The following is a 57671-nucleotide window of genomic DNA, read 5'->3' as shown; positions in this document are numbered from 1 at the left end:
AGCCTGCTCCAAGAATAAAATCGAATTCTGTATGACTCAAAAAATGGAAAACCCCTGGATTCTCTATGAAAAGAGAATTCAGGGGTTTTTTATAGTTCATAGCGTTTCTTTTATCAAATCTGATCATTTCAAAAGTGGATGGCCGCTTAAATTGGATTTTGTCTGTTCAATTGCCAATTTTGCTAAATTCTTTATCGTTACATCGTCCATCGGAGGATTGTGTAAACCAGCTCTTACATCCCTATAGTGCCTTTGTAGAGGATTATTGCGTTGAAGGCTTTTTGCACCGACTATTCGCATGGCTTTATCGACAATTGTAATGGCTGCGTTTGTAACAATATGTTTTGCAGCCCCCAGCTCATTTGTGAAATGAATTCTTCGTGATTCATCATCATAAGCCTCGGCAACGCTATATAAGAAATGCCTGGCTTTCATTAATTCCAAATCAATTTCTCCTAACAGTTGTTGGACATTAGCCAGCTGGCTGATAGGTGCATTTATACTGTTTGGAGTATAGGTATTGGCAAAGTGTATGGCGTAATCCCTTGCAGCTTGCGCAATGCCAAGGTAACAGGCCGGAATATGAAGGATCCATGCATTGAATCTGTTTCCACTTGGCATTTCAGGTAACTCAACAAGTTTTGAATCATCCACTTCAACATCTTTAAGGACCAAATCATGACTTCCTGTCCCCCTCATTGAAATTACGTCCCATGTTTCATCTATGTAGAGCCCATCCAAATCTTTATGCAGGAGAAAAAATCCAACCTTTTGCCTTTCCTCGATCCATGCTGAAACTAGGAAATAAGTTAAAACAGGGGACATGGTTGTATAGGTTTTACGTCCGGAAATAACCCAAAAATCTCCCTTTTTGACTGCCTTCGTTCCGGGGCGTCCCCCGCGAGTCGGACTGCCAGTTTGCGCTTCACTAACGGAACGGTTCACTAAAGCGCCATTTAGAACTTCCCCAGCAATAAAATCTAAGTTCGTTTTTGTCCAACTTTCTTGTTCAAAAAGATCTCCTATCACTCCAAGGTTCCAACCAATGGATAGCGCAGTCGCTGAATCAAAACTAGCCAATGTTTCTTGAAGGAGAATCATGTCATAAACTTTTAACCCTCCGCCACCATAGGATTTGGGAAGAGTTGAACTTGTATATCCCATACGAATTAAATCTTGTATATGTTCTTTCGGAAAAAAGGCCAATTCATCAATTTGAGCAGAATTATTTTTGAATTTTGATTCTACTTCATATAATTTTTTCAGCCACGCTTTTTGACTCTCCGTCTTAATGAATAGGTTAATCACACGGTTCCCTCCTTCTATTACCTTCTGTTTTTATTTCAATTCCTATTAATCTTATTGGTTTAAATGATAATTAAGGTGTGTTTAGTTGTCAAGGAAATTAAGGGCTTGCAGATAAATGATGCCTCCGGAAAGACTCTTGTATTTTCATATAACTACAACTCTTTTAATAAAACAGGTGTGTGCAGTTGCTTGAAAATTTTAAATATACACATTGACTTTACAAAAGTATCCATCTATTATGTTTATAACCAAATAACTTACTTAACCTACCTAAATAGTTGGTATTGAGTGGTGAAGGTGATGTATGTATTTCCTTTGAATTTCAGGAAATACAAATGCAAGTAAAAAAACATCGTAAAACGAAAGGGGATTCACTATGAAAAATAAAAAATTTCGCCATGTTTTAACTATCGGTTTAGCGTTTGTAACCATATTAGCGGGGTGCGGATCAGGTACATCAACGAGTAATGAAGCCGATGCAAATTCAGGTAGCACTTCAGGTGTCCGAAAGGTAAAAGTAGCATATGACCAAGCGTCAAAACCTATGTCTTGGCTGGATGAGAAGGGAAATCCAACTGGATATGATGTGGAAGTTATGAAATTGGTTGATGAATTACTACCGGCATACGAATTCGAATATATTGGCACATCAAGCGATGACTTGTTAGTAGGCATTGAACAAGGTAAATATCAAGTGGGGGTTAAAAATGCTTTCTGGACAGAGGAAAGGACTGAGAAGTTCATCTTTCCTAAAGAATTCCTTGGATTAAGCAGTGCGGGCCTTGTTTTAAAGAAAGAAAATTCAAAGATCAAAAATCTCAAGGACTTTGCTTCAGAGGGCTTCTCCTTAGCACCAATCGCAGCAAATAACGCTCAATACACGATCGTTGATGAGTATAATCAGGCCAATCCGGACAATAAGGTGAAATTGAAAGCCGGAGATGCCTTCACTGTAGATGTAATTCAATGGGTAAATGAAGGCCGTGTCGACGGTGGAATAGCGATCGAGGGAGCTTTTAAGAAGCAAGTGGCCGACGATGGCCCCTATCATAATTTAGTAGATGATCTAGTTTACAATGAATTTGCAGTCATTAAAACCTGGCCATTATTCAACAAAAAAGAACAAAAATTCGCAGATGCTTATGATGAAGCGATTAAAAAAATTAAAGACGAAAAGAAGACGAATGAGTTAAGCAAAAAGTTTTATGGCCGGGATTTATTCGAAGTTTTGGGAACTGTAGAGAGATAACGAAGTCCTTAGCAAAACAAGAATTAAAATGTCAATCAATAGGCTATGACTTGTCATTTTCTTAATATGGGTTTTATTGGATAACTCTGGTATTTTAAGAGATGGCAAGTTTCTAGGTACTGGCCTTCAATAGAATGATTGGATTTGAAAATTCGAATCTTCAATGAAAGCAGATGGAGGTGAAACATGGAAAAATACTTTGATTTAGCTTACATAGTAGAGTCGGTACCAATGTTAGTTCCCTTTCTAAAAGTAACATTAATCGTTACGGGTCTATCGGTCTTGTTCGGGACAATCATAGGTTTCATCTTAGCAGTCATGAAACTTGGAAATAGTAAAATCGCCAGGAAAATTGCCTATGGATATACAACGGTATTGAGATGTACGCCCTCTATAGTTCTGCTTTTTTTGACTTATTATGGTATACCTGCAATTGCAGGGAAATTTGGCATAAATCTTAATGATATTGATAAAGCAGTATTTGTAGTCATAACCTTTTCGCTTCAATTTGCGGCTGCGATGTCAGAAGTGATCAGAACATCGCTTGAATCTATTGATAGAGGGCAATTTGAAGCGGCAGTAAGCGTTGGATTAAGCAATACGCAAGCTTACCGGAGAATTATTTTACCCCAGGCTTTCGTAGTCGCATTACCAAACTTCGGTAACAGCTTACTTGAATTAATGAAAGAAGGGTCTTTAGCATATACAATCGGCTTGATAGATATCATGGGGAAGGCAGAGCTTATAATCGCCGGGAACTATAACACACATGCATTAGAAATTTATCTTGCATTGGCGGTTATTTACTGGACATTGTCGATTGCCATTGAACAACTGTTCTTAAGATTGGAAAAGGCATTCAGTAAAGGAAAACAAGTGATAACAACTGCATAGAGGGGTGACAGAATGTCAGAAGGTCTGGATTATAGGTTTTTAGTGGAAACCTTTTTTGTAGCGTTATCGGGGGTGCCGACCGCATTATTCATTACAATTGTTGCTTTGATTATTGCCTTGCCATTAGGGTTTTTACTTGCTTTATCAAGAATTAATCAAATCCCGGTATTGAATCGCTTAGCACAGATATACGTTTCATTTGTCAGAGGAACGCCCGTCATTATCCAAATTTTCATTATATATAGCAGTGTGCCATTAATGCTGACTTCTATATTTGAAAAGTATGCTGTCGAAATGAATGTATACGATGTAAATCCGATATGGTACGCATTCATTGTTTTCTCGTTGAATACGACAGCTATTCTCACAGAGGTGTTTCGTTCGGCAATTAGCACAGTGAGCAAGGGGCAACTTGAAGCTTCATATGCTGTCGGATTAACAACTATGCAAGCATTTAGAAGAATTATCATTCCACAGACATTGGTAGTGGCATTACCGAATATATGTACAGCAACAGTCAATCTGATTAAAGCGACATCATTAGGTTATGCTTTGTCATTGCAGGAAATCACTTTAAAAGCCAAGGTAGCTGCCAATGTTGGCTACAATTATGTTGAAGCATATATTGATATCTTTCTTGTTTACCTAATTTTATGTAGTTTGGTGGAATACTTGTTTAAAAGGTATGAAAAACGAGTAAGCAGGTTTAAAGCCGTGAGTATCTGAAATGAGGAGGTGTGGCCTAAATGCTAGAGATTAAAAATATTCATAAATCATTCGGTGAGAATGAGATTTTAAAAGGTGTGGATTTAAATATAGACAAGGGGGATGTGGTGGTAATTCTGGGTCCAAGTGGTTCAGGTAAGACAACTTTACTCCGCTGCATTAACTTTCTTGAAAAAGCAGATCAAGGACATGCCGTTTTTGGTGATATTGATGTAAGTCTTAAAACGGCATCTAAAAAAGTGATTCATGGAATAAGGCAGAAGATAGCCTTTGTTTTTCAAAATTATAATCTTTTCACTAATAAAACGGCATTGGAAAATGTGACGGAAGGACTGGTTATTGGAAGGAAGATTGCGAAAGCAGAAGCATATGAGATTGGTAAAAAAGCATTGGATAAAGTAGGCTTGTCGGAAAAATATGGTGCTTACCCTAGTGAACTCTCAGGCGGGCAGCAGCAAAGGGTGGGCATTGCGAGAGCGGTTGCTTTAAACCCTGACATAATTTTATTTGACGAACCAACTTCGGCATTGGACCCGGAATTGGTCGGTGAAGTACTGACGGTGATGAAGCAAATTGCCAAAGAAGGAACTACGATGTTAGTTGTCACGCATGAAATGTCTTTTGCAAAGGATGTTGCAAACAGAGTGATTTTTATGGATGCAGGTGTCATAGTGGAAGAGGGATCGCCTAAAGAAATTTTTGTGAATCCAAAAGAAGAAAGAACGAAGAGGTTCTTAAAAAGAGTCTTGCCGGAGGATTATATTTTTTATATTTAGGTTATGTTCACTTTCTCTTTTGATATGTGATTGAAACAAACGAATGAAAATAACGTTTGTTAGAGGGATTCAGAATGACGTTAAGTGAATTGATAGTAAAAATTCAAAAATTGAATAAAGCAAAAATACATCGGTTAAAAGAATACTTTATCCATTTACTTGCATCATCATTTTCTGCAAGTGAACAAGCATTTCAAGAAGTGACCGAACGCAAAAATAAAGATGTCTAAACTTGTGTAGATTTTGACTCTTTATACATATACCTCTACATCTCATTAACAAGCAGAATAGAATAAGGAAAGAAATATACTTTTGTGGAAATTGAAAACTGTAAAGGAGAATAAAAACTTGCGTAATCAACAATGGAGTAAAGTAAAGAAAAAGTTAGAGAGTTTTATCTGTGACTCTCTAAAAAATAGAGTTCAGTTTACTGTTACGAATTATCGAAAGGCTCACGACCGATTAGGACGAGCTTTTATTACTGTTGATAAAAAGGAAATCCTAAATATGTGTACGATAACATCTGATAGAGAAATGTTCAGAAAAGAAAATGAAATAAGAAATGCCAAAAGTATTGAATACGATGTCTATAATGGAAATAAGAACTATGAGATAGGGATACAAGCACATGAAATGATTAAAGCAGAGGGGATTTTTGCACAGTATGACTTTTTAAATGCGGTGGAAGAATATTTTAATTTACCAATAGAAATTTCCTTAAAGTCAGATGATATGATTATAAAGATTCTTTCTCTGATAGATAGAAGAGTTGGGATGCGTACGTTACAGGGGCTTGAAAAATCTATCCTAAATGAAAAGGAAATTATCCAGTATTTTTATAACTTGCGATGTGAAGCAGAGGGAATAAGGACTTCCTAAAAAGCGCTATAATGAATTTTTATTGAACAAGTATTTTACTTGGCGTGGAAGTGTGAGCGTTAGGACGTTATTAATTAGTGAGGAAAAACAATACGGATGGATAGTGAAAACACATGAACCTCCTGCAAATATGAGTGGGAAACCTAGCTCATTGGCAGGAAGTCTAAAGTGTTTTCTTTATATAAAGTGAATCACAATGAGCCAGGGTGTCTTTTCCATTAAATTAGAGAATCAGCATTTAGGCATCGTTCCTAACATCCCACTTAAAAAAGCTATGTATTTCCTCTACTAACTTACATACTGCAGGAGACAGATATCGATCTTTCAAATAGGCCAGGTAAACAGTCCTTTCCAAAAAATTCGAATCAATCGCACGAATTGCAGTATTGGGGGATACAGCGGATTTTATATAGCTTTCCGGTAAAATTGTAACCCCAAGCCCTTCTTCCACCAAACTGCAAGCCGTTTCAAGCCTTTCTATTTCGTATAGGATATTTGGAATTGCATTTTCACCCTTAAATGCTCTTAAGATATCATCTCTTGTTTGAAATCCAGTTGTACTGATGATCAATTCTTTCTTTGCAATGTCTTGGAAAGTGATGGACTCTTTTTCATTTAACTCGTCATCTTTATGGATCAAAAGCATGAATTTTTCATTATAAAGGGGAGTGGACAGAATTTCATCGTTATTGATGGGCTGGTTCGTGATGGTGAAATGAACATTATACCGATTTAACGAATCGAAAACTTTCTCTTCCCCTAATATTTCCCTTACTTTTATATGAATATTAGGATAATTGATTTTAAAATTCCTGATTATCTTCGGAAACCAAAATTTGAATGATTCTATGGAACCTATACATACTGTTCCGCTTCCAACATCCTTCATTTCCCTAAGTTCCACTTGCAAATTATCGAATCTTCTTAACAGGTCAACAGATCTCGTATAAAAAAGACCCCCTGCTTCCGTAAGCTCAAGACCCCTTGTATTACGTTCCAAAAGCTGTAAACTAACTTCATTTTCTAATTTCATTATGGCATTACTTAGGGAAGGTTGTGATATATGCAGCATTTTTGCCGCTTTTGAGAAATTCTTTTCCTGGACGGTGGTAGTGAAATACCGAAGTTGACGAAGATCCATTTATGCTCCTTTCTATAGCTTTAAACTATAGATATATTGAATTTTTGTATTGGTAATTATATATTATCTCATCTATAATTTTTAAAAAAGATATTTCGGAATTTTTTAAATAAAGGAGAAATTATGTATACTAATCCGACTTCAAAATATTGGAATGGAAGAATTGATTCCCAATCTGACATGGACAGCTTCAGATACCACCAAAGAGTACGGTTGGCTCCGATATCGGAATTAGCCATCTCTTCCAATGCATCAAAGACCTTTGGGTTGATTGGCTTCAAATGTGATGAAGGCGTCAGAAGGAATAAAGGCAGGATTGGTGCTGCAGAGGGGCCTGATCATATTAGGCAATACTTGGCGAAATTACCCTGTCATTTACCGTCCCAAACTGAGCTGGTGGATGCTGGCGATGTAATATGTGAAAGTACGGAAATGGAGGCCGCCCAATTCGAACTGGGATCGGCTGTTGACCGGATATTGGAGACTAAAGCGATTCCTATCATACTTGGGGGAGGGCACGAAACCCTGTATGGCCATTATCTTGGGATTAGGAAATCCATTGGACCAAAAGCTAGATTGGGGATCATTAATATTGACGCGCACTTTGATATGAGGCCCTATGAAAAAGAAAGTTCATCAGGAACGATGTTTAAGCAGATTTTGGACGAAGACCAAAGTTGTGGATATTTATGTGTCGGAATTCAGAAGCAGGGGAATACAAAGGCACTTTTTGAAACCGCTGAGAGGAGTAAGGTAGACTACATATTGGAAGAAGATTTGTCATTGAACGAAATGGATGAAACAAAGCGGCGGATAAATGAATTCGTTAATAAAAATGACTACATTATGCTTACATTATGTACGGACGTCATTGATTCAGCATATGCACCTGGGGTGAGTGCTCCATCGCCGTTTGGACTGAATCCGAAATTGGTACGTGCGATTATTAGGCATATCGTATCGAATGAAAAAATCCTCTCCTTTGACATTTCGGAAGTGAATCCTTCGTTGGACGAAAATAATAAAACCGTAACATTGGCAGCACATTTAATAAATGAAGTTTTGCTGCATTTTAAATAATGAATGGATATGGAAGAGGGCAATTCCAATTTGGTCCTTCCAGCTTTCCTCAATGTTATCTCCATACTCAATTATAAGTATTGAAACTAAGTCCTTTGGCAGCACCCAGGCTGTCCGTGAATCATTCATGGACAGTCTTTTTTACGCCTCCTTTACACGCGTTAATGGTCGGGGCCATTGCTTGACTCCCCGTTATAGGATTAACCATGGCTCTGCCAAAGTTCACTACTGATACTTGTGGGTTTTTGGTTTATAATAACAACCATCTAGGGGGGATTTTTTATGAATGAATATAAAGTGACGGTCAGGAATGGCAGTACCTTGATCTTGTCGGAAATCATTAAAGCTGAAGATGAAAGAGAAGTCCTTGGAACTCTTTTGATTTCCAGCGAATTATTTAATCAACCATTTACCGACATCAGGATTTTAGAACGCTGATTTGTGCCTGTCCGTTCGATTTGTTACACTGTAATAAATTCTAATACGGTAGGCGATAGTATGTGTGGACGTTTTACCCTTTTCACTGACATTGAAGAAATAAAAGATCGGTTTGATATTCAGGGATCGTTTGATGGGGAATACCAATTCAGCTACAATATTGCTCCCTCCCAATCCGTTCTCTCCGTCATTAATGACGGGGCAAGGAATCGACTTGGATATCTTCGGTGGGGACTCATTCCTTTCTGGGCAAAAGACGAAAAAGTGGGCTACAAAATGATCAATGCCAGATCGGAAACCATTGCTGAGAAAGCAAGCTTCAGGAATGCGTATAAGAAGAAGAGATGCTTGATAATCGCTGACTCTTTTTATGAATGGAAGAAGACACCGGAAAGAAAAATACCGATGCGAATAAAACTGAAGAATCATGCTCCATTTGGAATGGCGGGTATCTGGGAATCCTGGAAATCACCTGAAGGCATCAGCGTCTATTCATGCTCCGTTATAACAACCGTTCCTAATGAGCTAATGACCAGCATTCATGATCGTATGCCTGTCATCCTTAAACCAGAAGATGAAAAAGAATGGTTGAGTCCAACAAATAATGATCCTGCATATCTGCAGCAGTATTTAAAGTCATTCGATTCGGAACAGATGGAAGCCTTTGAGGTATCGACTGATGTGAATTCGACCAAAAATAATTCATCTAACCTAATACAACAAATTTGCTGAGAGGTCATAAGACCTCTTTTTTATATGAATTCCGTCCCGATAAATGAAAAAAACTGATTAACCGCACATGTCAAGATTTCTTTATAAATAGTAAGGAGTGCATGTAAAATACTTAAAATTAACCCTTGCGAAAATAGACAAAATGCTGTACTGTTATATTTGCTTTTCAAAACGACTTTCGATGTCACTTTCACAAACTCAGATGGTTTCAGCAAGTTTCCAGTGTGGTACTTTTCTGGAAGGCATCGTAATATTTGATAAATTATATAATGTAATCTTCTTATCAAGAGAGACGGAGGGACTGGCCCGAAGATGTCTCGGCAGCGGACTTAAATGGAGTGCTGTGCCAAATCCAGCAGGCTGATTTTTGCCTGAAAGATAAGGAGGGTGTTTTTTATAAATTAAAAGACCTCTTCTTGTTGTTAAATAGAAGGGGTCTTTTTTATGCCAGTTTTTTTGCTATATCTCCAAGACTAGATAATCAGGTAGGTTCAAATTGGAGTTATTTGCGAAAGCTGTTAATAGAATAAGAGCTGTGACACCTGTCACGGGAAAAATAAAAAGAGGTGTACATCATGAGTGCAAACAATAAAGGGAATCCATGGGCATTGATCCCATTTGTCGTATTTTTAATTTTATTTATAGGGTCCGGAATCATCACTAAAGATTTTTATTCATTTCCGGTGATTGTTGCAATTTCAATTGCTTCGGCAGCTGCATTGGCAATGAATCGGAAAGAGACATTCAATCATAAGGTTGATATCTTCTGTAAAGGTGCCGGGGACGCCAATATTATGTTAATGGTTATCATTTTCCTTTTAGCTGGCGCTTTTGCCGAAGTTGCCAATGGCATGGGAGCAGTTGAATCAACAGTGAATCTTGCCTTAGCTGTTTTTCCGCAAAATCTATTAATGGTAGGGATATTCATTATTGCTTGTTTTATTTCTTTATCCATGGGGACAAGCATGGGAACGATTGTTGCATTGGCACCTATCGGGGTCGGGATTAGTGAGCAAACAGATATTTCGCTTGCCCTATCAATGGCGGCCGTTATTGGTGGTGCGATGTTTGGGGATAACCTTTCCTTCATTTCAGATACGACAATCGCTGCAGTTCGAACTCAGGGAACGAAAATGAAGGATAAGTTTAAAGTGAATTTTTTCATCGTTTTACCTGCGGCCATCATCACATGTGCAATCCTTGGAATTTTAACAATGGGTGAACAAGCTGACATCTCCCAACATTCTTATAATTGGGTGAAGATTCTTCCATATCTTTGCGTATTGATCACTGCATTGGCAGGAGTCAATGTGTTCCTGGTCCTTTCCATCGGAATCGTATTTGCCGGAATTATCGGCTTGGCTGATGGAAGTTATAAACCGTTGGGTGTCATTCAAAAAGTTGGAGAAGGAATGGCGGGAATGTATGAAATCTCCTTCCTTGCCATTTTAATTGCAGGTATGGTAGCTGTTATCAAACATAATGGTGGCATCGATTATCTACTCCACCTAGTGACCCGAAATAGCAAATCAAAAAAAGGGGCGGAATTCAGCATTGCAGGGCTTGTTGGTTTGACAAACCTTTCAACGGCAAATAACACGATTTCGATTATCATTGCCGGGCCACTTGCCAAAAATATCGCTGAAAAGTATGGGATTGATCCGCGTAAATCAGCGAGCTTGCTTGACATATTTGCATGTTGTATCCAAGGGTTGATACCATATGGAGCACAACTGCTTGTTGCAGCAGGGGTAGCAAAGATTTCTCCGATAAGCATCTTGCAGTATTCATATTACCCAATACTAATTGGATTTTGTGGCGTCATTGCCATCTTGATTGGTTTTCCACGGTTTCAGCCGGGAAATAATGGATCGAAGAACTAAAAGTTAAAACAAAGTTGATTGGAGCGGGTGTGCGATACTCCTGCGGGAAAAGCGAGTCCAGGGGAGACCCCGCAGGCGCAAAGGCGCCGAGGAGGCTCCCGGACCGCCCGCGGAAAGCGAGTGCCTGGAGGGGAAATCAACGTTCAAATTGTACAAACCCCTAAAATTTCATCGAGTTTGTCTACAGTCTGAACACCCTGAATCATTGGATACAGGGTGTTTTTTGTATGGTAAATACATAAACATTATCAAGTTTTCTCCCATTTATATAGTATCAATCATTCTTCAATTTTTCTGCTTAATTCCGGTCCAAATTAATGATGGTTGTGTGTGCGACACCTGTCATGAATAGAGGACAACACCAACTAAACCGGAAAGGATAATGACATAGGCTGGGTGCCAGCGTAATTTCATTAGGGCAAATAACGATAATCCAAAAACGAGTAATAAGCTTATCGCATGCCAAGAAAAGTTCAGCGCTATCATATTATTGGAAAGTGCAAAGCTGATTGCTGCAAAGAGGATTAAACTAGTGACAATGGGTCTTAGTCCATAGAACATGGATTGAATAACTGGGTAATGATTCAATTTGCTGAAGAAGGTGGCTATAACGGTTACGAATATAATAGCAGGAAGCAAGATTCCGAAAGCAGATGATATGGCCCCTGCAAATCCAGCAGTAGAATAGCCAACAAGAATGGAACTATTGGCAGTGACAGGTCCTGGGGACATACCGGAAATCGCGATGATATCAGTAAATTGCTGCGTCGTCATCCATCCATGCTGTGAGACTTCCGATTCTATTACGGGAATCATGGCGTATCCGCCTCCAAACGATACAAAGCCGATAATAAAGAAGGTGCTAAACAACTCCCACAATTCCATCATTCCATCACACACTTTCTTGAAAATTAGTTAGACCCTTTTTTGATATACCTATATGCCAGCACCCATGAAAGGTTCGAAATCATTTTCTTCATTTCCTATATCTTTTCTGTCCAACTTGACATCGTAACCTAATTTTCTCTTAATGGAGATGGTCACAATACCAGCAAAAGCTCCTGCTAATATAACCATCACAGGGTGCAGAAAGAAAAGGACTGGAATTCCTACTATTAAAATGCAGAAAGTTGTTTTGTCTACAACAGCCGTTTTTCCTATCTTGATAGCCGCATAGGCGATGATGGCTACTATGGAAGCTCTGATCGATATGAATGCGGATTCTATCTTCGGATTATCCTGAATGAAAAAATACAAAATGCCGAGGAGCAGAACAATTAAAAAGGTAGGTAATGAAACACCGATCATGGCAGCCATTGCCCCCTTCATTCCGGCAATCCGATGGCCGATAAAGGTGGCGGAGTTAATGGCGACAGCTCCCGGTACGGACTGAGATAACGCAAAAACATCCGTAACTTCTTCGCTTTTCATCCATTTTCTCTTTTCGACCACTTCCTTTTCTATTAAAGGGATCATCGCAAACCCGCCTCCGAATGTGACAGGTGCTATTTTAAAAAAGGTCCAAAATAATTGGAATAGAGTTTTCCATTGTCCTTTCATTGACATCAGTCACTTCCTTTGAATGCATTGTTAAATCTTATTATTAACATATCAAAGAAAAAGGGATGGGTAAATTGCAACAAAATCATCGGGTATAACAAAACGTTATACCCAGAAGATTTATCCGTTTTATAAAGAATGCCGCCAATAATTGAATAGCCTCAGAATGTATCACACTATTTTCATTTCACCATTTACCTAATGATGCTATCATTTTAATAAACTATCTAAAAACATGGAGGTCGTTTTCATGAAATTGGAAAATCTGAAAATGTTTTGTTTAGTGGTGGATGAAGGAAGTTTAAGCCAGGCGGCGAGGTTAAGTTTCCTATCTCAGCCCGCTGTAACACGGCAGATCCATCAACTGGAAAATTATTATAACACTTTGTTATTCGACCGTGAGGAAGGAAGGCTGAGAGTTACAGAAGCAGGAAAGCTGTTATACCCTTTTGCAAAAGCCATAGTAAATGACTTCAACCATTCAAAAGAAGTGATTCAGCAATCGACGGGGAAGTACAATGCAAATCTAATAGTAGGGGCTTCCTTGACTATCGGCGAGTATTTGTTGCCGAGCTTGCTTGGGAGATTTAAAAAACAGCAGCCAGAAATAAAAGTGACATTGACGATAAAAAATACCCCCCGGGTTCTGGAGGATCTTTCAAACGATGTCATTGATTTGGCCTTGGTGGAAGGACTTGTGGAAAACACCGATTTTATTGTAGACAAGTTCGCCGAAGACGAATTGATATTGGTATGTCCATCCGACCACCCATGGAAAGACAGAAAAGAAATTCAGCTAGATGAATTGGGAAATGAAAGGATGATTTGGCGTGAATCCATTTCCGGAACACGGCTTATCGTAGAAAACATGCTAAGGGAGCATGGGGTTTTAGAAAAAATAGAAAGCTACATGGAGATTGGCAGTACACAAGCGATAAAAAGTGCGGTTGAAGCAGGACTTGGAATCAGCATTTTGCCAAGGTTGACAGTGGCCAGGGAATTGGAGCAAGGCTTTTTGCGGGAAGTGGATATTTCCAGAATAGATATGGCAAGAAATTTATGGCTAGTCAGGAAAAACAAGCGATTCAACAAAATAGGGGTGTCTAAATTTGTTGATTTTCTTCGATAAGGAATGAAAAGCTACCTTTATGTACCATTACAATTTGGCAGCGTTTTCAGTTTTGTGGGAAACGGTGTGGCCCCGGACACCCTGCCTTGCAAAAGTAATAGCAAATTGAATATACGGCATTGCGTATTCATAAAAGCTCTTCCCTATCGGGAGGGGCATTTTGTATTTGGTTCTTCAGCCTTCGGTTAGACAAACAAAGGGATTGTTATTTTTTATATAGGCCATGTTAAATAAGTAAAGAAGCTCGCCGAAGCATTAACTGAAAGCGGTAAACAGGAACTTGTATATTTCTTGCAGTCTCGAACGAAACCGATGTCGGCTCCTATTCGTGCAATTGATGAAATCCAGGAACAAAAGCATAAAGCTGGTCTTGTCTGCCCACATTGCGACAGCCATTTTGTTGTGCGATTTGGTAAATTCGTTATCAAAACACGTGCTGGACAGGTGAAACAGAAGCGTTACCGCTGTAAAGCCTGCCATCAAACCTTTAACGACCTCACAAACACGCAATCTTCAACGCACCAGAAGACCACATAAATCTAAACGGGCAGTTTTGTTGAACAAGTTGTAAATTTAACATTTTAAAGTAAGAGCATTTCTTTGTAGTGAGAAGTGCTTTTTATTTTTGTCAAAATTAAAAGGATATTTCAATAACAATAATAATATAAATAAAAACAATATAAATTTACTGTAATACGATAAATAATATGCTAAAATCATGTTGTCATTAAATAAGTGAGGTGTTTTAAATGAATGTTAAACGAGGTTCAACCACTTTCTTAAAGGTAATTATTTTTCTGGCTGGAATTGCAGTGCTTGCTTTGTGTATCTGGTTGCCTGAGATAGCCGTTAGAGATGCAAGGGTACATCCAGATACGGCTTACTTCCTAATCCCCTTTTTAGTATGTGCATACGGATTCTGTATTGCGTTTTCTGTTGCGTTGTATCAAGCATATAAACTATTAACCTACATCGAAAAGAACAATGCTTTCTCTGAATTATCCCTTAAATCTTTGAAGATTATAAAGAGATGTGCTTTTACTGTCATTTTCCTCATTTTGTTAGGAATAGTAAGCTTAAGGGTGCTTGCTAAAGTTACAGGTAGTGATGATGCAGCGGGTCCTACATCATTATGTCTAATGGGTATTTTAGCAACAAGTATCATCGCAGCCATTGTGGACGCCCTTCAAAAGCCATTAAAAAATGCCCCAGATATAAAGTCAAAAAATGAATGATTAACGGATATGTAAGACTTTGGATTGTCAGCCAGGTGATTTTTGGAGTACAAAAGCGACGAAGACACTCAATAAAAACAGACACAACTAATTTATTTAACTACGGGGACGATAGCTCAATGAACCGCCTTTTCACCAAGGCGGTTTTCTTATGGTCAAATATCAACATTTGAATTTAACATAGCCTTTATATAAATAAAATTGAAGTTACCATTAGAAATAGGAAATATACTTAAAGTCAAATTAATTATAAAATAAATTCATATTATTCTAAAAATTTCTAAAAAAAGAGAAAGTTTACTGCTGCAACATTCGGAATAGATACATGATATCTACTTAGAAAGGGGTATGAAATGTCCAAAGTATCTTTTATTAAAGGAATTGTAACCGTTCCCATTGTTTTTGTTTTACTGGCAGGGTCTTCTGTTACAAAGGCTGCTTCAGATGAGCCGATGCCGGCCACAGATGCAACAATTTCAGCAAATAAGGCTTTTTATGAACAGTTGAATTTTAAAGATAAGGAAGATTTCAAGAATGCACATAAAGGATTCATTGCGCCTTTGAATATGAATCCAATTAAAAATTCAAAAGGTGACGTAGTTTGGGATAGTAATCGATATTCATTCATAAAAGAAGATCAGCCGGCAAGTCTTACTGTAAATCCAAGCTTGTGGCGGCAGGCTCAATTACAAAATATAACAGGCTTATTTAAAGTGGTAGATGGCGTTTATCAAGTTCGGGGCCAGGATTTATCAGTGCTTACCATTGTGGAAGGAAAAACAGGATTAATAGTTTTGGATACACTTTCTACAATTGAAACGGCAAAAGCAGCCATGGAGCTTTATTTTGAACATCGGCCCAAAAATCCAGTAAGTGCAATTGTTATTAGTCACAGTCATGCGGATCACTTTGGTGGTATGAAAGGCATTGCTCAATACGCTGAAAATCCAGCTAAGGTGCCGATTATTGTCCCAGCAGGTTTTAACGATGAAGCGCTAAGTGAAAACATTCTTTTAGGCAATATAATGTCTCGCCGTGCAGGTTATATGTTTGGAAATCTCTTACCCGCAAGTGAAAGGGGATTTGTTACTTCTGGTATTGGCCCAGGATTAAGTAACGGAACTTTTAGCTATTTTCCTCCAACAATGGAAGTGAAGGATGATATTCAAACGGTGGAAATAGACGGAATTACATTTAAATTTTTATTGACGCCGGATTCGGAAGCTCCATCTGAAATGCATTATTATATCAATGATTACAAAACTTTAGTGGTAGCGGAAAACACCGGACACACGTTACATAATATTTATACATTAAGGGGAGCTAAAACCAGAGATACCCTAAAATGGGTGAAAGCACTTGATGAAACTGTTGATCTGTTTGGAAACGAAGATATAGATGCTATGGTAACGGCCCATACATGGCCCATATGGGGAAGGGACGATGTTCTGGAGCAGTTGGAAAGTCAGCGTGATTTGTACAAATATATTCATGACCAAACCATACGATTAGCGAATTTAGGACTTACACCTGATGAAATCGCGGAAGAGTTAAAGCTTCCTGAAAAGTTGGATAAAGTCTGGGCCAATCGGGGGTATTACGGAACATTGAAACACAACGTAAAAGCAGTGTACAACTTTTATTTAGGATATTTCAACGGTAATCCATCCGACTTGGATCCATTACCACAAGAGGAATCGGGCGCTAAATATGTACAGTATATGGGTGGGGAAAAGAAGGTCATTAAACAGGCAAAACTTGATTATAAAAGAGGGGAATATCGCTGGGTGGCTCAAGTCTTAAAGCATGTCGTCATGGCCAACCCGAAAAATACAGAAGCAAAAAATTTATTGGCTAAAGCTTATGAGCAATTAGGATACACAGCTGAATCTTCTGTGTGGCGTAATTTCTATCTTACCGGCGCAGACGAGTTAAGGAATGGTGTGGCAGACTCAAAAGGAAGTGGCGGAATGATGAATCTCGATACGCTGCTCAATATGCCAATGGATGATTTCCTGAAATTCTTGTCCATTAAATTAAACGGAATGAAAGCGGAAAATAAAAATATGACTTTCAATTTGACATTTACAGATTCGAAAACCAATTACACGATCGATCTGAATAATTCTGTATTGAACTTCAAAAAAGGGAAAATGGCGTCCAACCCTGATGCAGCATTAACATTAGATAGAATAACTTTCTATCAGATTGCTCTGGGACGTGAAGATTTATCCAAAATGGAAGCAGCCGGTAAAGTTGCCATTTCCGGTGATAAAAAACAGTTTGAAGATTTCCTGACTTTGCTGGATCAATTCCAACCTAAGGTTAATATCGTAACTCCGTGATAATCAAACACTTCATATTCTGAAACAAGGATGGATCGGTTACCCACGAGTCTACTTAGTAGTCTCATGGGTTTGAATGTATTAATTAATCCTGAAGGCATCCTGTTTCGTTTTTAATTTTTTATAAAACGCTCCTAATAGTTACAGAACAAGTTTTGTAATTCGAAAGGAATTGTAAGCGCTTCCTGTGTGGCTGAGGTTTTGTGAAAATATAAAAAAATGGAGTGATGGGGAATGCAGTTATATGCAAGTAAGAAACGAAAAATATTGATTAGCGGCCTTTTATTTGTTGGAATGATTTTAAGTTTTTTTGATCGCGTTGCCATAAATGTCGGGATTATCCCTATTGCAGATGAGTTTCATCTCAATACGTCCCAGACAGGTATTTTAATTAGTATATTTTTTGTTAGCTACTCACTCATGCAACCGCTTGGTGGATGGATGACCGATAAGTATGGCGCCAGGGTCATGGTTACTGTTTCTTTGTTTAGTTGGTCCTTGTTCACTGTAATGACTGGGTTTGCTTGGTCATTCATGTCTTTATTATTCATCCGTTTTCTGTTTGGGTTAGGTGAAGGGCCTTTCTATCCTGCCAGTATGTCCACTATAAGAGATAACTTCCCGGAAGAAGAACGGGGCAGGGCAAATTCGTTTTTCCTGTCTGCCCAAAATATTGGCGGGATATTAGGTACTGCACTTGCAGCTTCCATGGTGGTGGCATTCGGTTGGCGGGGCATGTTTACCATTTCCGGAATTCTAGGGATATTAGCTTCTTTCGGAATTTGGTTCATTCTAAAGCCTCAAGGAAATCAAGAGGTTAAAAAAGACAAACCGAAACAAAAAAAGGTTGCTCTGAAACTGTTATTTAAAATCGAAAATATTTGGAAACTCATAACATTCAAGTTTATATCAAATATTATCAACTATGGTCTGATCACTTGGATGCCTATATATTTGGTTAAAGAAAAAGGGGTGGATTTAATAGCCGCAGGAGGTTTATTGGCAATCCCTTATATTTTTGGTTTCTTGATGTTTAATGTAAGCGGGTGGCTTCTGGATAAGCATATGGCCAACCGGGAGAAGTATCTTGCCGCTGCAGGCGCTTTATTATCGGCAATTTTTCTCTTTCTAATGTCTAACGCCTCGTCTATAGCACTTATCATCACTTATCTCACTCTCAACTCCGTAGCACTGTCTTTCTTTGGAACGGTTCTTTATACGATCATCATAAAATACTCACCAAAGGAACTAACGGGCTCTGCCTCCGGACTCGTAACTTTTGCCGGTCAAATTGCAGGTGCGGTTTCTCCTTTAGCCCTCGGTTTGATTATCAGTTTGTTTAATGACTCCTATAATGCCGCTTTCCTGTTTTTGGTGATAATAGCGTTATTGGGAACGATTGTTGCCGTATCTATTAAAAATAATCAGGCAAAACCAGCTAAAGAATACGAAAAAACAACTACAATTATATAAAACTGGCTTCTGCTTTTGAGGCGACAGTTTGAAGTGTCCTGAATCCACTTCTCTAAAATTGAAAGGGCTTTCTGTTCGAGGTATGATATTAGTAATAGGCTAGAAGGAGAATGAATCATGAATATTGAACAATTGGAATATATCATCAAGGTAGCCGAGGTTAACTCGATTTCCACGGCTTCAGAAAGCCTCCATATCTCCCAATCTGGAATCAGTATGGCCATTACGAGTTTGGAGAAGGAATTAGGTATAAAAATCTTCAAGCGGTCAAGGTTAGGAACCATACCTACAGAAGACGGAAAGGAAATCATCCAGAAAGCTCTTGAAGTATTAAACAAATTGGAAGAAATAAGAGACAGTGCTCAAATACATTCAGATACGATGGAAAAAGAGTTACGCCTATCATCAACACAAGGTTTATTTCTAACGGTTTTGCCTAAATCCTTGGCCTTATTTAAGAAGAAGTATCCCGAGGTGAAAATTGTCATTGAAGAAAAAGGGGGACAGGAGATAACCGAAGAAGTACTGAATGGTAAGATAGACATCGGGCTATTGAATATCCCAAAGGTTAAACCAAAAGAAATTGAGTTGGAATTTCAACCCTTGATGGAAGCTAAAGTGATTGTGATGGTCAGTAAGAACTCCCCTTTAGTGAACCGTAAAAGCATAACCCCAAAAGAGCTAATGGACCAAAATTTGGTCATTTACAATGGACCAAGAATGAAGTCGTTCATTAAAGGTTTTTTTGATCATTACGGTGAGATGAATATATTGTTTTTCACAAATAATACAGAGATCATCAAAAAAACCGTCGCTGAGGGATTGGCGATTGCCTTTTCTTATGATATTGGAATTAACAGCGACCCCTATTTCCTAAGCGGGGAACTTGTGGCCATTCCTTTGGTGGAGCTGGAAAATAATACAATGGAATTCGGTTACGTTCGCTCTAAGAAGCAGTATTTTTCAAAAGCTGCCAGGGAGTTTATTAAATGTCTCGATTTCTATACTACTCTTAAATATTAGTTTCCTATGATGATAGGGAACTAATATTTTTTTATTTACTTCAATATTTTTTATATTTATATCATATATCCTTATTTTACTTAAATATTATTTACATTTAAAATTAATGTTATAACATTTTAAACATTTAAAAAATTCAACGAAAATAAAAATCGAAAGGGGAAACTTATGTTAACGACCCAGGAAGAGAAATTAGAGGTTCTACAAACAAAGTTGCAGGATTTCATCCAAAATGAATTGCTTCCATATGAACAGGAGCATGGATTGAACGCTGAAGAGGATATCCCGATGGAAGCGATACAATGGGCAAGGAAACGATCCAGAGAATTGGGGTTTTATGGTATTAACCTCCCTGAAACATATGGCGGACAAGATGTTAGTTTAAAAGGCTTATGCATGTTCAAGGAAGAATTGGCCCGTTCCGGAGCGGTTTTATGGGGGCAGGTTATCGGCGAGATTGGCGGGCCGCTAAGAATTGGCCAGATGTTGGAAAGTTTTACACCTGAGCAAATAGAAAAATATGTGATGCCCGTTGTGACGGGAGATGCGAGCTGCTGCTTTGCCCTTACAGAACCAAATGCTGGATCAGATGCCTTCGCTATCGAAACAACAGCCGTTAAAGACGGAAATGATTATATATTAAATGGAAAGAAACATTTTATCAGTGCGGCCCCCTATGCTGATTTCGCCATTGTCATAGCGAAAGAATCCGGGAAAGGAGAAAAAGAAAGAATCACTGCTTTCCTAGTTGATAAAAAAACATCCCAACATCCGGGGTTTGAACTAGGAGACATTCAAGTTCCCCTATCAGGAGAACGCATACATGCTGAATTGAATTTCAATCAATGTCGAGTGCCTGCCGCCAATATAATCGGAGAACCAGGAAAAGGTTTGCTGCTCGGATTGAAAAGAATAAACACAAATCGCGCTTCCCATGCCGCCGGCTTTATCGGAATGGCCCAACACCTTCTCGATTTATCTATTGAACATGCCAAAACGCGAGTCCAACATGGCCGGCCCATCGGTGACTTCCAGGCAATTCAGCATATGCTCGCAGATATGGCGACGGAAATCTACGCAGCAAGGTGCATGGTCTATGATGTGGTTGGAAAAATTGATCAAGGAAAAGAGGATCGAGCCGGCACGTCCATGGCTAAGCTGTTTGCTTCAGAAGTAAATTGCCGTGTGGCTGACAAGGCTGTCCAAATCTTTGGCTCCAAAGGCTTGGTAAAAGGGCATCCAGTAGAAAAAATGTACAGGAGTGCACGGATGTACCGTATTCTGAGCGGAACCTCAGAAATTCAAAAAAATACAATTGCCAAAGCATTATTAAAAGGGTAAAACCTTTTTCGGGGGAGGAAATATACATGCTGCATAAGTTGACATTTCAGTCACTGTTGAATAAAGGAATGAAACGATTCGGCGAACTGCCGGCTATTACCTTGTTGCCAGCCGGGGAAACGATAACCTACGACGAGTTATGGAAGAAAACAGAACTTATCACATCTTATCTACTTCGTTTAGGTGCAGGAAGGGGTGTCCGCATAGCGACCATCATTCCAAACAGTTTAGAAAGTGTGATGTTTGGTTTGGCCATCCAGCAATGTGGAGCAACCTTGGTGCCATTAAGTGAAAAACTGGGGAAAAGAGAAATACAATTCATTTTAAAGGAAGCAAAACCAGAAGTGGTCATAATAGCTACACAGACACACTTTGACACCTTCTTTGAGTATTTGGAAGAAATGAAGAAGGAAGATGTCCATGTTATTGGGCTCCCAGGCTTTCATATTAATTATCCGGAGGAGTTTGAACTGTTTAAATGGCCCGGCGAAATAAATAATCTAGACTTGCCATTAGCTGAAGAGGAAGACATTGCCCTTCTGTCATATACAGGCGGGACAACGGGTACACCCAAAGGCGTCATGCATTCCCAGAAAGGACTCGGCGCCGCCATACTTTCTGCAGCTATCGAAGACCCGCTGGATGACCGTGACCGGGTATTGCTAAGTACGCCCATTGTGCATTCAGCCGGTTCATTACTTTGGAGATCCCTTGTTTCGGGCGTCCATGTCTATGTGATGGGTTCATTCGACGCTGCAGCTTTCATACAGGCGATAAAGGAACATGAAATCACGACGACATTCATGGTACCGACCATGTTATACAGGCTCCTTGACCAGACAAAGAAGATGGAATATGATATGAGCTCCATGCGTAATATCTTTTACGGCGCGTCACCAATTTCTCAAAAGCGCCTTAAAGAAGCTTTTGAAGTATTCGGGCCTATCATGCGCCAGCAATACGGCATGACTGAATGCAATATTGTCATTGCCAGACTATCGAAGAGCGCTCATGTATGGGCTTATCATAACAATTCGGAAATTCTGAAAAGCTGTGGGAAACCGTGCATTCTTACCGAAGTTCGACTGATTGATGAAGATGGAAATGATGTAAAACCAACCGAGCTTGGAGAAATTATCGTAAAATCACCAGCCATGATGGTAGGCTATTATCAAAGACCGGATCTTACCCAAGAATACATCCGTGATGGCTGGTTCTACACGGGGGATATTGGTAAATGGGATGAAAGCGGTTACCTTTATATTGTGGATAGGAAGAAAGATATGATCATTACGGGCGGGATGAACGTATATTCTTCAGAAGTTGAGCGAGTGGTGAACCAGCACCCTTCTGTTGCATTAAGCGCTTGCATAGGCGTTCCCCATCCAGATTGGGGAGAAGTAGTGTGTGTCGTGATAGCATTGCGAGAAGGATCGAACTGTACTAGTGAGGAATTAATTGATTTCTGCAAACAAAGAACCTCTAAGTATATGGTTCCTAAAATAGCCTATTTTCTTGATAAGTTCCCATTAACGCCGATTGGAAAAATAGATAAAAAAGAATTAAGAAAGATGTTTTCACAAGGAATACCATCCATCTAGCAAAATTGAGACTTATAGCAAATTTAAGCTAGAGCAGAGGAATGCAAAAAAAAGCCTCGCACGTTAACCTGGGATCAGGACGTGTGAGGCTTTTTTTTGCTATATCCAAGATGTGTTTGGAATATGAATGGAATTAACGTTGCAGTGAATGTTAAATGAATAGAGGATAAAGATTATTATCTAAAGGAAATGATACTGAAATATCAATTCATGAATGAAAAAAATAGAGGGTTAGGATATAATATATTATTGTATTGGAGATTCATTGTGGAATTTCCTTTTTTTTACGGGCTTCTTTTGTTTATCTTCTCGATGCACGGGGAAATAAATTATAGTTGTATATGTTTTTATAATAATAATCAGAGTTAAGTAGAGGGGTTTGTTTTAATGGAATTCTTAGAAAAATTTATTAGTGAGGCTAATGGTGTGTTATGGTCTTCCATATTGATCATCATGTTGGTTGGATTGGGTCTTTATTTTAGCATCCGCACGAAGTTTGTCCAATTCAGAATGGTAGGGGAAATGTTCAGGCTTTTGGGAGAAGGGGCCACTGCGGATAAAAAAGGTGTAACATCCTTTCAGGCATTTTGCATAAGCACGGCATCGAGGGTAGGAACGGGTAACCTTGCAGGTGTTGCCATCGCGATCACGACGGGCGGACCTGGAGCCGTTTTCTGGATGTGGTTAATAGCACTGATCGGATCTGCTTCCGCATTCATTGAAAGTACACTTGCTCAAATCTATAAGGTCAAGGATGGGGATGCATTCCGCGGAGGTCCTGCGTATTATATGGAAAAAGCATTGAATGCCCGTTGGATGGGAATCACTTTCGCTGTGTTGATTTCGCTTACATTTGGACTAGCTTTCAACTCGGTACAAGCCAATACGATTACGAGCGCATTCAATGAATCGTTTGGGATTGAAAAGTGGGTTACGGCAATCATCTTGGCTATGGTCACGGCTGTCATCATTTTTGGCGGGATCAAAATGGTTGCAAAAGTCTCTGAAGTCATCGTTCCGATCATGGCAGGAGCCTATGTAATAGTGGCGTTGATTATCATCATCATGAACATTACCGAGTTACCTGGTGTCTTTGCTTTGATCTTTGAAAGTGCATTTGATGGAATAAAAGAAGTGGCTGGCGGAGTACTGGGAGCTGCCATGATGCAGGGAATCAAGCGCGGCCTATTTTCAAATGAAGCCGGGATGGGTAGTGCACCAAATGCTGGTGCCACTGCTGACGTCAGTCATCCCGTCAAGCAAGGTCTCATTCAGTCTCTAGGTGTTTTTGTCGATACGCTCATCATTTGCAGCTCGACAGCCTTCATCATTCTGTTTTCAGGTCTTTATACTTCTAAGGAAACGGATGGTATCGTCCTAACCCAAAATGCCCTCGGAACGGCATTGGGATCTTGGGCGGGTATTTTCCTTGCCATTATCGTACTGCTATTCGCCTTTAGTTCGATTGTTGGCAACTATTATTATGGAGAGTCGAACATCGGCTTCATCAATGAAAATAAGGTTTGGCTGAATGTCTATCGTATCGCAGTCGTAGGGATGGTGATATTCGGTTCGCTTGCATCACTGGATTTTGTTTGGGGACTGGCTGACTTGCTGATGGCCCTTATGGCCATTATCAACCTGATCGCCATAGCTTTACTTGGAAAGATTGCTTTTGCTGCACTGGCGGATTATCAAGAGCAAAAGAAAAGTGGGAAAAATCCAGTCTTCCATGTGAACAATATTGAAGGTTTGAAGAATGTGGAATGCTGGGGTGACCCATCCGATAATGTGGATGTGAAGAAGGAGGCATAAGCTCTCAGTAAGCTTACATGTTAAGTCCCTGAAAGGGGATTTTACTTGTAAGCTTTTTCTTTGCCTTTTTCCTCCTTTTTTAACATTATTGAATATTGCTTCGTTTTTTACACAAAATACCTTTGACTTTAATGCTGTTGTCAAAATGTTTGGACATTTTAAAAAATAGGAGTGAATAAAATGGATAGCAAGCAATCAAAAAATGAATCTTCAGAAGTTGCCGGAAGAATATATGATGTCAGCGATTATAAACGGGAAGATCCTTTATCCTCTGGACTTGCCAGAACCCACGAACAAGTCTCGGATACTTATGCGGAAGGCGAAATAAAGGCAGTCATTGATGATGTAAACGGAAGAGATATTGAAATTGCAAAAGAAAGATCTAAAGAAGAAAGGTAATAAAATTTGTTTTTTTAGGAACAAGAATTATCGCCTGCTATTTTTTAGATATCGGTTTGATCCCCTAGCTTCTGATGAAGCAAGAGCTAGGGGAACTTAATTAATAAATTCTTTCTGTCTCCAACTTTTGAAGCAATTCTTCCTTCGTTCTTGGGAAAAGGTCCCTTTCTGCAGGGTTCCTTGATTGAAGAAGGGCTTGAAACATTTCAAATACCCACGGTTTCTCCAGATGTGCCTGCAGCAAAACGTCTTCATCATGGAAAACGGAAACAGGGTCCCCTTGGTATATGACCTTACCATCGTTCATGACAACAACTTCATCAGCCCATTGATAAGCTAAATTAACATCATGAGTTGATAGGATAATCGTTTTGTCAGGGTGGTGGATACTGTCCAGCAGAGCCATGATCTGTCTTGAGAAATAAGGATCCAATCCAGCGGTAGGTTCGTCCAAGAGCCAGACATCGGGCTCCGTGGCGAGTATCCCCGCAATGGCGACACGTTTTTTTTGCCCAAGGCTCAAAAAATGGGTAGGTCTGTCTTTCAGTTCCGTTACTTCCGTTTGGGCCATTGCCCAATTTACTTTCTCTTGAACCTTAATTCTATCCCATCCTAAATTCATCGGTCCAAACGATATATCCTGTTGTACATTAGCGGAAAAGAGCTGAGAGTCGGGATCTTGAAAAACGATCCCGACTTGCTTTCGTAATGATAATAATGATTTACGGTCATATTTCATTTTTTTGCACTTAAATCTGATCTTTCCTGCTGTAGGTTGTAAAAGACCATTTAAATGGAGGAATAAAGTCGATTTGCCGGCACCATTATTGCCTAATAATGCAATCTTTTTACCCTGTTGAATCGTTAGCGACAGATCGTTTAAAGCGAACGTTCCATCTGCGAATTGATGGGTGAGGCCTTCTATATGAAAAATATGCTCGTCCATTGTTGGGTTGCCTCCAATTTACAAATATCCATTAATAAAGATTAAGCTTCCTAATATTACTATCGCAATCAGCCAATTGCGTGAGGAATAGGTGTAAGTATCCTCGAGATAGGAAAGGTTCTCCTGATAGCCTCTTGCGTTCATGGCCATCGTCAATTGCCCAGAGCGCTGCAATACTCCTAAAAATAAAGACGAGATTAGTAATCCGAGAGATCGTATGCCTTTCCTTAATGAAACATACCCTAGCCGTGAAGCTTGTGCTTGATGAATGGCCAAAGCTGTATCTAAAAAAATAAAGATGAAGCGATAGGTCAATTCTATTAAATCAATCAATAAGGAAGGCACTTTAAGTTTTCGCAACACGGATAGGATGACGGTAATGGGTGTAGTTAAGGTAAGGAAATATAAACAGCTGATACTGCCGAATACGACAGTGATCAAATTGGACACCGTACCGACGCTGTCATCGCTGATGAATATTTGCCAGTTCCCGACCTTCCAGGACCACCATATATTCGATATCGAAGTAAATTCGCTTGTGAAAGAAAAAAGGATGGTAATTGTTCCAGATAGTATAAAAAATCCTGGCAATAGAAGTAATTTCAGATAATAGGAAAGCGGGATTTTTGCCGCAAAAATGATTAAAGCGCTCATCACCGTAAAAGTGATGAGCGAAACGGTCATATCCCTTACCGTTAACGAAAACAGCAAAAGGGAAAGTGCAAAAACCATCTTTTCCAACGGATGAACATCCTTTAGCCCATTGAAATAGGCATATTTATCAATGAGTAACATGCTTCGATTTTTCTGTCAGTTCTTGTTTGGTTTGCTTATTCCTTTGTCTCATCACGCCAATGAAGTATCCAATGAAACCGGCTCCGATTGCAGCTTGAAGCGCAAATAATAAGCTTTCGGTTTCTGCACCTGGCGGCTCCCATATACTGTTGAACCATGGCTTGTATTCCGGATGGATCTTAGTGATGGCTTCCTCAGCTTCGCCGTCGGCACCGCCAAATTCCGTTCCTTGTTGGGTGATTAACGGTATGGTTGCAAGAATGACAACCAGGAAAAGCAGCAGTAGACTTTTTTTCATATTAACGGGCCTCCTTAGAAAAAACTCGCAGCAATTTCAATTCACCTAGATTGTATTTTTTCAAGAAATTCATTACGACGACTGTCAATAACCCCTCACTGATTGCCAAGGGAATTTGGGTCAGGGCAAAAATACCTGCAAATTTACTGAAAGAGGCCATGAATCCTCCTACCTCGGAAGGAAAAGCAAGAGCAAGTTGAACGGAAGTGACCACATAGGTTCCTAAATCTCCAAAAGCAGCTGCCAAGAAAACGGCAAGTGAAAAAGACCACCCCAATTTAGTTGCGCCCTTGAAGACAAAGTAAGCAATGAACGGTCCGCAAACGGCCATGGAAAATGCATTGGCCCCTAATGTCGTCAATCCTCCGTGAGCCAGTAAAACAGCTTGAAATAACAGAACGATGGAGCCAACGACACTCATGGCCAATGGTCCGAATAATATGGAACCCAAACCAACTCCGGTAGGGTGTGAAGAACTTCCCGTAACGGAAGGAATCTTTAGGGCCGATAAAATAAATACAAATGCGCCCGATAGGCCAAGTATCATTTTTGTTTCTGGATTTTCCCTAACTTTGGATCTAATGGACCGGTAACCCAAGATTAAAAATGGAAACGTCACGGCCCACCAGAATATAGCCCATTCAATGGGTAAAAAGCCCTCCATGATATGCATGGCCATTGCCCGGTTCGGGATAAAAAGCAATAAGATGACAAAATAAATAATTTTCCAATTGGTTCTTTTCATTCTTTCTCCTTTCAATACTTTTAAATTTTTCTGATCAATCTTGAGAAGAAAAGCGGCGCCCAACATAAAAAGCACTTCTCTCAAAGGAAAGAAGTGCGTAATGAACAGGAATTTTGCAGCATGAAGCAATCATGGGCCATTCTGCCTGATCCGCACGCCCATCCTCGTAGGCTGAAACAGTTTCACGTTTCATGGCAGGTCTCCTGGCTTTGGTTCATCATCCCATTACATCCTTCCCATCTCATTTGACAGTGGATTAAAGCTAAAGTAATAGGACTTCCCTTTACAGTGGCGGGACCGCTCCGGATTTTCACCGGCTTCCCTTTTAAGTTGAATTCCGAGAAATTCAACACCATAAAACTTATGTAATTATTTTGAAAATTCTCGTATAGTGTACCATAAAGAAATAATTTCAGCTACACTATCTTTTTTTTCGGGACGGATTTTGTTGCAAGGAAAGGATTTTAACTGGTTTTACACTATTAAACTTTTCTAAACAGTCGGAATAAACTATTGAATTTTGATAAAGTTGTTATATGATAGATTAAGTTAGTTAGAAATGTATAATAAAACCAAATATTTCATTTTAAAAGTGCCCTTGTGTGAATAAGCAAGGGATAATAGGGAAATCGGTGAAAATCCGATGCAGCCCCCGCTACTGTAAACGCTGATGAAATTGTCGATAACCACTGGCATGATGCCGGGAAGGGACAAAGTAAAATGAAGCGTAAGCCAGGAAACCTGCTTTTAAAATTGCATGATACTTTTCGGAGGGAAAGGTAGAAGGACTATGACGATTTTGGAAGGATTTGGCATGTTTGCCTTTGGCTTCTCATTCATATAGTTTTTTTAAAACCTTGACTCTAATGTTAAGGTTTTTTATTTTGCCTTTTCCCTGAACTCAGGAGGAAGAAGATGACTACTTGGAACTTGATGGGTACAAATACGCATCTGTTGATTTGTAATGGGAGCAGCTGCATGAAAAAGGGCGGGGAAGAAGTAACCCAAGCGATTCGCGATGAAATTACTTCAAAGGGACTTGATTTGAAAATCCATACAACCAGGACACGCTGTAACGGAAGATGTAAGGATGCCTGCGTTGTGATTGCCTATCCCCAAGGAAACTGGTATCGAGTGGAAACGCCTGAATTCGGTCGGCAGATCGTCAGTAATATCGATGATGGTGAATTTGTTCCACAGATGATCTATCAATTCAATGATGGGGAAATGACCCCTAATCCAGATTTTCCTGCTCATACGGGTATTTCAAAGAACAAAGCGTAAAAGGAGATGTCTTAATGAGTACTAACGGTAAATTATTCGTCGTGGGCTTTGGGCCCGGGAATTTTGAACACATTACCAAACGTGCCGTCGAAGCCCTTCAAGAAAGTGACTACATCATTGGTTATAAAACTTATGTTGAACTCATTCAGGGACTGCTTACAGATCAAACGATCATTAGTACGGGGATGACTGAAGAAGTATCACGTGCACAGGAAGCAGTGAAACAAGCGGAGCTGGGAAAGAAAGTGGCGGTGATTTCCAGTGGGGATGCCGGAGTTTACGGGATGGCAGGGTTGGTTTATGAAGTATTGATTGAGAAAGGCTGGAAAGAAGAAACTGGTGTGGGCATTGAAGTCATTCCTGGCATTTCTGCAATCAACTCATGTGCGTCTTTACTCGGGGCACCAGTCATGCACGATTCGTGTACGATCAGCCTCAGTGATCATTTAACTCCTTGGGAACTGATCGCTAAAAGGGTTGAAGCAGCTGCAATGGCAGACTTTGTCATTGCACTTTATAATCCGCGCAGCGGCAGGCGGACCCGGCAAATTGTTGAAACACAGAAAATTCTCCTTCGCTACCGCTCGCCGGATACACCTGTCGGGTTGGTGAAAAGTGCTTATCGCGATAGGCAGGATATTGTCATAACCAATTTGCAGGATATGTTGAATCACGATATTGGAATGTTGACCACCGTCATTATCGGTAATTCATCCACCTTTTTATATGATGACAAAATCATCACACCAAGAGGCTATCAGAGAAAATATACTTTGAATTCGGAAAAGCAAACATTGAAGCCGCATCAGCGACTGCAAAAAGAAGCGGAACCGTGGGCATTAGATCAAGAGGCCTTAACCGAGTCCGCTGGAGGAGTTGGATTACTTACAAAAGCACCAGAAAAGAAGCCAGCTTCCTTTGAAATGGCAATGGAGGCCCTGTCAAGAGTCAAGGGTCAAACCGTTAAGCAATCCATTCAGCCGATTGTTCAGCAAAAAATGGAGTCGGTATTCGAACTTGCCGTTAGTCCAGGTGTGGCGAATAAACAATTCACTCCCAAACAAATGATGACACTTGCGGAAGTTGTTGGGGAAAAGGGAACGATGGAATACACGCCAAATCATAAAATCGTCTTAAAGATTCCGACAACGGATCCGGAAGTCATAACGGGGAAATTGCAATCAGCAAACTTTCTTTTGTCGCCGATTGGAGATGTACTGACACTAAAAGCCTGTGATTTCTGTGATGGTGAAAAAGCGGAATCCATTCCTTATGCGGACGAAATACACCGGGTGCTTGGCGGAATGAAAATGCCCAAGGAACTGAACATCGGTTTTAATGGGTGTGGGATGGCTTGTTATAGTGCTGTGATGGATGATATCGGGATTGTCTTCCGAAAAGGGAAGTTCGACTTATTTCTTGGAGCTAAACCGGTTGGAAGAACAGCCCATCCGGGTCAGCCGGTGGCGGAAGGCATTGAACCGGAACAGCTTGTTGAACTGATTACGGACATTGTCGGGGAGTATAAGCAAAATGCCCATCCAAATGAGCGGCTTTTTAAATACTTCAAACGTTCGAAAAAGATACAGAATTTTTCTTATCAGGACATCGCTCCCAAAATAAATATAGAGCCTGCGCCTTGTGAAGACTAATCTAGAGGAGGAAAGTAAATGAAAGCAGTTTTGTTCGTAGGACACGGAAGCCGGTTGGCTTCGGGAAATGAAGAAGTCCGTCATTTTATTAAGAATATGATTCCGGCAATGGACGAGCGTTTCATGGTGGAAACGTGCTTCTTGGAATTTGCGGCACCGAATATATCCGAAGGAATTGATAATTGTGTAAAACGAGGGGCTACTGAAGTTATCGTCATACCGATCATTTTGTTGCATGCAGGACATTCGAAATTACATATCCCAGCTGAAATAGAGGATGGGAAAACCAAGTATCCAGAAGTGAAATTCACATATGGCCAAACGATCGGGGTCCACCATGATGTATTGACGATCCTGACAGACCGTCTTGAGGAAGCGGGATTCGATACGACCTCTGAACATTCTGAGACAGCGATATTGCTAATTGGCCGAGGTGGCAGTGATGCTGATGCAAATAGTGATATATATAAAATTTCACGATTATTATGGGAAAAATTAAGCGTTAAATGGGTCGAAACAGCCTTCATGGGTGTAACGGACCCTCACGTTGATGAAGGTATTGAACGATGCATCCGATTAGGGGCAAAAAAAATAGTGATGCTGCCATATTTCCTCTTCACTGGTGTGTTGATGGAAAGAATGGAGGATATGCTGAAAGGCTATCAAGAGCAATATCATGATCGAGAATTCATTTTGGCAAAGTATTTTGGATATCATCCAACCTTACAGAACATTCTGCAAGAACGAGTAATCGAAGCCAGTGAAGGAAGGTCAAGCGGGGCGCGTGATTTGGAAAACTATCGTAAACATGTCGAGGAACATGGACATGCTCACCATCATCACCATCACGACCACGATCACGACCATGATCACCATCACGACCATGATCACCATCACGACCATGATCACCATCACGACCATGATCATCACCACGATCATGATGGGCAAGCGGTGGGGTCATCAAAATGATTTTGTTCTTGGCGGGTACAAGTGATGCAAGGGAATTAGCGATTGAGATGCAGCAGGTGGGGTTCAAGGTTTTGGCAACTGTTGTAACCGAATCAGCGGCTAAGAGTTTGCAAGATTCAGGGATTTCCACCCGGATTGGCCGATTATCTGCAGAAGATATGACATCTTTAATCTCTGCAAAAGGTTTTCAGGCTGTAGTCGATGCAAGTCACCCATTTGCCGAAGAAGCATCCAAAAACGCCCTTATCGGAGCAAAGGCAGCAAATGTTCCTTATATTCGTTATGAGCGTGAAAGTCAACGGTTTCAGAATGATAAATTGATAGTTGTCCGTGATTATGAGGAAGCTGCCAAGCTTGCCGCTGGAAAACGGGGAGTCATCATGCTCACGACCGGTAGTAAAACACTATCCGTGTTCGCAAAAGAATTGGTAGGGCTCGAGAATACCAGAGTCATAGCGAGAATGCTGCCACGCATGGACAATATGGAAAAATGTGCACAGTTGGGCATCGAACAAAAAAATATCGTTGCGATTCAAGGGCCGTTTTCCAAAGAATTGAATAAAGCTCTATATGAACAATATGGGGTCACATTGATGATAACGAAAGAAAGCGGCAAGGTCGGTGCGGTTGATGAGAAATTGGAAGCCGCGTTGGAATGTGGAATTGAGACAATCATGATATCTCGACCGGATGTTGACTATCAGAATGTTCATTCCAGTTTTGAACATGTCATTGCCGAGTTGAATAATCAGTTAAATGAAAAATAGGAGGAATGCAAGATGGATTTTAAAACGGATTTTAAACCACTAACGGTAGACCCTGACAAAATATATGATTATAGTTTTTCAATCATTGCTGAAGAAATGGGCAATCATGATTTTTCTGAAGATGAATGGAAGATCGTCCGCCGGGTCATTCATGCTTCAGCGGATTTTGAATTGGGAAGAAGTGTAATCATCCATCCAAATGCCATTCAAGCTGGTGTGGAAGCCATTCGCAAAGGCAGACATGTCATTGCGGATGTGCAAATGATCGAGAGCGGTACAGGCAAAAAACGATTTCAAAAACACGGCGGGGACGTTCATTGCTATATTTCGGATCCGGATGTGATGGTCGAGGCAAAACGTTTGAATACGACGAGGGCGATCATTTCGATGCAAAAAGCGGTAAAGGAAAATGAAGGGGGCATTTATGCGATTGGCAATGCACCTACCGCTTTACTAGAGCTCATTCGTCTTATTAAAGAGGGGATTGCAAAACCGGACTTAATCATTGGAATGCCTGTTGGATTTGTTTCTGCAGCAGAATCGAAAGAGGAACTGGCTAAGATCACAGAAGTGCCATTCATTACGAATATTGGCCGAAAAGGTGGAAGTACTGTCACTGTTGCAGCATTGAACGCGATTTCCCTTTTAGCTGATAGTTAAAAAACATGGAAAAGAAAGTGAAAAAAGACCCCTCACAAATGCGTCATGGATATACGACGGGAGCATGTTCGACAGCCGTGACCAAAGCTGCATTGACCGCTTTGATCACGGGGGATGCACTGGAGGAGGCAACCATTTCCTTGCCAATCGGCCGAGATGCCACTTTCACTATTGAGAAATATGAAATATCGGAAAATGCGGTTAGTGCAGAGACGATTAAAGATGCCGGAGATGATCCCGATGCCACACATTTGGCCCATATTATTTCTACTGTCAGCTGGTCGGATGCACCTGGGATTATATTGGATGGAGGGACCGGAGTTGGTCGTGTAACCAAACCCGGACTTCCCGTTCCTGTAGGGGAAGCGGCGATTAATCCTGTACCGCGCAAGATGATTTTAACCACTGTGCGACAAACACTGGAAGAATTTAAGATCAATAGAGGTGTGAAGGTCGTCATCTCCGTGCCAGCAGGTGAAGAAATAGCGAAAAAAACATTAAATGGCCGCTTGGGGATTGTAGGAGGAATTTCCATTTTGGGAACAAGGGGCACTGTCGTCCCTTTTTCCAGTTCCGCCTATATGGCAAGTATCGTCCAGGCTATCAGTGTCGCCAAAGCTAGCGGGTGTGAGCATCTTGTCTTAACGACTGGCGGGCGCAGTGAAAAGTATGCCATGGGCCTTCTCCAGGATTTACCTGAGGAAGCCTTTATTGAAATGGGTGACTTTGTGGGCTTCTCACTTAAGCAATGTAAGAGGCAGGGAATTAAAAAGGTCTCACTGGTCGGCATGATGGGTAAATTCTCCAAAGTAGCCCAAGGTGTGATGATGGTGCATTCAAAAAGTGCCCCGGTCGACTTTGGTTTTCTATCGGAAATTGCCCAAAGCGTCGGAGCTGATGATGATCTTGTTCTTGAAATCAAGAATGCAAACACAGCGTCACAAGTAGGGGATATGATGTCAGCCATTAATAATTTTGACTTTTTTAATAAATTATGTGAATCCTGCTGTCACTCTGCCATTAACCAAGTGAAGGGTGGCATTGAAATGGAAACGGCGATTTATTCGTTGAAAGGACAATTATTGGGAAGGGCTGTTGGAATTGAGTCAATCGATGAAATTAATCGGGATAGGGGATAACGGTCAGGAAAGCTTACTGCCTCAATATGCCCAATGGATAGAAGAAAGTGAAGTGCTGGTCGGAGGTGAGCGGGTCTTATCCTTCTTTCCGAACTATTCTGGCAAAAAGATTATCATAAAGGGCGGTTTGAAAACAATTGTAGAACAACTGCAGGAGGAAACTCGCCCAACTGTGGTTTTAGCTTCCGGTGACCCAATGTTTTATGGAATGGGAGGTTATCTTTCCAGCAAAATCAACATGGAGGTTTACCCATATTTCAGTTCAATTCAGCTTGCTTTTGCAAAAATGGGGGAAAGCTGGCAAGATGCCTTCCTCGTTAGCATTCATGGACGCAGCATGAAAGGGCTGGCCCAAAGGATTGATGGGAAAGCGAAAGTTGCCTTGCTTACTGACAGCGAAAATAGCCCTAATCAACTGGCTAAATATCTCCTTTCATTCGGAATGACGGAATACCGGGCATTTGTGGCTGAAAATCTTCAAGGGGAAACGGAAACATCAGGTTGGTATGAACTTGATGAAATGATGGAGCGGGAATTCTCCCCGTTGAACGTCGTCATTTTAAAACGGAAAACAGAAGGACCGAGTTGGTCATTAGGGATAGAAGATGAAGAATTTTCACAACGGAAGCCTGATAAAGGCCTCATTACCAAAAAGGAAATCCGGGTATTAAGCCTGCATGCATTGAAGCTAAAGAAAAACAGTATAGTTTGGGATGTTGGGACGTGTACGGGCTCAATGGCAATTGAAGCGGCCAAGCTTGCATCCGAAGGCCAAATTTTCGCAATTGAAAAAAATGAGCCTGATTTAGGTAACTGTTATCAAAACCAACGTAAATTCCGTACCGATATAACGGCGATTCATGGTAAAGCCCCGCAGGGATTGGAAAATTTTCCTGATCCTGATGCGATCTTCATTGGCGGGACTGGCGGCGAAATGGGAGAGCTGATCAATACTTGCTGCAATCGGTTAAAAGAAGGCGGCAGGATCGTTCTGAATGCTGCGACGATTGAGAATCTTTACCGGGCTAATGAAGCATTTGCGGAAGCTGGTTTTCACACTTCCATCATGCATGCGCAAATCTCCAGAAGTAAGCCAATATTGGGAATGAACAGATTTGTACCGCTTAATCCAGTTTATATCATTACTGCACAACGAAAGGAAGACATGAATGAGTAATCTTGGTACTTTATATGGCCTTGGCGTAGGCCCGGGCGATCCAGAGCTAATTACAGTAAAGGCATTTCGCGTGATTCAGGAATCTCCGGTCATTGCGTATCCCAAAAAAAGAAAAGGGAGTAAAAGCTACGCACATCGCATTGTTGAAGTTTACATTCGTCCTGAAGAAAAGGATATGCTGGGCCTTGTTTTTCCGATGACGAAAGATAAAGCCATTTTGGATCGGGAATGGAACGGAACGGTTGAAAAGGTTTGGCAAAAATTAAATGAAGGAAAAGATGTGGCTTTCGTAACGGAAGGCGATCCGCTTTTATATAGTACGTTCATACATATGATGAAATTGATGCAGGAGTTGCATCCCGAAGTCGAAATCAAGACAGTCCCGGGCATTTCTTCCTTTAATGGATCAGCGTCAAGGCTGGGCATCGCTTTGGCTGATGGTGATGATCATGTTGCGATAGTTCCTGCAAGGGATGACTATGAAGCGATGAAGAAGGCGATCGAAGACCATGATGCCGTTGTGTTCATCAAAGTGGCAAAGGTCATCGATTTAATGATTACCGTTTTAAAAGATTTGGACTTGCTTGAAAAGGCCTCGGTCGTAACCAAAGTCACTTCCGATGAAGAAGTGATTTGGAAAGTGAGTGAATTGGAAGGACTTGAACTAGAATACTTAACATTGATGGTGGTGAGAAAATGAAGATATATATTGTAGGTGCTGGCCCAGGTGACCCGGATTTGATTACTGTAAAAGGATTGAACATTCTCCAAACGGCTGATGTTATTTTATATACGGATTCATTAGTGAATGAAGAATTGATTGCTAAGGCAAAACCCGATGCCGAGGTGCTGAAAACGGCTGGAATGCATTTGGAGGAAATTGTTGGCATCATGGTTGAGCGTGTTAAAGAAGGAAAGATGGTTGCTAGAATTCATACAGGGGATCCTGCCATGTACGGTGCAATCATGGAACAAATTGTCCTATTGAAGAAAGAGGGTATCGGTTATGAGGTGATTCCTGGCGTGAGTTCGGTGTTCGCCTCAGCAGCGGCAATAGGAGCAGAGCTGACCATCCCTGATTTAACCCAGACACTTATATTAACGAGGGCTGAAGGACGTACGCCTGTTCCGGAATTTGAGAAGTTACGTGATTTGGCAAGTCATCACTGTACGATTGCCCTTTTCTTGAGTGCAACCTTGACCAAAAAAATCGTTAAAGAACTCCAGGAAGCCGGTTGGAAGGATGATACACCGGTTGCAGTCATTCAAAGGGCAACATGGCCGGACCAAAAAATCGTCCGCACTACGTTAGTGAACTTAGATGATGATATGCGTCAAAATGGCATCCGCAAACATGCGATGATTTTGGCTGGATGGGCTTTGGACCCTGCCATCCATGATAAAGATGAATACCGTTCCAAACTATATGATGCGAGTTTTACCCACGGTTTCAGAAAAGGTGTTAAACCATGATCATTGAATTGAAAGAAGCGGAACTTGCTCCCATTAAACGGTCCCACACTTATGCGATCGTAGCGATTACAAAGCATGGTGTCGAGCTGGCGCGAAAATTACATACCGTTTTTTCGAATTCCGATCTATATTACATGAGCAAGTTTGAAAAAGGGGATGAAGAGCATAAACAGATCCAGCTTTTTTCGGGCAGTGTCCGTATGCTATTGCCAGCTTTATTCAAGGAGTATAAGGGAATCATTTTAATTATTTCACTCGGGGCAGTCGTGAGGATGATTGCACCAATTTTGAAGGATAAGAAAACGGATCCAGGTGTCGTAGTCATTGATGATAAAGGGGAAAATGTTATCAGTGTACTGTCAGGGCATCTGGGAGGGGCAAATGAACTGACTAAGGAAGTTGCTGCAGCCCTTGATGCAAGAGCTATAATCACCACGGCTTCGGATGTACAAAAAACGATTCCTGTCGACTTATTCGGCCAGCGCTTCGGCTGGATTTGGGATTCCGCAGAAAAATTGACGCCAGTAAGTGCGTCCGTAGTAAATGAAGAGCATGTTGCCGTTGTACAGGAATCAGGTGAACGGAACTGGTGGTCTTATGATACGGCATTACCTGAACGAATTATCATATACCCATCCATTGAAGAAGCGCTTCAAGCAAAGCCGCAAGCAGCGCTGGTCGTGACTCACCGCATGCTTAAGCAGTCGGAAAAGAGAATCCTGGAAAATGGAATCGTATATCGTCCAAAGGTCATTGCTCTTGGTATCGGGTGCAATAGGGGAACGGCGGCGGCTGAAATAGAGCAAGTGATTGCAGAAACACTAGCCGATTTATCATTTTCATTAAAAAGCGTTAAGGCGATCTGTACAATTTCCTTAAAGAAAGACGAACTTGGCTTGATTGAAGTAGTTGAAAAATATGGCTGGGAATTCGTGCATTATGAACCGGAAGAGCTTAATCAAGCCAAAATTGAAGCGCCATCGGATACAGTATTTAAATACACGGGTGCATATGGTGTGAGTGAACCGGCTGTGAGGATCTATACTAAAGCTGAACAATTGGAGCTGGTTAAGAAAAAATCGGGGAACGTAACCATATCAGTTGGGATCATTCCTTTTTAAGAGGGAGAAAAAATATGAACGATAGAAGATTGGTAATTGCAGGTACCGGAAGCGGTGTCGGTAAAACGACATTGACCATCGGAATCATGGCAGCCCTCCAGAAGAAAGGCTATACCGTTCAAGGGTTCAAATGTGGTCCTGACTATATTGATCCTACTTATCATACAGCAGTTACAGGACGGGTTTCACGCAATCTTGACAGTTGGATGTTTGAACATGACACTGTTCGAGAAATTCTTAATAAAGCAGGTGCCGGGGCTGATATATCGATCATCGAAGGAGTCATGGGCTTCTTCGATGGCAAAAGTCCTTTAGCCAATACAGGATCGACGGCTGAAATCAGCATCATCACGCAAAGTCCTGTCCTGTTGGTAGTCAACTGTGCCAGCATGGCACGGAGTGCAGCTGCCATCGTAAAAGGATTTCAGGACTTTTCGACCGGCCCGAACATCATTGGGGTCATTGCCAATCAAGTGGGAAGTGCAGGTCATTACAAAATTGTCAAATCAGCCATTGAGCAAGAATGCGATGTACCGGTGCTCGGTTATATGAAGCGGGAATTGGATATTGATATTCCAAGCCGTCATTTAGGTTTAATTCCTGCTATTGAACGCGGGGAACTAAATCCGTTTTTCGATAAGCTCGCACAATTAGTCATGGAAACGATCGATATCGAGCAGTTGTACCGTTTGTCAAAGACAACCTCCGTTACCAGTGGAAACTCAAATATTTTTCAACCCAAAAATGAAAAGGACGTATGCATTGCCGTCGCAAAAGATGCAGCCTTCAATTTTTATTATCAGGAGAACCTTGAGCTGCTAGAAGCATATGGGGCGAACATCAAGTATTTTTCTCCATTAAAAGGGGATGAAGTACCATTGGATGCTGATGGTTTATATCTTGGAGGCGGTTTTCCTGAGGAATTTGCAGCTGAACTTTCCGGTAACGTGGAAGCTATCATATCCATCAGAAGCTCCATTGAAAAGGGGATGCCGACTCTTGCGGAATGTGGCGGTTTCATGTTTTTGAGCAAATCGATTGAAACAACTTCAGGAGAAACGCATCAGATGGCAGGAATGATACCGGGCAGGATTAAAATGCAGAAAAAGCTTGCAGCACTTGGGTATCGTGAAATCACAGGAACTCCAGGCAATTTTTTGATCAATGAAATGGAGCAGGCAAAAGGTCATGAATTCCACTACTCGACATTTGAAGCGGATGCTGATCTTACACATGCTTATGAATCCATAGGCAGATTCGGTTCGAAACAAGAGGGGTGTGTATTGGGCAACCTTGTTGCGGGGTATACCCACTTTCATTTTGCTTCCAATCCAACACTTGCAAAGAACTGGATCAATGCTTGCTTAAAACAAAAAAACAGATCTGCCCATGAAACTATCAACTAGTAAAATGTATTTTTTGAAGCTTAAGAGGAGGCGCGAGCATGAAACCGGGAAAAGTTCATCTGGTCGGTGCGGGTCCCGGAGATCCGAAATTGATTACGGTATATGGACTGGAATGTATCCAAAAGGCGGATGTCATTGCATATGACAGGCTTGTCAATCCAGAACTATTAAACTATGCAAAAGAAGGTGCAGAACTGGTGTATTGCGGGAAATCACCAGGGAAACATCATCTCATTCAAAATGAAATACATGAACTTTTAGTGGACAAAGCTTTACAGGGGAAAAACGTCACCCGTCTGAAGGGTGGAGATCCATTTGTCTTTGGGCGGGGCGGTGAGGAAGCGGAAATACTGGCTGCTAACGGGATTGAATATGATATCGTCCCAGGAATCACAGCGGGAATCGCAGCACCGGCTTATGCGGGCATCCCGGTGACCCACCGTGATCATGCTTCAAGTTATGCGATTGTGACAGGCCATGGCCGTGATTACAAGGGGCAGGATAACCTGAATTGGCAGGCATTGGCTCAGGGCATCGATACCATCGCCTTTTATATGGGAATAGGTAATATGCCGTTCATCTGTGAAAAATTGATAGAGCATGGCAGGGACGGCAATACGCCAGTGGCTGTCATTGAATGGGGCACGACTGATAAACAAAGGACGATTACCGGTACCTTGAATTCGATTTCTTTGAAGGCTATAAAAGAAGAAATTCAAAATCCATCAATCTTTCTAGTAGGGGATGTCGTCCAATTAAGAGAAAAAATACAATGGTTTGAAAGAGTGATTGATTCAGAGTCCATAATTGAAGGGAATGAGTCGGAATGTCCATCATTCAAGAATTGAAGGAACGCCGGGCAATAAGGAATTACGAAGAAAAAGAAGTGGAAGACCAAAAAATCAGGCAGCTATTGGAAGCGGCTACCTATGCCCCTAACGATCGATTGCGTGAACCTTGGAGTTTTTATGTAATCAAGGGAGAAGCGAAGCACCGTTATGAAAGATTGGCAGAAAGGTATTTACATGAACGCTTCCCAACCAAACCAAAGTTGATTGAAAGTTCACTGGAAGTTGTAAAGACGACACCGCTTATCATTGTCGTGACCTCCGATATTTTGCCTGATGATCCAGATTCATCCGAAGACAATGTATTCGCTTCTTGTTGTGCCGTCCATTCGATGTGGCTTGCCGCAAAAGAACTTGGTCTCGGATTCGTTTGGCGCACTAGAGGAGTGGGTCTAGTCAGGGATGAACGCCTGCACGAATTTATCGGTTCACCGGAAAACAAAAAAGTGATCGGCACCATTTTTGTCGGATACCCTAAAGGCGATCAACCGGTTCCAGCTACTAAAAGGACTTCATACATAGAAAAAACAGTTTGGCTATGAAGGTAGGTGAGTAAGTGGCACGCAGAGGATTAATGCTTATTTATACAGGAAACGGTAAAGGGAAGACGACTGCCTCATTAGGGGTGACTTTGAGGGCAATCGGCAGAGGAATGAATGTCAAATACCTTCAGTTCATAAAATCTCCAGAGCGTACTTATGGGGAAGCATTGGCTTTGAGAAAATTAGGAGTTGAAATGGAGCAGCTAGGTATTGGTTTTACATGGACCAAAACACCAGAAGAGCATCGCAACGCCTTATCGTTAGCATGGGAAAAGGCGAAACTGGCACTTACTGATCCGGATATTGATTTACTTGTTTTGGATGAGTTGAATAATGCGTTAGCGATTTCCAAATTCCCGATTGAAGATGTCTTGCCATTGGCTGAAATCATCGATGCAATTCGAAATCGTCCCGCTCATATGCATATAGTCATTACCGGCAGGGATGCAAGGCCAGAGCTTATGGAAATGGCCGATTTGGTTTCAACGATTGAGGCGACCAAGCATTATTATGACGAGGGCATCGGCGCTGTCAAAGGATTAGAGTTTTAAGGGGGTGAGCGTAATGAAGGCACGATCCATCATGATACAAGGGACGTCGTCTGATGTAGGGAAAAGTTTGATTTGTACGGCATTTTGCCGGGTATTTTCCAATAAAGGATTACGTGTCGTCCCATTCAAATCACAAAACATGGCTTTGAATTCTTATGTAACCTTGGATGGCGGTGAAATCGGACGGGCTCAGGGAGTACAGGCGGAAGCAGCACGGATCACGGCAACGACCGATATGAATCCGATATTACTGAAACCGAAGCAGGATATGGTTTCGGAAGTCATCGTGCACGGAAAGCATTTCCTTGATATGAATGCAAAAAGCTATCGGTCCCAATTTGTCCAGGAAGCCATGCCCATCATCCGTAAATCGGTCGAAAAACTTCAAGAAGACTATGACATCATCGTACTCGAAGGGGCAGGAAGTCCGGCTGAAATTAACCTGAAGGACCGGGATATAGCGAATATGCGAATGGCTAAACTCACGGATGCGGCTGTCATTTTGGTGGCCGATATTGATCGTGGTGGAGTATTTGCGTCCATCATCGGCACACTTGCTTTATTGGATCAAGATGAACGAGATAGTGTAAAGGGGATCATCATCAATAAATTTCGTGGCATGCGTGAATTGTTGGACGATGGTATTGAATGGGTGGAAAAGGAAACCGGGATTCCGGTTCTCGGGGTGCTGCCCTATCTTGACGTGAATATTGAAGCGGAAGATTCACTTGCCCTCTCTTCCTTACGTTTTAAAAAACCTAAAAAGGCTGAGTTTCCGATCGATGTAGCCGTCTTGAGATTTCCGCGGATCTCCAACTTTACAGATGTGGATCCTTTTTTTGATGAACTCGGAGTAGGTGTCCGCCTGGTAAGCAGTGTCCATGAGTTAAGTAATCCCGATCTGCTTATTTTGCCTGGTACAAAAAACACGATGGAAGATTTAGAGTGGTTGAATCGTATGGGGTTGGATCGGGCCATCAATGAACTGCGGAAACAAGGAACGATGATATTTGGCATATGCGGCGGTTTTCAAATGCTAGGGACTAAACTTTTCGATCCTGACGCGGTCGAAGGTGACGGTGAGAACGCAGATGGGCTCTCGCTTCTTCCGGTGGAAACCGTATTTCAAGCAGAAAAGAAAACGGTACAAATGGAAGGTGTCCTTTCTGCCGGGATAATGGAAGGTCAAATGAATCTTAACGGTTTCGAAATACATTTAGGCAGAACGACATTGAAGTCGCAAGTAAGGCCCTTTCTTTTATTGAAGGATGGAAGAGAGGATGGAGCCATTTCCAATGACAACAAGGTAATGGGAACATATCTTCATGGGATATTCCATAATCGCCTGTTCACTAGATTACTAGTTAACCAAATTCGACGGAACAAGGGGTTGGAAGAAGTGAAGGAAAACGTCCAAAGCGACTCGGAGCGCAGGGAGGAAGCGTACAATCTCTTGGCATCCCATTTGGAGGAAAACATTGATATGGATACCATCTATCAATGGCTGCAGCTGGAAACTGCAGAAAGTTGAAAAGGTCATTAGGTTAATGTGATCAATGCCCTTTTACCTTTAAAAAAGATCATTTTAGAGCGATAATTCCTTTTATTTAGCCATTTTAAGTGACAGAGGCATACAAGATATGTTATGTTGTCTACTCTACATACTTTATACAAAATAAAAGGATGAGGTGTTCATATGAATAAAACAGAATTAGTGAGCAGTGTTGCAGCACAAGCTGAACTGACAAAAGACGACGCAAAAAAAGTAGTGGACGCATTGTTTGAAACAATCACGGCTACACTTGCTAAAGAAGAAAAAATCCAATTAGTTGGTTTTGGTACATTTGAAGTGCGTGACCGCGCTGCCCGTACAGGAAGAAACCCGCAAACTGGCGAAGAAATACAAATTGCAGCTAGTAAAGTTCCCGCTTTTAAAGCAGGTAAGGAATTAAAAGAAGCTGTAAAATAAAAAAGTAAACAAAAAAACCTGGCGATGCGATATTCGCCAGGTTTTTTTGTTTACTGTCATGCGCTTCGAAGAACAGTAAAAGACAGTCATTTTTATTTATTTGTGCCATTATCTAACGGAGGAATTTAGGGAGTTCTCATGATCAACAATGAAAGAAGCCCACTTCAGGAAGCAGTAATGGAATGTAACATAAATGAAAAAAAATTATAGTACTTATTAGTAAGGTTTATACTGTGACTATGTTAGGCTAAGTAATAACAAGTTTTAAAACCAAAATAAAAGAGGTGAAAGATATGCTGAAGAAAATAATGAAAAAAATCAAACAGCTTTCCCAAGGCAGCAGTGAGCGAAGACATGGTCATTATCGCCGAGGCAGCAGCAGCAGCAGCCGAGGCTACAAAAGGTATCCCATGAGTGGAAGTGACCGCTACAAGAGAAAAGGGCGCGGCAGTAGCAGCTAATTCAATTTCTTTGACTTCAATGCAGCCTGCAGGTCCATTGAGATTTCTTTAATATCTGAATAAGGTTCTTGGATGCTTAATAACCTTTTCAGTAAATGCACGGTTTCTTTTTCTAACGAAAGCTCTTCTGTCCAAGGAAGAGTCTTTTTACTTTTGGAGGCGTAAGTCGTATAAAGTGCATATAGAAGTATTTCCCCCAAGTCGTAAAAATCCTGCCTTTTCAGCTGCAACATGGTTTCTTTAGTAAAATCGGCCGAATTGATCTTTTTAGACAAACCAAAGTCTATCAAAATGGGCTGATTGTTCTTTAGTAAAATATTTGGTATACGTAAATCTTGATGGGAAATGTCATGGTCATGTAGATAAGATACTAAACCGACCAGCTCATCCAGAAAAAATAGAGACTCTTTCTCATTGAATGTTATATGATTCAAGAAAATATGGTCTTCCAAATTATCTCCTTCTATGAAATCCATCACAAAATAAACATTTCCCTCATGTGAAAATTTCTCGTGAAATTTGGGGATGTTTTTGTGGTTTAACATTCGTAAAATGGAAATTTCATTTTCAAACTGCTTCAGCTCTTTTTTGCTGCGGCGTTTACTTTTCCGGAGTTGCTTGATCACTATATTTTCTTTTTTTTTCAAATCATTGCAAAGATAAATAATACCGTAGCTTCCTGTTCCGATTACAGCTTTTACCTCGTAACGGTAATTCAAAACCACTCCTTTTTTTAAAGGTATATCCACGAAAAATTGGTAGAACTTTCTAAATGTACGCAAAATTGAAACTTTCCTCACCACTTTCATCTATTCAAGTCAAGAACAAAAAAGTCCGTTATTAATTAAGCTGGAAATATGAATGAACATGGATAGTTTAACACTGATTTTTGATAATGCGGTAATGAAAGTCATTTCTTCGGGGAATTCTTTTGATAGTTCACAATTATAAATTTTTCCTGTAATTTCACATTATGAAATTATATGGTTTTTAAAAATATTAAGTTTACTATAATGAATTCATAATAAAAGAGTAGGAGGTGATGAGGTGGATGGGCGCGAGTTGAGAAGTTGCTTTGGGAAATCCCTAACCGGCGTCACAATAGTGAGCTGGTTTGATGGAAAGTTCAAAAGGGGATTACTGTGAATTCTTTTCCTTCGGTTTCCTTGGATCCACCGCTTGCTTTAGTATTCATAAAGAAGCAAAAGCCTGCACTAGCATGAAAGATAAATCTTTTACCATTAATATTTTGTCGGATGAACAGGAAGCCATTGCATGGCAATTTGCGGGCAGCAAATAGGAAACGCTTGAAACCGACTGGGATAACAAGGGAATTTCGCCAAAAATAAATGGAAGTGTTGCCTGGATGGAATGCAAACCATGGAGAGAGTATGATGCTGGTGATCATGTATTGTTCATCGATGAAATCCAGGAGTTACATTCCGAATATTTGGAAGCGCTTACTTTTTATCGAGGGAAAATGGGGTCTGCTAAACAGCTTGTAAAATAAGGGGGATTCTAATGGGCATTAAAACCGGGGAAGAATATATTAATAGAATTAAATCAAGGAAACCGGAAGTCTGGCTTGGCGGAAGAGTGGTTGAGGATATTTATAATGAGCCAATTTTTAAACAGCCAATTGAAGAAATTGCGAAGTTGTACGACATTCAACATGACCCGGAATATCAAGATGAAATCACTCACATTTGCAAGGAAACCGGAGAACGTGTTAACAATGCTTTCTTATTCCCGAAGACATCGGAGGATTTGCAAAAAAGAAGTAAATTATTTGAAGTGTATGCAAGGATGACATATGGACTCATGGGGAGAACGCCGGACTTTCTAAATGTCGTGGTCACTTCCATGGCACATAACTCCTGGTTTCTTGATAAATACAACAAAGACTGGTCAAAGAACATCAAGGATTATTACACCTATATTCGGACAATGATTTATTCTTAACGCATGCGATCATTAATCCTCAAAATGATCGAAGCAAGCAATCTCATGAGCAAAAAGAAACTTATACCCACTTAGGGACCGTAGAGGAAAAAGAAGAAGGAATACTTGTACGCGGTGCAAAAATGTTAGCCACCCTGGCACCAATCACCGATGAGGTGATTATCTATTCTTTCCCAGGATTCACACCAGGTGATGAACGTCATGCGGTAGCATTTGCATTGCCGATCGATACGCCTGGACTGCGTATAATCTGCCGGGAACCAATGCAGGACGGAACACGCTCGATGTTTGACCATCCACTTGCCTCCCGCTATGAGGAAATGGACGCCCTGCTTGTATTTAATGATGTCCTGGTCCTTGGAACCGCGTCTTCTTATACAACAATGTGGAGGCGGCAAACCGCTTTTGTATCCAATGACGGGGATCGCTGAACAGCCTGCTCACCAATCGGGTGTGCGTGGATATATTAAATTGGCATTTGCCGTTGAGGTTGCTTGTAAAGTGGCAGACTCTATCGGAGTTGATGGATTCCTGCATGTACAGCGTGATTTGGGTGAACTTATTCAATCCGTCGAAGTCATCCGTTCACTGCTCCGGGTAGCGGAATATGAATATACGATTAATGAGTACGGTGAGGCCCGGCCAAATCCGGATGCATTGGAAACGATTCGCGGCTTCCTTCCGGAGATGTATCCCCGTGCCATTGAGGTTATCCAGACCATTGGAGCTGGAGGGCTGTTGATGTCTCCGACAGGGGTCGACTTTGATAATCCGGAATTGCGAGTAGATATCGATAAATATTATGGAGGGCGAAGCGGGGTTTCGGCGGAAGAGCGAGTTCGGGTGTTTAAACTGGCTTGGGATTTATGCGGGGAAGCATTTGGGCAGCGCCTCCTTCAATACGAACGTTATTACAAGGGTGATCCAGTTCGGAAAAGAGCGATTTTTTATAATAAATATAAGAAAAACAAGAACTTTAGCATGGTCGATGAAGTGCTTAACAAACCGATGCAAGTAGCCGTCAATGCGGTTAACAAGTAATTTTAATAGTTGAATAGGGAGGGGGGCCGTCATGGGCAGTCCGGATACGGCCTTTAATCCAGTTTATCTTTCAATCTTATATCGGGAATAGGACAAATTGGCGGATCGTTAATTGGAGGGTACTTAGTTGGGAAAATAGGCCATAGAAGAGTACTTTTATCCCTCTGTGCAATGGGTACTGTTTGTTTTGTCATATTAGGTTTGACCTCAAATGCAGCAGCCTTATATATTCTGATCGCTTTTGGAGGTGCCTGTACAGTCGGTACGATGAATTTGGCCAATACGTATATATCCGAGTATTATCCCCGGGAGATAAGGTCCACCGGGATAGTTGGGCCTTGGCTTTTGGTAGAATTGGCGCGATTGTTGCCCCGACATTAATAGGATTACTGCTGGCTGCAAACTATTACCACAAAATGCATTCATGGCCTTCAATGTTCCGAGCATAATGGCTGCCATGGCGTTATGTGAAAGAGAAGTATGGCAGCTATGATAAACTACAGATCGAGCAAAATATTAAAACTAAAAGCAACATCGAATGTATAATATTGTTTTTTAGAGAATAAAAGAATTCACGAGTAAAGTAGCTAAATTCACGAGTAAAGTAGCAGAAATCCCAAGAAAAATCAATTTCACGAGTAAAGCAGCTGAATTCACGAGTAAACCGGCCAAATTCACGAGTAAAACAGTAGAATTCTGAGGAAATTACGTAATGAAACCCATTGATTAAAGTGCCGTTAAACTGCCGGGTAAATGGTGTATATGCAAGATTGATAGGTTAGTAACCCTAAATCATTAAGTTGAAAACTTTTTCTAATACGTTTGACAATTGGATTTATCGTGTTAATATAAAGGCAAATGAAATTTAATATACAATTTGTACCACTAGGGGTGCTTTAAAGGTGAAAGTTGATTTTTACCGCAGAAGCTGAGATTAAAGTATGACTTTAAGACCCTTAGAACCTGATCTGGTTTATACCAGCGTAGGGAAGTGGGGTCTGGAACAATACGTTTCTGTATTATTTCAAGTACAACCACTTTCTTTACGTTTAAGAAAGTGGTTTTTTGTTTGCAAAAAAAAGGGGTGATAAAAGTTTTTTTCCGTAACATTCATTCAAAAAATATAATTTGGAGGTAATGGTCATGAAGTTTTCAGAGGAAATTCGTCAGGAAGTGGATCACATTTGGGAAGCTAGCTTTAATCACCCGTTTGTTGCAGGAATAGGAGATGGCACATTGCCATTGGAGTGTTTCCGTTTCTATGTTATGCAAGATTCCTATTATTTATCTCATTTTGCTAGGGTTCAAGCTTTAGGGGCAGTTAAAGCTACTGATTTACATACAACAAGCAGGCTTGCCGGCCATGCACAAGGAACATATGAAGCGGAGTTGAAGCTTCATGAGAATTTTTCTGAGAGATTAGGGATCACAAAAGAAGAACGGGATAATTTCAAACCAGCCCCGACCGCTTATGCTTATACTTCCCATATGTATCGTGCGGCTTATTCGGGACATTTAGGAGATGTTATTGCAGCTATCTTGCCGTGTTACTGGCTTTATTATGAAATAGGTGAAAAGCTGCAAGGGTGCATGCCGGAGGAGCCGATTTATCAAGAATGGATAGCGGCTTACGGAGGGGAGTGGTTCCGCACTTTGGTGGAAGAACAAATTGCGAGGCTTGATGAGATTGCTGAAAAAGTGACAGACGAAGATAAGGAAAGAATGAAAGAGCATTTTATCCTCAGCAGCCAATATGAATACTCATTTTGGGAAATGGCTTATCGTTTAGAGACATGGCCTGTGCATAAGGAAACACTAGAAGTATAAAGGGGAATGAAACAATGAAAAAAGGTTTGAAATTAACGGACATATTGGTCACGATCGTGATTGCGGTAGCATTTGGAATCGTTTATATCCTTTGGGGTTCGATTTATTATTCCGTTAAACCGTTAGGATTACATCTGGATCAACTTATTTATGGAATGTGGTTTATAGCTGGCCCCGTCGCCTTCTTAATTTTACGGAAACCGGGTGTGGCACTTTTGGCGGAGATAGCTGCAGCTTCCGGGGAGTTCTTCCTTGGTTCACCATGGGGGCTGACCGTACTGTTATATGGGGTGGTACAAGGTTTGTTCGCGGAACTGGTGTTCATGGCTTTCAAATATAAAAAATTCAATATGCCGGTGGCCGTTTTAGCTGCGATAGCTTCCTGCCTGGCATCAGTTATTATGGATTTTGCATACGGGGAAATAGGTGCGCTTTCAACTTGGAATCTATCGTTATTCATGATAGCGAGGTTTGTGGGTTCCATATTCTTTGCAGGTGTGACCGCTTATTATCTAGTTAAAGTCCTGGAAGCAACAGGAGTAACAAATCTTGTGCGTCCGGTTTCAAATAAAGATTATGCAGAACTGGATCAAAAGTAGAGGTTGAGGGCCATGGAACCAATCGTTTCTGTTGAAAAGTTAAGAATGAAATATCCCGGTGATGAATCTTTGATATTCAAGGACCTATCATTAACGTTTGATCAAGGAGAAAAAGTGCTATTGTTGGGGCCATCAGGTTGTGGTAAGTCGACCCTTTTACAAGTGTTAAGCGGATTGATTCCGAATTCCATCGAAGTACCGATGAAAGCGGAAAAATTGAAATGCCCTTCTTCGTGGGGGTATGTTTTTCAAGATCCTGATAGTCAGTTTTGCATGCCATTTGCCGATGAGGAAATTGCCTTCGTCCTTGAGAATCTTTCCGTCCCTAAAGAAGAAATGAAAGAGAAGATTCAAAATCATTTCCGTAAAGTAGGATTGAACCTGGGCCATACAAGTATTGAAACATTATCAGGCGGGATGAAACAGCGTCTGGCAATCGCTTCAGTATTGGCCCTTGAACCAGAAGTGATATTTTTAGATGAGCCAACCGCCATGCTTGATCCGGAAGGAACGAAAGAAATCTGGGAATTGCTGAAGGAAGTCGGACGAGACAAAACGGTTATTATCGTCGAGCATAAAATTGACCATGTTTTAGAATTCATCGAACGAATCGTGCTTTTTAACGATGATGGTCAAATCATAGCTGATGGTCCAAGAGACACCATTCTTTCACTATATAAAAATGAAATGAAGGAATATGGAATTTGGTTCCCAGGTGTTTGGGGTGAATATATACAGAATTATGCACCGACTCGGGAACACCCATTTACAGATGATTCACCTCTTATGAATGTGCAAGGCTTTAGCGGTTTTCGGAATAAAGAGGAAAAAATCAAGGTTGACGAGCTGAAGGTCCATTCAGGTGAATGGATTGTAATCAGGGGTGAAAATGGCGCGGGGAAGAGTACACTTTTGCATGCACTGATGCAGTTCATAAAAACGAATGGTAAGTATGAATTATTGGGAACACCGATTAAAAAGGTGAAAAATCCAACGGATCATATGACGTTTGTCTTTCAAAATCCTGAGTTTCAGTTCGTTGCAAATACTGTATATGAAGAGATTGCTTATTCATTGCGAATTGATAAAAGGCCGCAACAAGAAATAGATGAGAGAGTCCGCTCATTGCTTAAAGTGTTCCGCCTGGAGGCACATCGGGATAAACACCCGTTTCAATTATCAATGGGTCAAAAGCGTCGCTTAAGCGTAGCCGCCTCAATCGTAATAGACAAAAAAATCATTCTCCTGGATGAGCCAACCTTTGGCCAAGATTCGAAAAATACCTTTGCATTACTGGAATGGTTTGAGGAATATCGAAGGCGTGGAATAACAGTGATCATGGTAACTCATGATGATCATATTTCAAAAAACTTTGCAACCAGGATCTGGACGGTTAAGGATGGAAACTTAATAAGTGATGAAAACATTGTGCAATCAGGATTTGTGGAGACCAAAGTTAAAAGGAGTGTCATGTAGATGAATGATTCAAATGCAGAAACATGGCTCCATAGAATTAATCCAAGCCTTAAACTTGGTGTACTGATTGTGTTATGCATCGTGGCGTTATTCATTCATGACCTGAATTATATGATGAATATCACCATTGGCGTATTACTTTTGTTTTTGTTTTTTACCGGGCATTCGATAAAACGCATCTTACTTTTGTCGATTCCCTTTTGTTTCATTTTTATCTCCACCTCTTCTGCAATGATATTATTCGGGCAAGGTGAGACGCTTTGGTTTGAGTGGGGCCTTATATCGATTACTGAAGAAAGTTTCATGAGGGGATTACTGGTAGGCTTTCGAGCTTTGTTCTTTGCGGTCCTTGGCTTAACTTTTTCCTTAACTACGAGGCCAGTGAACTTGTTTTATTCGTTAATGCAGCAAGTTAAGCTTAAACCGAAATATGCCTATAGTTTCATGGCGGCATTAAGGCTGATTCCCATCATGATGGAGGAGTTCCAAACGATACGAAATGCGATGAAGGTACGCGGCTTCGAAAGGGGAAAAGGGATAAAAGCGTTATATTTTAAAATGAAAGCCTATTCCATCCCGTTGTTATCCGGAAGCATAAGACGTGCTCACCGAATCGCGGTTGCGATGGAAGCAAAGCGATTTACAGACACACGAGAACGAACATTCTATTATGAGTTTGGGTTTTCAAAAAAGGACCATGGTTTCATTTTGTATTTTATCATCCTGTTGTTGGCCGGCTTTTATCTGTCGATTCAATTCCCGTTAGTTTCTATTTGATTTTATGAGATTGTAACTTTACTTGTTAGGAGTCCTTAGTATGAATGCACATGAATTGCATATTATTTCTACTGGGAAACAGCCAATTGAAAAGTTTGTGGAAATCGCTTCAAACATTCAGGAACATGTTGATTTCTTTTATCTAAGGGAAAAGCATATGAGTGCATCGGAACTTTATCGAGCAGTGACCCTGCTACATGATAATAAGATCCCGCTTTCTAAGATCATCATTAATGATCGGGTGGATGTAGCTTGGGTACACAAAGTATTTGGTGTGCAATTGGCTTTTCATAGTTTAGATGCGGGAGTTGTAAAAGGAGCTTTTCCAGGGATGAATGTTGGCTGTTCGATCCATTCCATGGATGAAGCGAATGCCGCATTCAGCAAAGGGGCCGATTACGCGATATATGGACATGTTTTTGAAACGGATTCAAAAATCGGCCTTCCTCCTAGGGGAGTTGAGGAGCTTCATGCAATCTCAAGAAATGTCAATCTTCCGATAATTGCGATAGGCGGAATAACACCTTTCAATTGCCAAATCGTGCTGGATGCGGGGGCACGTGGAATTGCGGTCATGTCAGGGGTTCTTGAAGCTGAAAATCCGATTGAAGCCGTTAAAGAATATTCGAAGTCTTTGGGAAAGGAGACATAAGATGAATTCCATATATGATGCAATCATTGTTGGGGGAGGAGTAATAGGTGGATCCATTGCTTTTCAATTAGCCAAACGAGGTAAAAAGGTCCTTTTATTGGAAAAAGATAGACTTGCCAGCAAAGCATCCAGTGCTGCAGCCGGGATGTTAGGGGCACAAGCCGAGTTGGATGCTGATAACCCGCTTTTTACATTGGCAAGCCGAAGCAGGGGGATGTTTCCTGCACTGGCGGAAGAATTAAAAGATATAAGTGGAATAGACATCGAATTAGTGAACAAGGGCATGTTCAAGGTGGCGCTAACGAATAATCAGGTAGCCGAGTTGAAGAACATGATTAGAGGCCAGCAAGATGCGGGACTTGAGGCTGAATGGCTATCGACTGCCGAAATAAGGAAAACGGAACCGCTTCTTTCGGATGAGATTAAAGGAGCCATGTTCATTCCTAAGGATGGACAAGTTTCAGCCACTAGGCTGTCGCTCGCTTTTACTGAATCTGCCGCTGCCCTTGGTGTAGATATAAAGGAATTTGTTCATGTCTCCGACTTAGTTACTGAAAACGGAAGTGTAACGGGAGTGGTGACGAACATAGGTGCATTTTCATGTGAAAATGTCATCGTGGCAGGTGGGGCTTGGAGTGCTTTCCTCCTTGAAAAATCAGGGATGAAACTAGACAGTTATCCTGTAAAGGGAGAGTGCTTTTCCGTCCTGACCGAACGTCCATTGCTTGAAAAAACGGTCTTCTCGCATGGCTGCTATCTTGTGCCCAAAGTAGGCGGAAGAATCATTGTCGGGGCAACGGTTAAGGCGGGCACTTTCGATCAAAAGGTAAGTCTTGACGGGATTTCTACTTTAATAGAAAGAGCAACGCAATTGCTTCCGGCGATTAAAGGGACCGAATTGGAAAAGACCTGGGCAGGTATACGCCCACAAACTGGGGACGGCTTGCCGTACTTTGGTGAACATCCGGCATGCAAAGGACTTTTCATTGCAACGGGGCACTACAGGAATGGCATCCTGCTTTCTCCAATTACAGGTGTACTTATAGCGGATATTTTAGAAGGGAAGACAAATCCCGAATGGTCCGCTTTTCGATTGGATCGTTCGATACAGACCCTTTTTTCTTAATGGAGGTGGATGAATTGGAATTGGTCATTAACGGCGAAAAAATACGGATTCCTGCCGATGAATCAACAGTTACAGGGCTTTTGCAACACTTTAATTTACATCAAAAAGTAGTGATTGTTGAATTGAATGATGAAATATTAGCAAAAGAGAGTTTAAGTGAAACACTTTTGTCAAATGGAGACAAGGTAGAGATTGTACATTTTGTAGGAGGCGGATGATTATGTTAAAGATTGGTTCGTATGAATTTTCTTCAAGATTACTATTAGGTACTGGAAAATATCCAAATTTCGATGTTCAAAAGCAATCAGTGGAGGTTTCGGGGACGGAAATATTAACATTTGCGGTCCGGAGAATGAACATTTTTGAAGCCAGCCAGCCCAATTTTTTAGAAAAGCTTGATTTGAAAAAGTACACACTCCTTCCCAATACAGCAGGAGCTAAAACAGCCAAGGAAGCAGTGCGCATAGCCCATCTAGCAAAGGCATCTGGCTTATGTGACATGATTAAGGTAGAAGTCATTGGCTGTCAAAAAACTTTGCTGCCTGATCCGATTGAAACATTGAAAGCTGCTGAAGAATTAGTGAAACTCGGATTCACCGTATTACCTTATACTTCGGATGATGTGTTGCTCGCTAAACGCCTGGAAGAAGTGGGGTGCCATGCAATCATGCCTGGAGCTTCACCAATTGGCTCTGGTCAGGGCATTATAAACCCACTGAACTTACGCTTCATCATGGAACAATCTGAGGTTCCGGTAATTGTTGATGCAGGGATTGGAACTCCCTCCGATGCGGTTATCGCCATGGAATTAGGAGCGGATGGCGTATTGCTTAACACTGCTGTTTCGGGAGCAAAAGACCCCGTCAAAATGGCGAAAGCAATGAAACTTGCCATTGAGGCAGGTCGATTGGGGTATGAAGCAGGAAGAATCGAAAAAAATGATTACGCGATAGCAAGCAGCCCAGTTGAAGGATTGAGCATTGGATGAATGAGCGTTATTCACGTCAAGAACTTTTTGGTCCAATTGGAGCAGAAGGGCAAATGAAAATTCGCAAAAAGCACGTTTTGGTGATTGGAGCGGGTGCTCTCGGTACGGGAACTGCGGAAGGTCTTGTACGAGCCGGAATTGGGAAACTCACCATTGTGGACAGGGATTATGTAGAGTGGAGCAACCTTCAAAGACAACAGCTTTATTGTGAAGAAGATGCACAAAAAAGAATACCGAAAGCAGTGGCAGCGAAGAATCGTTTGCAAGCGCTAAATTCGGACGTTATCGTAAATTCATTTGTTGCGGATGTTTCGGTTGATGAATTGGCGAAGCTGGTTGAAGGCGTGGATTTAATATTGGATGCCACTGATAATTTCGACACCAGGATGCTTATCAACGATACTGCGCAAAAATATAAAATACCGTGGATTTACGGTGCCTGTGTAGGAAGTTATGGGATAAGTTACACGGTGATTCCGGAGGCGACCCCATGTTTGAATTGTTTGCTGGAAACGGTTCCGATGGGAGGTCTGACATGTGATACGGCGGGAATCATCAGCCCTGCCGTTCAAACGGTCGTTGCTCATCAAATGGCGGAAGCTTTAAAAATCCTTGTCGAAGATCATGCATCGCTAAGAAACAAAATCGTTTCATTTGATCTTTGGAAAAATGAACATTCATCCATAAATGTAGCGCAATTAAAAAAAGATACTTGTTTGTCCTGCGGGTCAAATCGAACGTATCCACACCTCTCTTATTCAAATCGAACAAAGACAGCCGTTTTATGCGGAAGGGATTCTGTCCAAATCCGTCCGGCAATGAAGGTTGAAAGAGACTTAGCGGAACTTGAAAATAATCTTATCGCACAAGGTGGTAAGATCGTCAGGAATCCTTATTTACTTTCATTTACCATTGGAACCCATCGGTTAGTCGTGTTTAAAGACGGACGGGCGTTGATTCATGGAACAAAAGATATTGCAGAGGCAAAAACGTTATATCATCGTTATTTTGGCTGAAATGGATTGGCAAGGACTTGAAATTCACGTTTAAACGTGAAAGAGTGCCCAAAAAAGACGCCCTTATAATAGGAAGGTATCGAACATTTTCCATGTGATTTATTTGCTGCACAAATATAAAACGAAAGCGGTGTCTGCCTTTTGGGGCGGCACCGCTTCGTTATGGAACGATTATTTAAGCAGCTTACATATCATGACTGCTATTATGCTTCTGACGGGAATGCTGCCTGTTTTTCACCTTATGAGAACCGCTTAACGGTGCAGGTTGACCTGAATTATTTCCTTTAGGAGCATTTTTTCGAATATCTTTACCATCGTTTTTGTTCATGTTCGATCCCTCCTATCTCTTAAGATAATCAGTCCGTGAAATTTTATTCACATACATATATTTGCAAACCTCGTACATGCTATTGATGGACACTATATTTAAGGAGCTGAACCAAATGCAGGATAAACAAGATAAGCGAAGGGCTTTCCAGGAAGCCCAGCAAAGTTATCAGCAAGTATTTGATGTATACTCATCCATTGAGAAGAACGCACCGAATTACGGAACGGAATTGAAACATGTGAAGCAGGAAGTGAACGAGGCCTATCAGCAAATACAATCAGCTTTAGTCACCGCTTCCGAACATCAGAAAGAACAATTGAGGAAATTCGAACAGGATATTCAGTCAATCGTCAATGAGGTGAATTCTGAGGACTATTGAGTGACAGGTTCTATCGTCTTTTGTGCGTTTTACTTTTGCGTTTCCTGATTTTAGAATGGAATAGGCTTTTTGAAAAATGCAGTACAACTGCCATTTCAAAAAGCCTATCCTGTTTAAAGCCTAGAAATGAGGGAAATCATTGGTTTTTCTTTCTTTTTTTATTGTTTTGCCTTTGCATTTCCGATAATGGCGGTTCATTTCCCAATTCATCATTGTATCCAGCCCCATTACCTTGCGCTTTTGCAGCATTCATACCCGGTATAACATGATTTGCCTTTTGTTTTGTCATTTCGACACCTCCACCCATAGAATGCGATAATGTCGAATGATTATGTATGAAGTACTAATATGTTTTGTTGGAATAATTTATCAGCCCATAAATAAGGGTATTTTCAATAAAACTCATATCAGCATCGCTTCCTAAATGCACTTTAATATGTGGGGGATTTTTTTCTATAAGAGAAACTTATCAAAAACAATAACTTTCTTGTTATTTACTTATACTCATTTCTATATTAGTATTAAGTTGAAGGAAGAGTTAGGGTGGGAGAAGAGAGAGAAAATTCGACAAACTAACTTTTTTACTTATATTTATAGTAAACATGGTTTCAGTGAACCAGGTTTTACTTTTATGTGCAGAATACGTTCTGACAGTTTAATAGGGGGTAATATTCATGACGAAAAATGACGTATACCAAGCGCGTAAGTCCTTTGAAATTGAAGGGAAACGCTACAACTACTACAGCCTAGACGCTATTGAAAAAGCAGGGGACGGCCAAGTATCTCGCCTTCCATATTCCATTAAAGTGTTACTTGAAGCGGTACTTCGCCAAGTAGACGGAAGAGTAATCACAAAAGAACATGTTGCGAACCTTGCTAAATGGGGAACAAGCGAGCAACAAGATATAGATGTTCCTTTCAAACCATCTCGTGTTATCCTACAAGATTTCACTGGTGTTCCAGTTGTTGTTGATTTAGCTTCTCTACGTAATGCATTCGCTGCACTTGGTGGAGATCCTGACAAAATCAACCCGGAAATTCCAGTTGACCTTGTAATTGACCACTCTGTACAAGTTGATAAAGCAGGTACAATCGATTCCCTTGATGCCAATATGGATCTTGAATTCGAACGTAATGCAGAGCGTTACCAGTTCCTAAGCTGGGCTCAAAAATCATTCAATAACTACCGTGCGGTTCCACCAGCAACTGGTATCGTTCACCAAGTTAACCTTGAGTACCTTGCGAACGTAGTGCATGCAGTTGAAACTCCAAACGGCGATTTTGAAGTATTCCCTGACTCTGTATTCGGTACAGATTCTCATACTACAATGATCAACGGTATTGGTGTTCTTGGTTGGGGCGTCGGCGGTATCGAAGCAGAAGCAGGCATGCTTGGACAGCCTTCATACTTCCCGGTACCTAAAGTAGTCGGTGTAAAACTGACTGGTCAACTTCCTAAAGGAACAACAGCTACTGACCTTGCATTGAAAGTGACTCAAGTTCTTCGTGCACACGGCGTAGTTGGTAAGTTTGTTGAGTTCTACGGTCCTGGAGTAGGATACCTTCCACTTGCTGACCGTGCAACAATCGCTAACATGGCTCCTGAATATGGTGCTACAGTTGGTTTCTTCCCTGTCGATGCAGAAGCGATCGATTACATGCGTTTAACA

The 57671-nt window shown here is 41.0% G+C and carries 60 protein-coding genes, 3 pseudogenes and 4 riboswitches (1 of these 67 cut by a window edge); of the genes and pseudogenes, 51 read left to right on the top strand and 12 right to left on the bottom strand.

The genetic code is table 11. From position 1 onward, the window contains the following. Positions 1-123: 123 nt before the first annotated feature. Positions 124-1308, bottom strand: coding sequence for an acyl-CoA dehydrogenase family protein (locus LQ188_RS07315; protein WP_230176423.1), 1185 nt, complete (start codon positions 1306-1308; stop codon positions 124-126). Between the two features lie 376 nt (positions 1309-1684). Here LQ188_RS07315 and LQ188_RS07310 point away from each other — a divergent pair, with 376 nt between their 5' ends. From LQ188_RS07310 to LQ188_RS07285, 6 genes and pseudogenes are all read left to right on the top strand, one after another. Next, positions 1685-2557 (top strand): transporter substrate-binding domain-containing protein, encoded by an 873-nt coding sequence (locus LQ188_RS07310; RefSeq protein WP_230176422.1) that lies wholly within the window; start codon positions 1685-1687, stop codon positions 2555-2557. Between the two features lie 186 nt (positions 2558-2743). Beyond that, on the top strand, positions 2744-3451 hold the full coding sequence (locus LQ188_RS07305) for an amino acid ABC transporter permease (RefSeq protein ID WP_101221854.1): 708 nt from the start codon (positions 2744-2746) through the stop codon (positions 3449-3451). Positions 3452-3463: 12 nt separating this feature from the next. Continuing rightward, complete coding sequence (locus LQ188_RS07300) at positions 3464-4177, top strand: amino acid ABC transporter permease (RefSeq protein WP_230176421.1); 714 nt, start codon at positions 3464-3466, stop codon at positions 4175-4177. A 20-nt stretch (positions 4178-4197) separates the two neighbouring features. Continuing rightward, a complete protein-coding gene (locus LQ188_RS07295) occupies positions 4198-4953 on the top strand; it encodes an amino acid ABC transporter ATP-binding protein (RefSeq protein WP_101221855.1) in 756 nt (251 codons plus the stop codon). 74 nt (positions 4954-5027) lie between these two features. Then, positions 5028-5180: pseudogene (locus LQ188_RS07290) on the top strand (IS1595 family transposase); the annotation flags it as partial. A 121-nt stretch (positions 5181-5301) separates the two neighbouring features. After that, entirely contained in the window at positions 5302-5832 is a 531-nt protein-coding gene (locus tag LQ188_RS07285; RefSeq protein ID WP_230176420.1) for a hypothetical protein, read from the top strand. Between the two features lie 238 nt (positions 5833-6070). Here LQ188_RS07285 and LQ188_RS07280 read toward each other — a convergent pair whose 3' ends face one another. After that, complete coding sequence (locus LQ188_RS07280; RefSeq protein WP_230176419.1) at positions 6071-6973, bottom strand: LysR family transcriptional regulator; 903 nt, start codon at positions 6971-6973, stop codon at positions 6071-6073. A gap of 123 nt (positions 6974-7096) precedes the next feature. Here LQ188_RS07280 and hutG point away from each other — a divergent pair, with 123 nt between their 5' ends. From hutG to LQ188_RS07260, 4 genes are all read left to right on the top strand, one after another. After that, positions 7097-8053 carry a formimidoylglutamase gene (hutG, locus tag LQ188_RS07275; protein ID WP_101221857.1) on the top strand — a complete coding sequence of 319 codons (957 nt, stop codon included), beginning with the start codon at positions 7097-7099 and terminating at the stop codon, positions 8051-8053. A 282-nt stretch (positions 8054-8335) separates the two neighbouring features. Continuing rightward, positions 8336-8491 carry a hypothetical protein gene (locus LQ188_RS07270; RefSeq protein ID WP_153246094.1) on the top strand — a complete coding sequence of 52 codons (156 nt, stop codon included), beginning with the start codon at positions 8336-8338 and terminating at the stop codon, positions 8489-8491. Positions 8492-8551: 60 nt separating this feature from the next. Next, positions 8552-9223 carry an SOS response-associated peptidase gene (locus tag LQ188_RS07265; RefSeq protein WP_101221858.1) on the top strand — a complete coding sequence of 224 codons (672 nt, stop codon included), beginning with the start codon at positions 8552-8554 and terminating at the stop codon, positions 9221-9223. A 277-nt stretch (positions 9224-9500) separates the two neighbouring features. Further along, positions 9501-9608, top strand: a riboswitch (SAM riboswitch). Positions 9609-9798: 190 nt separating this feature from the next. After that, entirely contained in the window at positions 9799-11106 is a 1308-nt protein-coding gene (locus tag LQ188_RS07260) for a Na+/H+ antiporter NhaC family protein (protein ID WP_101221859.1), read from the top strand. 342 nt (positions 11107-11448) lie between these two features. Here LQ188_RS07260 and LQ188_RS07255 read toward each other — a convergent pair whose 3' ends face one another. Both LQ188_RS07255 and LQ188_RS07250 read right to left on the bottom strand, forming a co-directional pair. Next, a complete protein-coding gene (locus LQ188_RS07255) occupies positions 11449-11994 on the bottom strand; it encodes a chromate transporter (protein ID WP_230176418.1) in 546 nt (181 codons plus the stop codon). A gap of 48 nt (positions 11995-12042) precedes the next feature. Continuing rightward, complete coding sequence (locus LQ188_RS07250) at positions 12043-12672, bottom strand: chromate transporter (protein WP_230176417.1); 630 nt, start codon at positions 12670-12672, stop codon at positions 12043-12045. Between the two features lie 244 nt (positions 12673-12916). Here LQ188_RS07250 and LQ188_RS07245 point away from each other — a divergent pair, with 244 nt between their 5' ends. The 10 genes and pseudogenes from LQ188_RS07245 to LQ188_RS07200 all read left to right on the top strand — a co-directional run bounded on the left by LQ188_RS07245 (position 12917) and on the right by LQ188_RS07200 (position 25027). Then, a complete protein-coding gene (locus tag LQ188_RS07245; protein ID WP_101221860.1) occupies positions 12917-13795 on the top strand; it encodes a LysR family transcriptional regulator in 879 nt (292 codons plus the stop codon). Positions 13796-14011: 216 nt separating this feature from the next. Then, positions 14012-14330, top strand: a pseudogene (locus tag LQ188_RS07240) (IS1595 family transposase); the annotation flags it as partial. A gap of 214 nt (positions 14331-14544) precedes the next feature. Continuing rightward, positions 14545-15030 carry a DUF2975 domain-containing protein gene (locus LQ188_RS07235; protein WP_230176416.1) on the top strand — a complete coding sequence of 162 codons (486 nt, stop codon included), beginning with the start codon at positions 14545-14547 and terminating at the stop codon, positions 15028-15030. Between the two features lie 353 nt (positions 15031-15383). Further along, positions 15384-17375, top strand: coding sequence for an alkyl sulfatase dimerization domain-containing protein (locus LQ188_RS07230; RefSeq protein WP_230176415.1), 1992 nt, complete (start codon positions 15384-15386; stop codon positions 17373-17375). 234 nt (positions 17376-17609) lie between these two features. After that, positions 17610-18848, top strand: a complete 1239-nt coding sequence (locus LQ188_RS07225) for an MFS transporter (protein ID WP_230176414.1) — start codon at positions 17610-17612, stop codon at positions 18846-18848. 117 nt (positions 18849-18965) lie between these two features. After that, positions 18966-19871 carry a LysR family transcriptional regulator gene (locus LQ188_RS07220; protein ID WP_101221864.1) on the top strand — a complete coding sequence of 302 codons (906 nt, stop codon included), beginning with the start codon at positions 18966-18968 and terminating at the stop codon, positions 19869-19871. A 168-nt stretch (positions 19872-20039) separates the two neighbouring features. Next, positions 20040-21212 carry an acyl-CoA dehydrogenase family protein gene (locus tag LQ188_RS07215; RefSeq protein ID WP_230176413.1) on the top strand — a complete coding sequence of 391 codons (1173 nt, stop codon included), beginning with the start codon at positions 20040-20042 and terminating at the stop codon, positions 21210-21212. Positions 21213-21238: 26 nt separating this feature from the next. Beyond that, entirely contained in the window at positions 21239-22813 is a 1575-nt protein-coding gene (locus LQ188_RS07210; RefSeq protein ID WP_230176412.1) for an AMP-binding protein, read from the top strand. A gap of 387 nt (positions 22814-23200) precedes the next feature. Next, positions 23201-24628 carry an alanine/glycine:cation symporter family protein gene (locus LQ188_RS07205; RefSeq protein WP_230176411.1) on the top strand — a complete coding sequence of 476 codons (1428 nt, stop codon included), beginning with the start codon at positions 23201-23203 and terminating at the stop codon, positions 24626-24628. Between the two features lie 180 nt (positions 24629-24808). Continuing rightward, a complete protein-coding gene (locus LQ188_RS07200) occupies positions 24809-25027 on the top strand; it encodes a YozQ family protein (protein WP_137018441.1) in 219 nt (72 codons plus the stop codon). A 100-nt stretch (positions 25028-25127) separates the two neighbouring features. Here LQ188_RS07200 and LQ188_RS07195 read toward each other — a convergent pair whose 3' ends face one another. The 5 genes from LQ188_RS07195 to LQ188_RS07175 all read right to left on the bottom strand — a co-directional run bounded on the left by LQ188_RS07195 (position 25128) and on the right by LQ188_RS07175 (position 28004). Further along, positions 25128-25973 (bottom strand): ATP-binding cassette domain-containing protein, encoded by an 846-nt coding sequence (locus LQ188_RS07195; RefSeq protein WP_230176410.1) that lies wholly within the window; start codon positions 25971-25973, stop codon positions 25128-25130. 18 nt (positions 25974-25991) lie between these two features. After that, on the bottom strand, positions 25992-26768 hold the full coding sequence (gene cbiQ, locus LQ188_RS07190; RefSeq protein ID WP_260357489.1) for a cobalt ECF transporter T component CbiQ: 777 nt from the start codon (positions 26766-26768) through the stop codon (positions 25992-25994). Beyond that, a complete protein-coding gene (locus tag LQ188_RS07185) occupies positions 26755-27066 on the bottom strand; it encodes an energy-coupling factor ABC transporter substrate-binding protein (protein WP_101221871.1) in 312 nt (103 codons plus the stop codon). The genes cbiQ and LQ188_RS07185 overlap by 14 nt, the downstream gene beginning before the upstream one ends. 1 nt (position 27067) lies before the next feature. Beyond that, on the bottom strand, positions 27068-27811 hold the full coding sequence (locus LQ188_RS07180; protein ID WP_101222238.1) for an energy-coupling factor ABC transporter permease: 744 nt from the start codon (positions 27809-27811) through the stop codon (positions 27068-27070). Between the two features lie 34 nt (positions 27812-27845). Continuing rightward, positions 27846-28004 (bottom strand): hypothetical protein, encoded by a 159-nt coding sequence (locus LQ188_RS07175; RefSeq protein WP_157830965.1) that lies wholly within the window; start codon positions 28002-28004, stop codon positions 27846-27848. Continuing rightward, positions 27987-28183: riboswitch (cobalamin riboswitch) on the bottom strand. Its footprint overlaps the gene before it by 18 nt. Positions 28184-28384: 201 nt before the next feature. Beyond that, a riboswitch (cobalamin riboswitch) is annotated at positions 28385-28575 on the top strand. A 151-nt stretch (positions 28576-28726) separates the two neighbouring features. Between LQ188_RS07175 and LQ188_RS07170 the strand changes: the two genes are divergently transcribed. The 16 genes from LQ188_RS07170 (at position 28727) to LQ188_RS07095 (ending at position 43369) form a co-directional block, all read left to right on the top strand. After that, positions 28727-29095 (top strand): (2Fe-2S) ferredoxin domain-containing protein, encoded by a 369-nt coding sequence (locus LQ188_RS07170; protein ID WP_101221872.1) that lies wholly within the window; start codon positions 28727-28729, stop codon positions 29093-29095. Positions 29096-29109: 14 nt separating this feature from the next. Beyond that, positions 29110-30747, top strand: a complete 1638-nt coding sequence (gene cobJ / locus LQ188_RS07165; protein ID WP_101221873.1) for a precorrin-3B C(17)-methyltransferase — start codon at positions 29110-29112, stop codon at positions 30745-30747. A gap of 18 nt (positions 30748-30765) precedes the next feature. Further along, positions 30766-31716: a sirohydrochlorin chelatase gene (locus tag LQ188_RS07160; protein ID WP_230176409.1), complete on the top strand. Its 951-nt coding sequence runs from the start codon at positions 30766-30768 to the stop codon at positions 31714-31716. Continuing rightward, positions 31713-32483, top strand: coding sequence for a precorrin-6A reductase (gene cobK, locus LQ188_RS07155; RefSeq protein ID WP_230176408.1), 771 nt, complete (start codon positions 31713-31715; stop codon positions 32481-32483). The genes LQ188_RS07160 and cobK overlap by 4 nt, the downstream gene beginning before the upstream one ends. A gap of 12 nt (positions 32484-32495) precedes the next feature. After that, positions 32496-33143, top strand: a complete 648-nt coding sequence (locus tag LQ188_RS07150) for a precorrin-8X methylmutase (RefSeq protein WP_034312499.1) — start codon at positions 32496-32498, stop codon at positions 33141-33143. Between the two features lie 5 nt (positions 33144-33148). Next, a complete protein-coding gene (locus LQ188_RS07145; protein WP_230176407.1) occupies positions 33149-34282 on the top strand; it encodes a cobalt-precorrin-5B (C(1))-methyltransferase in 1134 nt (377 codons plus the stop codon). Then, positions 34245-35459, top strand: coding sequence for a precorrin-6y C5,15-methyltransferase (decarboxylating) subunit CbiE (gene cbiE, locus LQ188_RS07140; protein WP_230176582.1), 1215 nt, complete (start codon positions 34245-34247; stop codon positions 35457-35459). Before LQ188_RS07145 ends, cbiE begins: the two co-directional genes overlap by 38 nt. Then, complete coding sequence (gene cobI, locus LQ188_RS07135; protein ID WP_230176406.1) at positions 35452-36159, top strand: precorrin-2 C(20)-methyltransferase; 708 nt, start codon at positions 35452-35454, stop codon at positions 36157-36159. The genes cbiE and cobI overlap by 8 nt, the downstream gene beginning before the upstream one ends. Then, entirely contained in the window at positions 36156-36932 is a 777-nt protein-coding gene (gene cobM / locus LQ188_RS07130; protein WP_137018453.1) for a precorrin-4 C(11)-methyltransferase, read from the top strand. The genes cobI and cobM overlap by 4 nt, the downstream gene beginning before the upstream one ends. After that, on the top strand, positions 36929-38053 hold the full coding sequence (locus tag LQ188_RS07125) for a cobalamin biosynthesis protein (RefSeq protein ID WP_101221878.1): 1125 nt from the start codon (positions 36929-36931) through the stop codon (positions 38051-38053). The genes cobM and LQ188_RS07125 overlap by 4 nt, the downstream gene beginning before the upstream one ends. A 14-nt stretch (positions 38054-38067) precedes the next feature. Beyond that, positions 38068-39459 carry a cobyrinate a,c-diamide synthase gene (locus tag LQ188_RS07120; protein WP_101221879.1) on the top strand — a complete coding sequence of 464 codons (1392 nt, stop codon included), beginning with the start codon at positions 38068-38070 and terminating at the stop codon, positions 39457-39459. Positions 39460-39497: 38 nt separating this feature from the next. Next, positions 39498-40307, top strand: a complete 810-nt coding sequence (cobA, locus tag LQ188_RS07115) for a uroporphyrinogen-III C-methyltransferase (RefSeq protein WP_101221880.1) — start codon at positions 39498-39500, stop codon at positions 40305-40307. Then, a complete protein-coding gene (locus tag LQ188_RS07110) occupies positions 40286-40849 on the top strand; it encodes a nitroreductase (protein WP_101221881.1) in 564 nt (187 codons plus the stop codon). The genes cobA and LQ188_RS07110 overlap by 22 nt, the downstream gene beginning before the upstream one ends. 14 nt (positions 40850-40863) lie before the next feature. After that, the gene (locus LQ188_RS07105; RefSeq protein ID WP_101221882.1) at positions 40864-41400 is read left to right on the top strand and encodes a cob(I)yrinic acid a,c-diamide adenosyltransferase; all 537 of its coding nucleotides are present in this window, start codon (positions 40864-40866) and stop codon (positions 41398-41400) included. Between the two features lie 13 nt (positions 41401-41413). Continuing rightward, positions 41414-42931 (top strand): cobyric acid synthase, encoded by a 1518-nt coding sequence (locus LQ188_RS07100; RefSeq protein ID WP_230176405.1) that lies wholly within the window; start codon positions 41414-41416, stop codon positions 42929-42931. 165 nt (positions 42932-43096) lie between these two features. After that, positions 43097-43369: an HU family DNA-binding protein gene (locus LQ188_RS07095; RefSeq protein WP_063233522.1), complete on the top strand. Its 273-nt coding sequence runs from the start codon at positions 43097-43099 to the stop codon at positions 43367-43369. Between the two features lie 457 nt (positions 43370-43826). Here the strand turns inward: LQ188_RS07095 and LQ188_RS07090 are convergent, their stop codons facing one another. Beyond that, positions 43827-44555 (bottom strand): protein kinase, encoded by a 729-nt coding sequence (locus LQ188_RS07090; RefSeq protein ID WP_230176581.1) that lies wholly within the window; start codon positions 44553-44555, stop codon positions 43827-43829. Between the two features lie 392 nt (positions 44556-44947). Between LQ188_RS07090 and LQ188_RS26980 the strand changes: the two genes are divergently transcribed. The 13 genes and pseudogenes from LQ188_RS26980 to LQ188_RS07030 all read left to right on the top strand — a co-directional run bounded on the left by LQ188_RS26980 (position 44948) and on the right by LQ188_RS07030 (position 55294). Further along, positions 44948-45130, top strand: a complete 183-nt coding sequence (locus LQ188_RS26980; RefSeq protein WP_363320575.1) for a hypothetical protein — start codon at positions 44948-44950, stop codon at positions 45128-45130. Between the two features lie 66 nt (positions 45131-45196). After that, entirely contained in the window at positions 45197-45340 is a 144-nt protein-coding gene (locus LQ188_RS26975) for a flavin reductase family protein (RefSeq protein WP_363320574.1), read from the top strand. Between the two features lie 11 nt (positions 45341-45351). Then, a pseudogene (locus tag LQ188_RS07080) lies at positions 45352-46833 on the top strand (4-hydroxyphenylacetate 3-hydroxylase N-terminal domain-containing protein). Between the two features lie 78 nt (positions 46834-46911). Continuing rightward, on the top strand, positions 46912-47214 hold the full coding sequence (locus LQ188_RS07075) for an MFS transporter (RefSeq protein WP_363320584.1): 303 nt from the start codon (positions 46912-46914) through the stop codon (positions 47212-47214). Between the two features lie 496 nt (positions 47215-47710). Beyond that, a riboswitch (TPP riboswitch) is annotated at positions 47711-47840 on the top strand. 136 nt (positions 47841-47976) lie between these two features. Continuing rightward, complete coding sequence (gene tenA / locus LQ188_RS07070) at positions 47977-48660, top strand: thiaminase II (RefSeq protein WP_101221886.1); 684 nt, start codon at positions 47977-47979, stop codon at positions 48658-48660. Positions 48661-48674: 14 nt separating this feature from the next. After that, positions 48675-49259: an ECF transporter S component gene (locus LQ188_RS07065; protein ID WP_230176404.1), complete on the top strand. Its 585-nt coding sequence runs from the start codon at positions 48675-48677 to the stop codon at positions 49257-49259. Positions 49260-49271: 12 nt separating this feature from the next. Next, complete coding sequence (locus LQ188_RS07060) at positions 49272-50735, top strand: ABC transporter ATP-binding protein (protein ID WP_230176403.1); 1464 nt, start codon at positions 49272-49274, stop codon at positions 50733-50735. Then, entirely contained in the window at positions 50736-51512 is a 777-nt protein-coding gene (locus LQ188_RS07055) for an energy-coupling factor transporter transmembrane component T (protein ID WP_230176402.1), read from the top strand. A 40-nt stretch (positions 51513-51552) separates the two neighbouring features. After that, positions 51553-52164: a thiazole tautomerase TenI gene (tenI, locus tag LQ188_RS07050; RefSeq protein WP_230176401.1), complete on the top strand. Its 612-nt coding sequence runs from the start codon at positions 51553-51555 to the stop codon at positions 52162-52164. A 1-nt stretch (position 52165) separates the two neighbouring features. Further along, on the top strand, positions 52166-53290 hold the full coding sequence (thiO, locus tag LQ188_RS07045) for a glycine oxidase ThiO (protein WP_230176400.1): 1125 nt from the start codon (positions 52166-52168) through the stop codon (positions 53288-53290). 14 nt (positions 53291-53304) lie between these two features. Beyond that, entirely contained in the window at positions 53305-53508 is a 204-nt protein-coding gene (gene thiS / locus LQ188_RS07040; RefSeq protein WP_101221892.1) for a sulfur carrier protein ThiS, read from the top strand. A gap of 2 nt (positions 53509-53510) precedes the next feature. Next, positions 53511-54278 carry a thiazole synthase gene (locus LQ188_RS07035; protein ID WP_101221893.1) on the top strand — a complete coding sequence of 256 codons (768 nt, stop codon included), beginning with the start codon at positions 53511-53513 and terminating at the stop codon, positions 54276-54278. Continuing rightward, the gene (locus LQ188_RS07030; protein ID WP_230176399.1) at positions 54275-55294 is read left to right on the top strand and encodes a thiazole biosynthesis adenylyltransferase ThiF; all 1020 of its coding nucleotides are present in this window, start codon (positions 54275-54277) and stop codon (positions 55292-55294) included. The genes LQ188_RS07035 and LQ188_RS07030 overlap by 4 nt, the downstream gene beginning before the upstream one ends. Positions 55295-55478: 184 nt before the next feature. Here LQ188_RS07030 and LQ188_RS07025 read toward each other — a convergent pair whose 3' ends face one another. Continuing rightward, positions 55479-55622 carry a small acid-soluble spore protein P gene (locus tag LQ188_RS07025; RefSeq protein ID WP_230176398.1) on the bottom strand — a complete coding sequence of 48 codons (144 nt, stop codon included), beginning with the start codon at positions 55620-55622 and terminating at the stop codon, positions 55479-55481. Between the two features lie 115 nt (positions 55623-55737). Between LQ188_RS07025 and LQ188_RS07020 the strand changes: the two genes are divergently transcribed. Next, positions 55738-56001: a hypothetical protein gene (locus LQ188_RS07020; protein WP_137018480.1), complete on the top strand. Its 264-nt coding sequence runs from the start codon at positions 55738-55740 to the stop codon at positions 55999-56001. Positions 56002-56137: 136 nt separating this feature from the next. On the opposite strand, the gene sspO is transcribed toward LQ188_RS07020, so the two are convergent. Then, the gene (gene sspO, locus LQ188_RS07015) at positions 56138-56290 is read right to left on the bottom strand and encodes a small acid-soluble spore protein O (RefSeq protein ID WP_034312428.1); all 153 of its coding nucleotides are present in this window, start codon (positions 56288-56290) and stop codon (positions 56138-56140) included. A 385-nt stretch (positions 56291-56675) separates the two neighbouring features. Here sspO and acnA point away from each other — a divergent pair, with 385 nt between their 5' ends. Next, on the top strand, positions 56676-57671 hold the 5' portion of the coding sequence (acnA, locus tag LQ188_RS07010) for an aconitate hydratase AcnA (RefSeq protein WP_101221896.1). 1716 nt of this gene lie beyond the right edge of the window; the window shows 996 of its 2712 coding nt (coding positions 1-996); it begins with the start codon at positions 56676-56678; its stop codon lies off the right edge, out of view.

This window comes from Peribacillus sp. Bi134, assembly GCF_918698065.1.
In the GTDB taxonomy this organism is placed as follows: domain Bacteria; phylum Bacillota; class Bacilli; order Bacillales; family DSM-1321; genus Peribacillus.
This window is presented reverse-complemented; position numbering and strand designations above follow the sequence as displayed.

Coding starts and splice junctions, on each gene's coding strand:
- LQ188_RS07230 (WP_230176415.1), top strand. CDS start 15,384: ATGTCCAAAGTATCTTTTATTAAAGGAATTGTAACCGTTCCCATTGTT.
- LQ188_RS07125 (WP_101221878.1), top strand. CDS start 36,929: ATGATCATTGAATTGAAAGAAGCGGAACTTGCTCCCATTAAACGGTCC.
- LQ188_RS07200 (WP_137018441.1), top strand. CDS start 24,809: ATGGATAGCAAGCAATCAAAAAATGAATCTTCAGAAGTTGCCGGAAGA.
- LQ188_RS07120 (WP_101221879.1), top strand. CDS start 38,068: ATGAACGATAGAAGATTGGTAATTGCAGGTACCGGAAGCGGTGTCGGT.
- LQ188_RS07245 (WP_101221860.1), top strand. CDS start 12,917: ATGAAATTGGAAAATCTGAAAATGTTTTGTTTAGTGGTGGATGAAGGA.
- LQ188_RS07235 (WP_230176416.1), top strand. CDS start 14,545: ATGAATGTTAAACGAGGTTCAACCACTTTCTTAAAGGTAATTATTTTT.
- LQ188_RS07185 (WP_101221871.1), bottom strand. CDS start 27,066: ATGAAAAAAAGTCTACTGCTGCTTTTCCTGGTTGTCATTCTTGCAACC.
- LQ188_RS07145 (WP_230176407.1), top strand. CDS start 33,149: ATGGAAAAGAAAGTGAAAAAAGACCCCTCACAAATGCGTCATGGATAT.
- LQ188_RS07310 (WP_230176422.1), top strand. CDS start 1,685: ATGAAAAATAAAAAATTTCGCCATGTTTTAACTATCGGTTTAGCGTTT.
- LQ188_RS07205 (WP_230176411.1), top strand. CDS start 23,201: ATGGAATTCTTAGAAAAATTTATTAGTGAGGCTAATGGTGTGTTATGG.
- LQ188_RS07035 (WP_101221893.1), top strand. CDS start 53,511: ATGTTAAAGATTGGTTCGTATGAATTTTCTTCAAGATTACTATTAGGT.
- LQ188_RS07180 (WP_101222238.1), bottom strand. CDS start 27,811: ATGAAAAGAACCAATTGGAAAATTATTTATTTTGTCATCTTATTGCTT.
- LQ188_RS07030 (WP_230176399.1), top strand. CDS start 54,275: ATGAATGAGCGTTATTCACGTCAAGAACTTTTTGGTCCAATTGGAGCA.
- LQ188_RS07255 (WP_230176418.1), bottom strand. CDS start 11,994: ATGATGGAATTGTGGGAGTTGTTTAGCACCTTCTTTATTATCGGCTTT.
- tenA (WP_101221886.1), top strand. CDS start 47,977: ATGAAGTTTTCAGAGGAAATTCGTCAGGAAGTGGATCACATTTGGGAA.
- LQ188_RS07055 (WP_230176402.1), top strand. CDS start 50,736: ATGAATGATTCAAATGCAGAAACATGGCTCCATAGAATTAATCCAAGC.
- thiO (WP_230176400.1), top strand. CDS start 52,166: ATGAATTCCATATATGATGCAATCATTGTTGGGGGAGGAGTAATAGGT.
- LQ188_RS07270 (WP_153246094.1), top strand. CDS start 8,336: ATGAATGAATATAAAGTGACGGTCAGGAATGGCAGTACCTTGATCTTG.
- cobJ (WP_101221873.1), top strand. CDS start 29,110: ATGAGTACTAACGGTAAATTATTCGTCGTGGGCTTTGGGCCCGGGAAT.
- LQ188_RS07020 (WP_137018480.1), top strand. CDS start 55,738: ATGCAGGATAAACAAGATAAGCGAAGGGCTTTCCAGGAAGCCCAGCAA.
- LQ188_RS07110 (WP_101221881.1), top strand. CDS start 40,286: ATGTCCATCATTCAAGAATTGAAGGAACGCCGGGCAATAAGGAATTAC.
- LQ188_RS07095 (WP_063233522.1), top strand. CDS start 43,097: ATGAATAAAACAGAATTAGTGAGCAGTGTTGCAGCACAAGCTGAACTG.
- LQ188_RS07215 (WP_230176413.1), top strand. CDS start 20,040: ATGTTAACGACCCAGGAAGAGAAATTAGAGGTTCTACAAACAAAGTTG.
- LQ188_RS07305 (WP_101221854.1), top strand. CDS start 2,744: ATGGAAAAATACTTTGATTTAGCTTACATAGTAGAGTCGGTACCAATG.
- LQ188_RS07160 (WP_230176409.1), top strand. CDS start 30,766: ATGAAAGCAGTTTTGTTCGTAGGACACGGAAGCCGGTTGGCTTCGGGA.
- LQ188_RS07170 (WP_101221872.1), top strand. CDS start 28,727: ATGACTACTTGGAACTTGATGGGTACAAATACGCATCTGTTGATTTGT.
- LQ188_RS07210 (WP_230176412.1), top strand. CDS start 21,239: ATGCTGCATAAGTTGACATTTCAGTCACTGTTGAATAAAGGAATGAAA.
- LQ188_RS26980 (WP_363320575.1), top strand. CDS start 44,948: ATGGAAAGTTCAAAAGGGGATTACTGTGAATTCTTTTCCTTCGGTTTC.
- LQ188_RS07060 (WP_230176403.1), top strand. CDS start 49,272: ATGGAACCAATCGTTTCTGTTGAAAAGTTAAGAATGAAATATCCCGGT.
- LQ188_RS26975 (WP_363320574.1), top strand. CDS start 45,197: ATGGAATGCAAACCATGGAGAGAGTATGATGCTGGTGATCATGTATTG.
- LQ188_RS07280 (WP_230176419.1), bottom strand. CDS start 6,973: ATGGATCTTCGTCAACTTCGGTATTTCACTACCACCGTCCAGGAAAAG.
- LQ188_RS07225 (WP_230176414.1), top strand. CDS start 17,610: ATGCAGTTATATGCAAGTAAGAAACGAAAAATATTGATTAGCGGCCTT.
- sspO (WP_034312428.1), bottom strand. CDS start 56,290: ATGACAAAACAAAAGGCAAATCATGTTATACCGGGTATGAATGCTGCA.
- LQ188_RS07150 (WP_034312499.1), top strand. CDS start 32,496: ATGGATTTTAAAACGGATTTTAAACCACTAACGGTAGACCCTGACAAA.
- LQ188_RS07175 (WP_157830965.1), bottom strand. CDS start 28,004: ATGAAACGTGAAACTGTTTCAGCCTACGAGGATGGGCGTGCGGATCAG.
- cobI (WP_230176406.1), top strand. CDS start 35,452: ATGAGTAATCTTGGTACTTTATATGGCCTTGGCGTAGGCCCGGGCGAT.
- LQ188_RS07250 (WP_230176417.1), bottom strand. CDS start 12,672: ATGTCAATGAAAGGACAATGGAAAACTCTATTCCAATTATTTTGGACC.
- LQ188_RS07265 (WP_101221858.1), top strand. CDS start 8,552: ATGTGTGGACGTTTTACCCTTTTCACTGACATTGAAGAAATAAAAGAT.
- LQ188_RS07065 (WP_230176404.1), top strand. CDS start 48,675: ATGAAAAAAGGTTTGAAATTAACGGACATATTGGTCACGATCGTGATT.
- cobA (WP_101221880.1), top strand. CDS start 39,498: ATGAAACCGGGAAAAGTTCATCTGGTCGGTGCGGGTCCCGGAGATCCG.
- cobK (WP_230176408.1), top strand. CDS start 31,713: ATGATTTTGTTCTTGGCGGGTACAAGTGATGCAAGGGAATTAGCGATT.
- cobM (WP_137018453.1), top strand. CDS start 36,156: ATGAAGATATATATTGTAGGTGCTGGCCCAGGTGACCCGGATTTGATT.
- LQ188_RS07025 (WP_230176398.1), bottom strand. CDS start 55,622: ATGAACAAAAACGATGGTAAAGATATTCGAAAAAATGCTCCTAAAGGA.
- LQ188_RS07220 (WP_101221864.1), top strand. CDS start 18,966: ATGAATATTGAACAATTGGAATATATCATCAAGGTAGCCGAGGTTAAC.
- hutG (WP_101221857.1), top strand. CDS start 7,097: ATGTATACTAATCCGACTTCAAAATATTGGAATGGAAGAATTGATTCC.
- LQ188_RS07260 (WP_101221859.1), top strand. CDS start 9,799: ATGAGTGCAAACAATAAAGGGAATCCATGGGCATTGATCCCATTTGTC.
- LQ188_RS07295 (WP_101221855.1), top strand. CDS start 4,198: ATGCTAGAGATTAAAAATATTCATAAATCATTCGGTGAGAATGAGATT.
- LQ188_RS07195 (WP_230176410.1), bottom strand. CDS start 25,973: ATGGACGAGCATATTTTTCATATAGAAGGCCTCACCCATCAATTCGCA.
- LQ188_RS07300 (WP_230176421.1), top strand. CDS start 3,464: ATGTCAGAAGGTCTGGATTATAGGTTTTTAGTGGAAACCTTTTTTGTA.
- LQ188_RS07100 (WP_230176405.1), top strand. CDS start 41,414: ATGAAGGCACGATCCATCATGATACAAGGGACGTCGTCTGATGTAGGG.
- cbiQ (WP_260357489.1), bottom strand. CDS start 26,768: ATGTTACTCATTGATAAATATGCCTATTTCAATGGGCTAAAGGATGTT.
- tenI (WP_230176401.1), top strand. CDS start 51,553: ATGAATGCACATGAATTGCATATTATTTCTACTGGGAAACAGCCAATT.